The sequence below is a fragment of the Streptomyces sp. NPDC048560 genome (genome assembly GCF_040650955.1).
GTDB lineage: Bacteria > Actinomycetota > Actinomycetes > Streptomycetales > Streptomycetaceae > Streptomyces.
This window is the reverse complement of record NZ_JBEZIJ010000005.1, coordinates 356,091-413,761: the sequence shown is the minus strand read 5'-3', so window position 1 is coordinate 413,761 and position 57,671 is coordinate 356,091. Positions and strand designations below refer to the sequence as shown.

At 70.3% G+C, this 57,671-nt stretch carries 43 protein-coding genes and 2 tRNA genes (2 of these 45 cut by a window edge); 39 read left to right on the top strand and 6 right to left on the bottom strand.

Annotation, left to right across the window (positions count from 1 at the left end):
* From mreD to AB0C82_RS16790, 13 genes are all read left to right on the top strand, one after another.
* Positions 1–550, top strand: the 3' portion of a protein-coding gene (gene mreD / locus AB0C82_RS16850; RefSeq protein ID WP_362841890.1) for a rod shape-determining protein MreD. Its footprint begins 119 nt before the window's first position; the window shows 550 of its 669 coding nt (coding positions 120–669); its start codon lies off the left edge, out of view; the stop codon is at positions 548–550.
* Between the two features lie 102 nt (positions 551–652).
* Positions 653–2,818, top strand: a complete 2,166-nt coding sequence (gene mrdA, locus AB0C82_RS16845) for a penicillin-binding protein 2 (RefSeq protein WP_362841887.1) — start codon at positions 653–655, stop codon at positions 2,816–2,818.
* Positions 2,818–4,008 carry a rod shape-determining protein RodA gene (gene rodA / locus AB0C82_RS16840; protein WP_362841884.1) on the top strand — a complete coding sequence of 397 codons (1,191 nt, stop codon included), beginning with the start codon at positions 2,818–2,820 and terminating at the stop codon, positions 4,006–4,008. Before mrdA ends, rodA begins: the two co-directional genes overlap by 1 nt.
* Before the next feature lie 61 nt (positions 4,009–4,069).
* The gene (locus AB0C82_RS16835) at positions 4,070–5,662 is read left to right on the top strand and encodes a CYTH and CHAD domain-containing protein (RefSeq protein WP_362841881.1); all 1,593 of its coding nucleotides are present in this window, start codon (positions 4,070–4,072) and stop codon (positions 5,660–5,662) included.
* 51 nt (positions 5,663–5,713) lie between these two features.
* A complete protein-coding gene (locus AB0C82_RS16830) occupies positions 5,714–7,639 on the top strand; it encodes a TIGR03960 family B12-binding radical SAM protein (RefSeq protein WP_362841878.1) in 1,926 nt (641 codons plus the stop codon).
* A gap of 83 nt (positions 7,640–7,722) precedes the next feature.
* Positions 7,723–8,877: a hypothetical protein gene (locus AB0C82_RS16825; RefSeq protein WP_362841875.1), complete on the top strand. Its 1,155-nt coding sequence runs from the start codon at positions 7,723–7,725 to the stop codon at positions 8,875–8,877.
* A 122-nt stretch (positions 8,878–8,999) separates the two neighbouring features.
* The gene (locus tag AB0C82_RS16820; RefSeq protein ID WP_362841872.1) at positions 9,000–9,782 is read left to right on the top strand and encodes a TIGR03936 family radical SAM-associated protein; all 783 of its coding nucleotides are present in this window, start codon (positions 9,000–9,002) and stop codon (positions 9,780–9,782) included.
* 231 nt (positions 9,783–10,013) lie between these two features.
* Entirely contained in the window at positions 10,014–14,174 is a 4,161-nt protein-coding gene (locus AB0C82_RS16815; RefSeq protein ID WP_362841869.1) for an Rne/Rng family ribonuclease, read from the top strand.
* Between the two features lie 344 nt (positions 14,175–14,518).
* Positions 14,519–15,637 carry a DegT/DnrJ/EryC1/StrS family aminotransferase gene (locus tag AB0C82_RS16810; protein ID WP_362841866.1) on the top strand — a complete coding sequence of 373 codons (1,119 nt, stop codon included), beginning with the start codon at positions 14,519–14,521 and terminating at the stop codon, positions 15,635–15,637.
* Complete coding sequence (locus tag AB0C82_RS16805; RefSeq protein WP_362841863.1) at positions 15,634–16,653, top strand: Gfo/Idh/MocA family oxidoreductase; 1,020 nt, start codon at positions 15,634–15,636, stop codon at positions 16,651–16,653. Before AB0C82_RS16810 ends, AB0C82_RS16805 begins: the two co-directional genes overlap by 4 nt.
* A 100-nt stretch (positions 16,654–16,753) precedes the next feature.
* The gene (locus AB0C82_RS16800) at positions 16,754–18,220 is read left to right on the top strand and encodes a glycosyltransferase family 4 protein (protein ID WP_362841860.1); all 1,467 of its coding nucleotides are present in this window, start codon (positions 16,754–16,756) and stop codon (positions 18,218–18,220) included.
* Positions 18,217–19,839 (top strand): glycosyltransferase family 2 protein, encoded by a 1,623-nt coding sequence (locus AB0C82_RS16795; RefSeq protein ID WP_362841857.1) that lies wholly within the window; start codon positions 18,217–18,219, stop codon positions 19,837–19,839. The genes AB0C82_RS16800 and AB0C82_RS16795 overlap by 4 nt, the downstream gene beginning before the upstream one ends.
* A gap of 5 nt (positions 19,840–19,844) precedes the next feature.
* A complete protein-coding gene (locus AB0C82_RS16790; RefSeq protein WP_362841854.1) occupies positions 19,845–21,128 on the top strand; it encodes a nucleotide sugar dehydrogenase in 1,284 nt (427 codons plus the stop codon).
* Positions 21,129–21,265: 137 nt separating this feature from the next.
* Here the strand turns inward: AB0C82_RS16790 and AB0C82_RS16785 are convergent, their stop codons facing one another.
* From AB0C82_RS16785 to AB0C82_RS16775, 3 genes are all read right to left on the bottom strand, one after another.
* A complete protein-coding gene (locus tag AB0C82_RS16785) occupies positions 21,266–22,810 on the bottom strand; it encodes a N,N-dimethylformamidase beta subunit family domain-containing protein (protein WP_362841851.1) in 1,545 nt (514 codons plus the stop codon).
* Positions 22,811–22,978: 168 nt separating this feature from the next.
* On the bottom strand, positions 22,979–24,088 hold the full coding sequence (locus AB0C82_RS16780; protein ID WP_362841848.1) for an acyltransferase: 1,110 nt from the start codon (positions 24,086–24,088) through the stop codon (positions 22,979–22,981).
* Positions 24,089–24,436: 348 nt separating this feature from the next.
* Positions 24,437–25,036 carry an acyltransferase gene (locus AB0C82_RS16775; RefSeq protein WP_362841845.1) on the bottom strand — a complete coding sequence of 200 codons (600 nt, stop codon included), beginning with the start codon at positions 25,034–25,036 and terminating at the stop codon, positions 24,437–24,439.
* A 584-nt stretch (positions 25,037–25,620) separates the two neighbouring features.
* Between AB0C82_RS16775 and rplU the strand changes: the two genes are divergently transcribed.
* The 12 genes from rplU to AB0C82_RS16715 all read left to right on the top strand — a co-directional run bounded on the left by rplU (position 25,621) and on the right by AB0C82_RS16715 (position 41,649).
* Positions 25,621–25,941, top strand: a complete 321-nt coding sequence (gene rplU, locus AB0C82_RS16770) for a 50S ribosomal protein L21 (RefSeq protein WP_056558958.1) — start codon at positions 25,621–25,623, stop codon at positions 25,939–25,941.
* A 14-nt stretch (positions 25,942–25,955) separates the two neighbouring features.
* The gene (gene rpmA / locus AB0C82_RS16765) at positions 25,956–26,213 is read left to right on the top strand and encodes a 50S ribosomal protein L27 (RefSeq protein ID WP_015608479.1); all 258 of its coding nucleotides are present in this window, start codon (positions 25,956–25,958) and stop codon (positions 26,211–26,213) included.
* Between the two features lie 134 nt (positions 26,214–26,347).
* A complete protein-coding gene (gene obgE, locus AB0C82_RS16760; protein WP_362841840.1) occupies positions 26,348–27,784 on the top strand; it encodes a GTPase ObgE in 1,437 nt (478 codons plus the stop codon).
* 388 nt (positions 27,785–28,172) lie between these two features.
* Positions 28,173–29,672 carry a bifunctional cytidylyltransferase/SDR family oxidoreductase gene (locus tag AB0C82_RS16755; RefSeq protein ID WP_362841837.1) on the top strand — a complete coding sequence of 500 codons (1,500 nt, stop codon included), beginning with the start codon at positions 28,173–28,175 and terminating at the stop codon, positions 29,670–29,672.
* A 137-nt stretch (positions 29,673–29,809) separates the two neighbouring features.
* A complete protein-coding gene (locus AB0C82_RS16750) occupies positions 29,810–31,975 on the top strand; it encodes a hypothetical protein (RefSeq protein ID WP_362841834.1) in 2,166 nt (721 codons plus the stop codon).
* 178 nt (positions 31,976–32,153) lie between these two features.
* A complete protein-coding gene (locus tag AB0C82_RS16745; protein ID WP_362842101.1) occupies positions 32,154–33,446 on the top strand; it encodes a glycosyltransferase family 2 protein in 1,293 nt (430 codons plus the stop codon).
* Positions 33,447–33,643: 197 nt separating this feature from the next.
* Positions 33,644–36,364 carry a CDP-glycerol glycerophosphotransferase family protein gene (locus AB0C82_RS16740; RefSeq protein ID WP_362841832.1) on the top strand — a complete coding sequence of 907 codons (2,721 nt, stop codon included), beginning with the start codon at positions 33,644–33,646 and terminating at the stop codon, positions 36,362–36,364.
* Positions 36,365–36,596: 232 nt separating this feature from the next.
* Positions 36,597–37,724 carry a glutamate 5-kinase gene (proB, locus tag AB0C82_RS16735; RefSeq protein WP_362842099.1) on the top strand — a complete coding sequence of 376 codons (1,128 nt, stop codon included), beginning with the start codon at positions 36,597–36,599 and terminating at the stop codon, positions 37,722–37,724.
* 121 nt (positions 37,725–37,845) lie between these two features.
* Complete coding sequence (locus AB0C82_RS16730; protein WP_362841829.1) at positions 37,846–38,343, top strand: hypothetical protein; 498 nt, start codon at positions 37,846–37,848, stop codon at positions 38,341–38,343.
* 83 nt (positions 38,344–38,426) lie between these two features.
* Positions 38,427–39,710 (top strand): glutamate-5-semialdehyde dehydrogenase, encoded by a 1,284-nt coding sequence (locus AB0C82_RS16725; protein WP_362841826.1) that lies wholly within the window; start codon positions 38,427–38,429, stop codon positions 39,708–39,710.
* Positions 39,711–39,774: 64 nt separating this feature from the next.
* The gene (locus tag AB0C82_RS16720; RefSeq protein ID WP_362841823.1) at positions 39,775–40,368 is read left to right on the top strand and encodes a hypothetical protein; all 594 of its coding nucleotides are present in this window, start codon (positions 39,775–39,777) and stop codon (positions 40,366–40,368) included.
* Positions 40,369–40,524: 156 nt separating this feature from the next.
* Positions 40,525–41,649 carry a hypothetical protein gene (locus AB0C82_RS16715; protein WP_362841820.1) on the top strand — a complete coding sequence of 375 codons (1,125 nt, stop codon included), beginning with the start codon at positions 40,525–40,527 and terminating at the stop codon, positions 41,647–41,649.
* Here the strand turns inward: AB0C82_RS16715 and AB0C82_RS16710 are convergent.
* Positions 41,579–42,682 (bottom strand): M48 family metallopeptidase, encoded by a 1,104-nt coding sequence (locus AB0C82_RS16710; RefSeq protein ID WP_362841817.1) that lies wholly within the window; start codon positions 42,680–42,682, stop codon positions 41,579–41,581. The two genes, AB0C82_RS16715 and AB0C82_RS16710, sit on opposite strands and share 71 nt — an antisense overlap.
* A gap of 110 nt (positions 42,683–42,792) precedes the next feature.
* Here AB0C82_RS16710 and AB0C82_RS16705 point away from each other — a divergent pair, with 110 nt between their 5' ends.
* The 9 genes from AB0C82_RS16705 (at position 42,793) to AB0C82_RS16665 (ending at position 47,837) form a co-directional block, all read left to right on the top strand.
* A complete protein-coding gene (locus AB0C82_RS16705; protein ID WP_362841814.1) occupies positions 42,793–42,945 on the top strand; it encodes a hypothetical protein in 153 nt (50 codons plus the stop codon).
* A gap of 84 nt (positions 42,946–43,029) precedes the next feature.
* A complete protein-coding gene (locus AB0C82_RS16700) occupies positions 43,030–43,194 on the top strand; it encodes a hypothetical protein (protein WP_362841811.1) in 165 nt (54 codons plus the stop codon).
* A gap of 38 nt (positions 43,195–43,232) precedes the next feature.
* The gene (nadD, locus tag AB0C82_RS16695) at positions 43,233–43,850 is read left to right on the top strand and encodes a nicotinate-nucleotide adenylyltransferase (protein ID WP_362841809.1); all 618 of its coding nucleotides are present in this window, start codon (positions 43,233–43,235) and stop codon (positions 43,848–43,850) included.
* Positions 43,851–43,869: 19 nt separating this feature from the next.
* A complete protein-coding gene (locus AB0C82_RS16690) occupies positions 43,870–45,648 on the top strand; it encodes an LCP family protein (protein WP_362841806.1) in 1,779 nt (592 codons plus the stop codon).
* Between the two features lie 101 nt (positions 45,649–45,749).
* Positions 45,750–46,181, top strand: coding sequence for a ribosome silencing factor (gene rsfS / locus AB0C82_RS16685; protein ID WP_362841804.1), 432 nt, complete (start codon positions 45,750–45,752; stop codon positions 46,179–46,181).
* Positions 46,178–46,831, top strand: coding sequence for a histidine phosphatase family protein (locus AB0C82_RS16680; protein WP_362842096.1), 654 nt, complete (start codon positions 46,178–46,180; stop codon positions 46,829–46,831). The genes rsfS and AB0C82_RS16680 overlap by 4 nt, the downstream gene beginning before the upstream one ends.
* A 115-nt stretch (positions 46,832–46,946) precedes the next feature.
* Positions 46,947–47,019, top strand: a tRNA-Ala gene (locus AB0C82_RS16675).
* 404 nt (positions 47,020–47,423) lie between these two features.
* Positions 47,424–47,657, top strand: coding sequence for a hypothetical protein (locus AB0C82_RS16670; RefSeq protein ID WP_362841802.1), 234 nt, complete (start codon positions 47,424–47,426; stop codon positions 47,655–47,657).
* A 107-nt stretch (positions 47,658–47,764) separates the two neighbouring features.
* Positions 47,765–47,837, top strand: a tRNA-Ala gene (locus AB0C82_RS16665).
* A 54-nt stretch (positions 47,838–47,891) separates the two neighbouring features.
* On the opposite strand, the gene AB0C82_RS16660 is transcribed toward AB0C82_RS16665, so the two are convergent.
* Both AB0C82_RS16660 and AB0C82_RS16655 read right to left on the bottom strand, forming a co-directional pair.
* Positions 47,892–49,466, bottom strand: a complete 1,575-nt coding sequence (locus tag AB0C82_RS16660) for an NADH-ubiquinone oxidoreductase-F iron-sulfur binding region domain-containing protein (protein WP_362841799.1) — start codon at positions 49,464–49,466, stop codon at positions 47,892–47,894.
* Entirely contained in the window at positions 49,463–50,854 is a 1,392-nt protein-coding gene (locus AB0C82_RS16655; RefSeq protein ID WP_362841797.1) for a hypothetical protein, read from the bottom strand. The genes AB0C82_RS16660 and AB0C82_RS16655 overlap by 4 nt, the downstream gene beginning before the upstream one ends.
* 428 nt (positions 50,855–51,282) lie before the next feature.
* Here AB0C82_RS16655 and leuS point away from each other — a divergent pair, with 428 nt between their 5' ends.
* The 5 genes from leuS to AB0C82_RS16630 form a co-directional block, all read left to right on the top strand.
* Entirely contained in the window at positions 51,283–54,147 is a 2,865-nt protein-coding gene (gene leuS / locus AB0C82_RS16650; RefSeq protein ID WP_362841795.1) for a leucine--tRNA ligase, read from the top strand.
* A 124-nt stretch (positions 54,148–54,271) separates the two neighbouring features.
* On the top strand, positions 54,272–55,006 hold the full coding sequence (locus AB0C82_RS16645) for a hypothetical protein (protein ID WP_362841793.1): 735 nt from the start codon (positions 54,272–54,274) through the stop codon (positions 55,004–55,006).
* Between the two features lie 114 nt (positions 55,007–55,120).
* Positions 55,121–55,966 carry a DegV family protein gene (locus tag AB0C82_RS16640; RefSeq protein ID WP_362841791.1) on the top strand — a complete coding sequence of 282 codons (846 nt, stop codon included), beginning with the start codon at positions 55,121–55,123 and terminating at the stop codon, positions 55,964–55,966.
* Positions 55,967–56,173: 207 nt separating this feature from the next.
* A complete protein-coding gene (locus AB0C82_RS16635) occupies positions 56,174–57,262 on the top strand; it encodes a ComEA family DNA-binding protein (RefSeq protein ID WP_362841788.1) in 1,089 nt (362 codons plus the stop codon).
* Positions 57,259–57,671, top strand: the start of a protein-coding gene (locus AB0C82_RS16630; RefSeq protein ID WP_362841786.1) for a ComEC/Rec2 family competence protein. The gene runs 2,245 nt beyond the window's last position; only the first 413 of its 2,658 coding nucleotides appear in the window; it begins with the start codon at positions 57,259–57,261; its stop codon lies beyond the right edge, outside the window. Before AB0C82_RS16635 ends, AB0C82_RS16630 begins: the two co-directional genes overlap by 4 nt.

Here is a 57,671-nt window from a genome sequence, read left to right as displayed (position 1 = left end):
CGTCGTCGCACTGGCCCTCGTCTACGGGCACGTCAGCGGCGCCCTCATCGGCTTCGGCGCGGGCCTCCTCGCCGACCTGGCACCCCCCGCCGACCACGCGGCGGGGCGCTACGCCCTGGTGCTCTGCCTCATCGGCTACCTCGTGGGCCTGGCCAAGCCGGAGAACGGGCAGCAGCTCAAGTCGGCGTTCGTCCCCATGGCCGTCGTCGTCGCCGCGGCCATCGGATCGACCCTGCTGTACGCGGGCGTCGGCGCCCTCGTCGGAGACACGGCCGCCCGCCATGTGGGCCTGGGCAGTCTGCTGTTCACCGCCGCGGTCTACGACCTGCTCCTCGCGCCGTTCACGGTGCCGCTCATCATGGCGATCGCCAGACGCGCCGACAACGACCCGCTCGCCGAGAGTTCGGGCGGCGGCGGCGACGTCGCCGCGGGCTGGCTCTCCTCGGGCACAGGACTTCGTATCGGCAGCCAGCGCGGCGGACTGCGCGTCAAGGCCGCCCGCAACCGCGCCGCACGCGCCGGCAGGATCAAGGGGGTCAAACGACTGTGAGGCCGGACCAGTACCTGACCACCACCGGGGGCGCCGCATGAGTCCACGCTTCCCGGGGGGCAACCCCCGAACCCCCGGCCGGACCACCACCGGGGGCGCCGCGTGAGCAACATTCCCGAGACCGGACGGACCCAGCGGGTCCAGATCCGCCTCATCGTCATCCAGGTCCTCGTCTTCTCCCTGCTGCTGACACTCGGCGGCCGTCTCTGGTACCTCCAGATCCGCAACGGCCAGGAGTACACCGACGAGGCGAAGAACAACCACGTACAGCAGGTCGTCCAGCCCGCCGTCCGCGGCGCCATCCTCGACGCGCGCGGCGTGCCCCTCGCCGACAACGAGACCCGGCTCGTCGTCTCCGCCAGCCGCACCGAACTGATGAAGATGAAGGACGACGGCGAAGGCGTCCTCACCCGGCTGGCCGAAGTCCTGGACATGAAGCCCAAGGACGTCCTCGACAAGGTCCGCCTCTGCGACTCCAAGACGCCGCAGCCCTGCTGGAACGGCTCGCCCTACCAGCCCATCCCGGTGACGGACGAGGCCACCACGCAGCAGGCCCTCCAGATCCGTGAGCGCGCCGAGGACTTCCCCGGCATCACCGCCGAACCCACCGCCGTACGCCGCTACGCCGCACCCGGCAAGGCCAACACCGCCCAGGTCCTCGGCTACCTCTCGCCGGTCACCGACGAAGAGCTCACCAAGGCCCAGGACAGCGACTCCCCGTACCTCCGCTCCGACCAGGTCGGCCGCTCCGGCCTGGAGCGCACGTACGACAAGGAACTGCGAGGCAAGGCCGGCGTCACCCGCTACGAGGTCGACAACCTCGGCCGGGTCATCGGGCAGGCCGAGAACGACAAGGCCGAGCCCGGTGCGAGCGTCGTCACCTCCATCGACGCGCGGGTCCAGGCCGTCGCCGAGTACGAGCTGAACAAGGCGATGGAAACGGCCCGCAAGGAGATGGACCGCAACACCAACGAGCTCTACAAGGCCGACTCGGGTGCCGTCGTCGTGATGGAGTCCAAGACCGGCCGCATCGTCTCGATGGCCTCCCTGCCCACCTACGACCCCAACGCCTGGGTCGGCGGCATCTCCGGCAAGGACTACGCGAAGCTCACCGGCAAGAAGTCCAACTTCCCGCTGCTGAACCGGGCCATCCAGGGGCAGGCCGCCCCCGGATCCATCTTCAAGGTCGTCTCCTCGACCGCCGCGGTCAACGCCGGCTACCCCTTCGACGGCAACTACCCCTGCCCCAGCTCGTACTCCATCGGCGGACAGGTCTTCAAGAACTTCGAGTCCCAGGGCTACGGCAGCATCAGCCTCGGCCGCGCACTGGAGGTCTCCTGCGACACCGTCTACTACGGACTCGCGCACAAGGAGTGGCAGCGGGACGGCGGCACCCAGCCGAAGAAGAAGGCCAACGACTGGTTCTACAGGACGGCCCATCAGTTCGGTCTGGGCAAGGAGACCGGCATCGACCTCCCCAACGAGGTCACCGGCCGCGTCCCCGACCGCCAGTGGAAGGAGAACTTCTTCCGGCTGAACAAGGAAGGCTGGTGCAAGCAGGGCAAGAAGAACGGCACGTACGTCGAGATGATCGCGTACGAGAACTGCCTCGAAGGCGACAAGATGCGCGCCGGTGACTCCGTCAACTACTCGATCGGGCAGGGCGACACCCTCGTCACCCCGATCCAGATGGCGACCATCTACGCGGCCATCTCCAACGGCGGCACGCTCTACAACCCGACCGTCGGCAAGGCCATCGTCAGCGGTGACGGCAGGACCGTCCGCGAGATCGCACCGAAGTCGCACGGCAGGCTCCCCTTCACGGGAGAGACGCGCGACAAAATAGACGAAGCCCTCGCGGGTGTCGCGACCCGGGGCAGCGCCGCCTGGCGGTTCGGCGGCTGGCCCCAGGACAAGATCCCGATGCACGCCAAGACGGGCACGGCCGAGGTCTACGGCAAGCAGACGACCTCCTGGTTCGCCACGTACACCGAGGACTACTCGATCGTCATGACGATCTCCCAGGGCGGTACGGGTTCCGGCGCGTCCGGGCCCGCCGTGCGCAACATCTACAACGCGCTCTACGGACTCGACGCCGCGGGCAAGCAGGACCCGAAGAAGGCCCTCCTGCTCAAGCCGCAGAAGAACCTGCCCAAGATCCAGCCCGACGGATCGATCGACGCACCGAAGATCAAGCCCTACGTCCCGCTGAAGCCCGTCGAAGAGGGGCAGCAGGCACTCGCCGGAGCACCGGGAAGGCGCGACTGATGGCCGGCTTCTCCGTCTCCCGGTACGCCCCCGAGCAGTCCTCCTGGGCCAGGCTCACCGCCCGCGACTCCCTCGTACGACGGCTCGACTGGCCGCTGCTCGGCTCGGCCGTCGCGCTCTCCCTCATGGGAGCGCTGCTGGTCTGGTCGGCGACCCGCAACCGCGACTCGCTCACCAAGGGCGATCCGTACTACTTCCTCTTCCGGCACGCCCTCAACACCGGCATCGGCATCGCCCTGATGATCGGCACGATCTGGCTCGGCCACCGCACCCTGCGCGGCGCGGTACCGGTCCTGTACGGCCTCTCGGTGGTCCTGGTCCTGGCGGTACTCACCCCGCTCGGCGCCACCGTCAACGGCGCCCACGCCTGGATCATCATCGGCGGCGGCTTCTCCCTCCAGCCCTCCGAGTTCACCAAGATCACGATCATCCTCGGCATGGCGATGCTGCTCGCCGCCCGCGTCGACGCGGGCGACCAGCTGTATCCCGACCACCGGACCGTCGCCAAGTCCCTCGGCCTGGCGGTCATCCCGATAGCGGTCGTCATGCTGATGCCCGACCTCGGCTCCGTCATGGTCATGGCCGTCATCGTCCTCGGCGTGCTCCTCGCCTCCGGCGCGTCCAACCGCTGGGTCTTCGGACTGCTGGGCGCGGGCACCGCGGGAGCCGTCTCGATCTGGCAGCTCGGGCTCCTGGACGACTACCAGATCGCCCGGTTCGCGGCCTTCGCCAATCCGGCGCTCGACCCGGCCGGCGTCGGCTACAACACCAACCAGGCCCGCATCGCGATCGGTTCCGGCGGCCTCTCCGGCACCGGGCTCTTCAAGGGCTCCCAGACCACCGGCCAGTTCGTCCCCGAGCAGCAGACGGACTTCGTCTTCACCGTCGCGGGTGAGGAACTGGGCTTCCTCGGTGCCGGGCTCATCATCGTCCTGCTCGGCGTCGTCCTGTGGCGCGCCTGCCGGATCGCCCGCGAGACGACCGAGCTGTACGGCACGATCGTCGCCGCCGGGATCATCGCCTGGTTCGCCTTCCAGTCCTTCGAGAACATCGGCATGACGCTCGGCATCATGCCGGTCGCCGGACTCCCGCTGCCGTTCGTCTCCTACGGAGGGTCGTCGATGTTCGCCGTCTGGGTGGCGGTCGGACTGCTCCAGTCGATCCGGGTCCAGCGGCCGATAACCGCCTGATCCACGGACGGGCCGCCGCCGCCCCCTGCCAGTCCGGGCGCAAGACGTCTAGATTCGGTATATGGCGGACACGAAGCGCGAGATCGAGCGGAAGTACGAAGCCACTGCCGAAACCCGGCTGCCCGACCTCACCGGGGTGGCCGGGGTCTCGGCCGTCACCCACCACGGCGTCACCGAACTCGACGCCGTCTACTACGACACCGCGGACCTCCGGCTCGCGGCGGACTCCCTCACCCTGCGGCGCAGGACCGGCGGAGCCGACGAGGGGTGGCACCTCAAACTCCCGGTCGCCCCAGGCGTCCGCGACGAGATCCGGGCCCCGCTCGCCGACGCCCTGCCGCACAGCCTCGCCGGACTGCTCCGTTCCAGGGTCCGGGGCGCCGACGTGCTCCCCGTGGTGCGCCTGCTTTCCGCCCGGGACGTCCACCACCTCCTCGACGAGGACGGCGCCTTCCTGGCCGAGCTGAGCGTCGACGAGGTCCTCGCCGAACGGCTCACCGAGCACGGCCGCGGGACCACCGCCGCGTGGACGGAGATCGAGGTGGAGCTCGCGGACGACGGCGACCCCGCCTTCCTCGACGCCGTCGAGAAGCGGCTGCGCAAGGCCGGCGTGCGGCCCTCCGCGTCCGCCTCCAAGCTGGCCAGGGCCCTCACGGACACGGACCCCGCGCAGAGGCGCCGCACACCGGAGAAGAAGCGGGCGAAGCCGGAAGGTGAGCGGGCGAAGCCGGAGAAGAAGCGGACGAAGCGGGAGAGGACACAACCGTCCCCGACCGCGGGCGACCACGTCCTCGCCTACGTCCGCGCCCAGGCCGAGGCCGTGATCGCCTACGACCCCGCAGTGCGCCGCGACCTGCCCGACTCCGTGCACCAGATGCGCGTGGCCACGCGCCGGCTGCGCAGCGCCTTCAAGACGTACCGCAAGATCCTCGACCGCACCGTCACCGACCCCGTCGGCGACGAGCTGAAGTGGCTGGCCTCCGAACTCGGGGTCGACCGCGACCACGAAGTCCTGGCCGAACGCCTCCACGCCCGCGTCGCGGACCTTCCCCGCACCCTGCTCCTGGGCCCCGTGCGCAGCCGCCTGCGCCTCTGGTCGGTGGCACGGCGCACCAGCTCCAGGCACCGCATCGTGGCCGTACTCGACGGGGAGCGGTACCTGGCCCTCCTGAACTCCCTCGACGCACTGCTCGCCGATCCGCCCCTGCTCCCCGCCGCCGCCCGTGAGCCCGGGGACGCGCTGCCCCGTGCCGTGCTCAAGGAATACGAACGCCTCGCCACCCGCGTCGGCCACGCGCTGGCACAGCTGCCCGGCGAGAACCGGGACGTGGCCATGCACGAGGCGCGCAAGGCGGCGAAGCGCGCGCGGTACGCGGGTGAGGCGGCGCGGCCCGCGCTCGGCAAACCCGCCAAGAGGTTCACCAAACGGATGAAGGCCGTGCAGAAGGTCCTCGGTGACCACCAGGACAGCGTGCTCGCCCGTGACGCCCTGCGGGACCTGGCGATCCAGTCCCACGCCGCGGGGGAGACCGCCTTCACCTGGGGACTGCTGTACGGACAGGAGCAGGCGGCCGCGACGGACAGGGAGCGGGAACTGCCGGACATCTGGGCCCGGGCCGCCGAGCCAGGAGTGCGCTCGGCGTTGAAGAGCTGAGCACCGGGGTACGCTGGATGGTCACCCCTGCCAGCTCACGAAGGTCCCCAGATGTCTGCCGAGTCGGTCTTCCCACAGCTCGAAGCTCTGCTCCCGCATGTGCAGAAGCCCATCCAGTACGTCGGCGGTGAGCTCAACTCCACCGTCAAGCCGTGGGACGAATGCGACGTCCGCTGGGCCCTGATGTACCCGGACGCGTACGAGGTCGGGCTGCCCAACCAGGGCGTCATGATCCTGTACGAGGTACTGAACGAGCGCCAGGGCGTCCTCGCCGAGCGCACGTACAGCGTCTGGCCGGACCTCGAAGCGCTCATGCGTGAGCACAAGGTGCCGCAGTTCACCGTGGACAGCCACCGGCCCGTCGGCGCGTTCGACGTCTTCGGGCTGAGCTTCTCCACCGAGCTCGGCTACACCAACATGCTCACCGCCCTGGACCTCGCGGGCATCCCGCTGGAGTCCAAGGACCGCACCGTCGACGACCCGATCGTGCTCGCGGGCGGCCACGCCGCCTTCAACCCCGAGCCGATCGCGGAGTTCATCGACTGCGCGGTCATCGGCGACGGCGAGCAGGCGGTCCTGGAGATCACCGAGATCGTCCGCGCCTGGAAGGCCGAGGGACGCCCCGGCGGACGCGAGGAGGTGCTGTTCCGCCTCGCGAAGACCGGTGGCGTCTACGTCCCGCGCTTCTACGACGTCGAATACCTCCCCGACGGCCGCATCGGCCGTGTCGTACCCAACAAGTCGGGCGTGCCGTGGCGGGTGTCCAAGCACACCGTCATGGACCTCGACGAATGGCCGTACCCGAAGCAGCCCCTCGTCCCCCTCGCCGAGACCGTCCACGAGCGGATGTCCGTCGAGATCTTCCGCGGCTGCACCCGCGGCTGCCGTTTCTGCCAGGCCGGCATGATCACGCGCCCCGTGCGGGAGCGAAGCATCACCGGCATCGGCGAAATGGTCGAGAAGGGCCTCAAGGCGACCGGCTTCGAGGAGGTCGGCCTGCTCTCGCTGTCCTCCGCCGACCACTCCGAGATCGGCGAGATCGCCAAGGGCCTCGCCGACCGGTACACCGAGGACAAGATCGGTCTCTCGCTGCCCTCGACCCGCGTGGACGCCTTCAACGTGGACCTGGCCAACGAGCTGACCCGCAACGGGCGCCGCTCCGGCCTCACGTTCGCCCCCGAGGGCGGCTCCGAGCGGCTGCGCAAGGTCATCAACAAGATGGTCTCGGAGGAGGACCTGATCCGTACGGTCTCCACCGCGTACGGCAACGGCTGGCGCCAGGTGAAGCTGTACTTCATGTGCGGCCTGCCCACCGAGACCGACGAGGACGTCCTCCAGATCGCCGACATGGCGGTCAAGGTGATCGCCAAGGGCCGCGAGGTGTCCGGGCAGAACGACATCCGCTGCACCGTCTCCATCGGCGGCTTCGTCCCCAAGCCGCACACCCCGTTCCAGTGGGCCCCGCAGCTCAGCGCCGAGGAGACCGACGCCCGGCTGAAGAAGCTCCGGGACAGGATCCGCGACGACAAGAAGTACGGCCGCTCGATCGGCTTCCGCTACCACGACGGCAAGCCGGGCATCGTCGAGGGCCTGCTCTCCCGCGGCGACCGCCGCATCGGCTCCGTGATCCGCGCGGTCTACGAGGCCGGCGGCCGGTTCGACGGCTGGCGCGAGCACTTCAGCTACGACCTGTGGATGAGGAGCGCCGAGAAGACGCTGCCCGCCTTCGGCGTGGACGTCGACTGGTACACCACCCGTGAGCGGACGTACGAGGAGGTCCTGCCCTGGGACCACCTGGACTCCGGTCTCGACAAGGACTGGCTCTGGGAGGACTGGCAGGACTCGCTCGACGAGACCGAGGTCGAGGACTGCCGCTGGACGCCGTGCTTCGACTGCGGCGTGTGCCCCCAGATGGACACGAGCATCCAGATCGGCCCGACCGGCAAGAAGCTGCTGCCGCTCACGGTCGTGAAGTAGTCGCACACCGCGTCCGAGTGACAACTCGGTGACGAAGGCCCGGTTCCGTAAACCACGGACCGGGCCTTCGCGTCATCCCCGGCATGGACCAGGAAGCGCAGCCCACCCCGTACGGAAAGCACCAGGCGCCCGCGCGGTACGAACCCGGCGACGGCTGCCTGACCACCCTGATCAGGATCCCGGTACGGATCGTGGTGCTGGTGCTCGTCCTGCCCGTACGCATGGTGTGGGACGTCCTCGTCGCAGGCGGCCGGGGAGTGGACCGTGTGCTGCTGCGCCCGCTCGGCAGGGGACTGGGCCGGCTCTTTCACGTACTCGTCGCCGTTCCGGCCGGGTGGCTGTACCGCGCCGTCCTCACCCCGCTGGGCCACACCCTGCTGTGGCTCGCGACCGCCGTCCTCGTATGGCCGTGGATCGGACTGTGGCGTTACGTCGTCGTCCCCGTGGTCCGGTACGGCATCCTCGTCCCGCTCGGCTGGTTCTACGCGGCGATCCTCACTCCGGTGGGCCACGGCCTCGGATGGATCGGCCGCACGCTGCTCGCGCCCGGGGGACGGGCGGTCGTCCTCGCGCTGAAGTGGGTGCTGACGGCGCTGTTCGTGTGGCCGGTGGTGGGCGTGTGGACGTACGTCCTCACCCCGCTCGGCCACGCGCTCGCGTGGACGGCGCGGAACCTGGTCGCCCTGCCACTTGTCCGGGCCTACCGGCAGCTGCTCACACCGCTCGGCCACGGCATCGTGTGGCTGCTCACCGTCCTGCTCGTCGTCCCCGTCGTCTGGGTGTACCGGCGAATCCTCGCCCCGGTCGGCCGCGAACTCCTCGCCGCGCTCGCCATGGCCTGGCGGATCGCCGGGTTCATCTCGCGCGCCATCGGCCGTGCGCTGGCCTGGCTGGCCTGGAATCTCGTCGGCGCGCCGGTGACCTGGGCCTATCGCACGGTGTGTACTCCGGTCGGTCATTTCGTACGGGACCGGTTCCTGGCACCCGCCCGGCGGATGGCCCTGGAGGCCGGACGCGCGGCGCGGGGGACGCTGGCCGCGGCACGCGAAACCGTGCGACAGGCCCGCCGTGACGCGTGGAGAGCGCTGGTGGGAGAGCGACGGGCCGCCGAGCCCCGGGAACTCGATGGGTCCGCTGCGCGTAGGCTGGGTAGTGAGCACCATGCAACGACTGACCCCAGCGCGGCGCCCGCACCCGAGATCTCCCCGCTGACGGCTGAAGCCGTCAAGCGGGGGTGAGCCGGAGCGGACACCCCGGGGCCCCCATACTTCGTGGGCGGTACGCCACCGCGTCCGCCCCGCACCGAGGAGAAGAACCACTGGGCAAGCGACAGCCCGAAGGCCCGCCGCCCGCACCGGCGGTGCAGCGCATCCGACTGCGCTACACCAAGCGGGGCCGCCTCCGGTTCACCAGCCACCGAGACTTCCAGCGTGCCTTCGAGCGGGCGCTGCGCCGCTCCGAGGTGCCCATGGCCTACTCGGCGGGCTTCACCCCCCACCCGAAGGTCTCGTACGCCAATGCCGCACCCACCGGCACGGGCAGCGAGGCCGAGTTCCTGGAGATCGCGCTCACCGAGGCGCGTGACCCGGACACCCTGCGGGAACTGCTCAACGAGTCGCTTCCCGACGGCCTGGACGTCACCGACGCGGTGGAGGCCCGTACCTCCGGTCTCGCCGACCGGCTGACCGCCTCCGTATGGGAGATGCGCCTCGACGGCGTGAGTGTCGAGGACACGGCGAAGGCCGTTTCCGCCTTCATGGCGGCCGAGGCCGTAGAGGTCCAGCGCCGTGCGAAGAACGGGATGCGTACCTTCGACGCCCGCGCGGCCGTCGCCGACCTGCAGGCTCTTGATCCACCGGCTGATAGGCCCGGGGACAAGCCCTGTGCGATACTGCGGCTGGTTGTTCGGCACGTGACACCTGCCGTGCGACCCGACGACGTCCTGTCCGGTCTCCGCGTTGTGGCCGACCTCGCGCCGCCGGTCCCCGCAGCGGTGACCAGGCTGGCGCAGGGGCTCTTCGACGAGGAGTCCGGCACGGTGACCGACCCGCTCGCGCCCGACCGCGAGGCAGCCCCGACCGCTACGTCAGCGGTCGCCCCGGCCGCCGTCGCGACGGCGCCGGAAGGTGCAGGTTCCGCGTAAGGCGGTCGTTGTAGCGCGGCCCTGCGACCCGGGAACCACCTGGGTCGGGCCGCGAACTGACCAGAAGACTTTCGCCAGGCCGTCCGCATACCGCGTACGGAACCGGCGAGCCAGACATCAGCTCCCGTGCGGCGCCCGCGCCCCGGACGGCGGTATCGCGCACAACACGCGAACCGTGCCGGACCGGAATCAGGCGCGGCGCCCGGGAGCGTGACGGGAGAACCGCCCGCAATGCTTGAGCCGACCGAACCCGGAACCAACGGGAACACCGAAGACAGCAACAGCCCCGGGGACAAGCTGCCGCCGCGCCGCAGGCGCCGCGCCGCCTCACGTCCCGCGGGCCCGCCGACTGGCGCGCCGGGAGCGGCCGCCGATGACGTCGCGCCGGCCATACCGGCCGATGACGCCGCGCAGCCCGAGACCACCGGCACGGCCGACGCCGCACCCCCGCGTGCCCGTCGCCGTGCGGTCCGCAAGGCGACCGCTCCGGCGGGTGCGCCTGACGCGACCCCCCAGCCTGCAGAGACTCCTGCGGCTACCGCGGCCGTAGAGGCCGAGGCCCCTGTGACGGCCGAGGCAGCCGAGCCCGCCGAGGCCGAGGCGTCCGCCGCCCCGCCGCGTGCGCGCCGCCGTGCGGTCCGTAAGGCCACGGCCCCGGCCGGTGCGCCTCAGACCGCCGCCGAATCCGTGACCGAGCCCGTGGCCGAGCCGGCCGCCGAGCCCGCAGGGGACGTCACCGAAGCAACAGAGGCAACCGAGGCCCCCGCGGCCCCGCGCGGCCGTCGTCGTGCCGTGCGCAAGGCGACCGCTCCGGCGGGCGCCCCGCAGTCCGCCGAGACCGCCGCCGTCGTGGAGGAGCCCGTAGTCGCCGCCGCTCCCGCCGAGGAGCCGGCGGCCGCACCGGTCGTCGAGGCCCCGCGTGGCCGCACCCGGCGCCGTGCGTCGGCCCCGGCCGGCGCACCGCAGGCCGAGGCGCCCGCCGAGCCCGAGGTGGTCGTGGAGCCGGCCGCGGAGGCCACCGGTACGGCCGAGGCCGCCGAGGCGGCTCCGGCCGAGGCCGCGCCCCCGGCGCGTACCCGCCGCCGTGCCGTCCGCAAGGCGACCGCTCCGGCGGCCGCCCCCCAGCCCGCCGGGACCCCCGCGGTCGAGGAGGACGTCGTCGAGACCGGCGAGACGCCTCCCGAGGCCGTGGCCGAGGAGCTCGCCGCCGAGCCCGAGCAGATCGAGGAGGCCGCCCCGCGCGGCCGCCAGCGCCGCCGGGCCACCGCTGCGGCCGGCCGGCCGGAGTTCACCGGCAAGGTCGAGGAGCCCGCTCGCAAGAGCCGGCGCGCGACGCGCCCGGCCGTGGCCGTCTTCCAGGCCCCCGTCTTCGCCGAGCCGATGTTCCAGACCCCGGAGACCGCCGCAGCCGCCGCTGCCGCAGCCGTTCCCGCTTCGGAGCAGGACGAGGTCGAGGAGGCCGAGCAGGCCCCCGCGGCCGAGCCCGCAGCCGAGGCGGTGGAGCCGCAGCCGGAGCCCGAGGCCGCGCCGCAGGGCGGTTCGCGCCGCCGTCGCCGCCGCCGTGGGGAGGCCGCCGAGGCCGAGCCGGCCGCCACCACCGGTCCCATCGGCCTTCCGGTCGAGGAGACCGTGGAGGACGAGCAGGAGCCCGAGGCCGAGACGGACGCCGAGCACGAGGGCGAGGAGACGGACGAGTACGGGGACCGTCCTTCGCGCCGTCGCCGTCGTGGTGGCCGTCGCCGCCGTCGCGGTGAGAGCAACGACCTGGACGACGCCGAGCACGGCGACGAGGCCCCCGCGGACCGTACCGAGGACGAGGCCGAGCGCACCCAGGCGCACGACGACCACGAGGATGACGACGAGGACAACGACTCGGCGTCCGGCTCCAGCAGCAGCCGTCGTCGCCGTCGCCGTCGCCGTCGCAGCGGTGAGTCCGCCGCCGAGGCCGACAACGGCACGGACGACCCGGAGCGTACGGTCGTCAAGGTTCGCGAGCCGCGTGAACGGCGTGCGAAGGAAGCAGCCGAGCGCGAGCCCGGCACCGGCTTCGACGAGGTCCAGTCCATCAAGGGCTCGACCCGTATGGAGGCCAAGAAGCAGCGCCGCCGCGAAGGCCGCGAGCAGGGCCGCCGCCGGGTGCCGATCATCACCGAGGCGGAGTTCCTGGCGCGCCGCGAGGCCGTCGAGCGGGTGATGGTCGTCCGTCAGAGCGGCGAGCGCACCCAGATCGGCGTTCTCGAGGACAACGTGCTCGTCGAGCACTACGTCAACAAGGAGCAGGCCACCAGCTATGTCGGCAACGTCTACCTGGGCAAGGTGCAGAACGTACTGCCGTCCATGGAGGCCGCGTTCGTCGACATCGGCAAGGGACGCAACGCCGTCCTGTACGCCGGTGAGGTGAACTTCGAGGCGCTCGGCATGGCCCACGGGCCGCGCCGCATCGAGACCGCTCTGAAGTCCGGCCAGTCGGTCCTCGTCCAGGTGACGAAGGACCCGATCGGCCACAAGGGCGCCCGCCTGACCAGCCAGGTCTCGCTGCCCGGCCGCTACCTGGTCTACGTGCCCGAGGGCTCGATGACCGGAATCAGCCGCAAGCTGCCCGACACCGAGCGCTCCCGGCTGAAGACCATCCTCAAGAAGATCGTTCCCGAGGACGCGGGCGTCATCGTGCGCACCGCGGCCGAGGGCGCGAGCGAGGACGAGCTGCGCCGTGACGTCGAGCGGCTGCAGGAGCAGTGGGAGGACATCCAGCGGAAGTCGAAGAACAGCGGCAGCTCCAACGCGCCGACGCTGCTCTACGGCGAGCCGGACATGACGGTCCGCGTGGTCCGCGACATCTTCAACGAGGACTTCTCGAAGGTCATCGTCAGCGGTGACGAGGCGTGGGACACGATCCACGGCTATGTCTCGCAGGTGGCACCGGACCTGACGGACCGGCTGTCGCGCTGGACCTCCGAGGTGGACGTCTTCGCGACGTACCGGATCGACGAGCAGCTGATGAAGGCGCTGGACCGCAAGGTCTACCTGCCGAGCGGCGGTTCGCTGGTGATCGACAAGACCGAGGCGATGGTCGTCGTCGACGTCAACACCGGGAAGTTCACCGGGCAGGGCGGAAACCTCGAGGAGACCGTCACCAAGAACAACCTGGAGGCGGCCGAGGAGATCGTGCGTCAGCTGCGGCTGCGCGACCTCGGTGGCATCGTCGTCGTCGACTTCATCGACATGGTGCTGGAGTCCAACCGGGACCTCGTGCTGCGGCGTCTGCTGGAGTGCCTGGGCCGCGACCGTACGAAGCACCAGGTCGCCGAGGTCACGTCGCTGGGCCTTGTCCAGATGACCCGCAAGCGGGTCGGCCAGGGTCTGCTGGAGTCCTTCTCCGAGACCTGTGTCCACTGCAACGGGCGCGGGGTCATCGTCCACATGGAGCAGCCGACCTCGGTCGGCGGCGGTGGCGGCAAGCGCGCCAAGAAGCGCCGTGGCGGCGTGGACCAGGTGCACGAGCACGACCACGAGCAGGCCGACGAGCACGAGACCGAGAGCGAGGCCGAGGTGGCGGCGGAGGTCGCCGCCCCGGTGGCGCTGCCCGAGCCGGAGTTCGTCCCCGACGAGGAGCTCTACAGCAGCCCGGCCGAGGCCGAGGCGGCTGCCGGGCGGCGTGGCCGCCGTCGTGCGACCCGCAAGGTGTCGGCTCCGGCCGGTGCCCCGAGGGGTACGGCCGAGCGGGTGACGGCACCCGAGCCGGTGGCGGAGCCCGCTCCGGCCGTCGAGCCCGAGCCCGTCGTGGAGCCCGAGCCCGTCGTCGAGACCCCGGTCGCCGCTCCGGCCGCCGAGGCCGAGGCGCCGGTCCAGGGCCGTACGCGTCGCCGTGCGACCCGCAAGGCGACCGCGCCCGCGGGTTCGCCGAAGCCGGCCGAGACGGTGGAGCCGGTCGCCGAGGAGGACCCCGTCGTCGGGTCGCCCGTCGTCTCGGTCCCGGTCGCCGAGGCACCGGTCGTCGAGGCGCCGGAGGCAGAGGCTCCCGCTCCGGTCGCGGCGCCGCGTGCGCGGCGTCGTGCCACCCGTAAGGCGACCGCCCCCGCGGGCTCGCCCGCGGGCGCCGAGCAGGCGGAGGTCGTCGTGGTGACGGCCGAGCCCGCATCCGCTGCCGAAGCCGTGTCCGACGCCCCGGAGACGGAGACGGAAGCGGAGGCGCCGGCCAAGAAGACGGCCCGCAAGGCCGCCGCCAAGAAGGCTCCGGCCAAGAAGGCGGCAGCCAAGAAGACGGTCGCCAAGAAGACCGCCGCGAAGAAGACGACGACGAAGAAGGCCGCCTCGAAGAAGACGGTGGCCGCCGAGCAGTCGTCGCCCTCCGTGACGGCTTCGGCCCCGGTCTCCTCGGTCGACTCCGAGTAGGTCAACTGCGCACGCCTCACCGGTCGTGCGACAACACGTGCCCCGCCACAGGACTCCTGGGGCGGGGCACGTGCTTTGTTTCCGAACCGATGCGCCGGCCGGTTAACGGGCCAGAAATGGCACCAGAAATCCCTGATAATGTGACGGCGGTTGCTGTGCTGTGAGAATCCTCTTCATGGAAACTACACACGGTGACCGGGTGCCCGGCGAAGGACAGGCCGGCCCCGGATTCCTCGGCAGGGCGTCGGCATTCCGCCGGTGGGGTTAAGCGCGGCCTCGTAAGACGTCCCGCACCCCAGATCTCTGCCAGTAAAGAGCTCTTGCGGTGTTCAAGGAGGACGTCCATGACGAGCATCAACGAGCAGCCGATTCCTGCTGCCCGCCCGGTCATCGGTGAAGAAGAGATCGAGGCCGCCGTACGCGTGCTGCGCAGCGGACGCGTCGTACAGGGGCCGGAGGTGGCGGCGTTCGAGGAGGGCTTCTCGGAGGTGGTCGACGGCCGTCACTGCGTCGCCGTCAACTCCGGCACCTCCGCGCTGCACCTTCTGCTCCTCGCCCTGGGCATCGGCCCGGGCGACGAGGTGATCGTCCCCTCGTTCTCCTTCGCCGCGTCCGCCAACGCCGTCCGCCTCGTCGGCGCCGACGTCGTCTTCGCCGACATCGAGCCCGGCAGCTTCGGCCTGGACCCGGCAGCCGTCGAGGCCGCGATCAAGCCGCGTACCGCCGCGATCATGCCGGTGCACCTCTACGGTCACCCGGCGGCGATGGACAAGCTCATGCCCATTGCGGAGAAGCACAAGCTGGCCGTCGTCGAGGACGCCTGCCAGGCGCACGCCGCCGCTCTCGACGGGACGCCCGTGGGTGCCTTCGGAGCCGGCGGAACGTTCAGCTTCTACCCGACGAAGAACATGCACTCCCTCGAGGGCGGCATGGTCACGACGGCCGACGCCGAGCTCGCCCGCACGCTGCGCCTCCTGCGCAACCAGGGCATGGAGCAGCGGTACGCCAACGAGATCGTCGGCGCCAACATGCGTATGACGGACGTGTCCGCGGCCGTCGGCCGCGTACAGCTGGCGAAGCTCCACGGCTGGACCGAGCAGCGCCGCGCCAACGCCGCCTACCTCGACGCGCACATCACCACCCCGGCCGTGACCACCCCGCCGGTCGCCGAGGGCGCGCGCCACATCTACCACCAGTACACGATCCGGATCCAGGGCGACCGCGACGCCGCGATGGCCGCGCTCACCGAGGCGGGCGTCGGCAACGCCGTCTACTACCCGACGCCGATCCACCGGCTGCGGCCCTACTGGGAGCCGGACCAGAAGGCGGGCCGCACCTGGGACCTGCCGGAGACCGAGCGCGCCGCGGCGGAGGTCGTCTCGCTGCCCGTCCACCCCTCGCTCTCCGAGCGTGACCTGGAGCGCATCGCCGACGCCGTGAACACCCTGGGAGCGAAGCTGTGACCGCCGCACTCAAGGCCGGCCTGATCGGTCTCGGCTCCATGGGGCGCCACCACGCCCGTGTGCTCGCCGGGCTCGACGGCGTGACCCTGGTCGGCGTCGTCGACCCGATGGGGGACAAGAACGGCTGGGCTCAGGGTGCTCCCGTCCTGTCCACCGTCGAGGAGCTCATCGCCCTCGGAATCGACTACGCCGTCGTGGCGTGTCCCACCGGACTGCACGAGGAAGTCGGGCTGCAGCTGGCCGACGCCGGTGTCTGCGCCCTGATCGAGAAGCCGCTCGCGGACACCGTCGAGGGCGCCCGCCGCCTCGTGGACGCGTTCGAGTCGCGCGGCCTGGTGGCCGGTGTCGGCCACATCGAGCGCTGCAACCCGGCCCTGCTCTCCCTGCGCGCCCGCCTGGAGGCCGGTGAGCTCGGCGACGTCTACCAGGTCGTCACCCGCCGCCAGGGCCCCTTCCCGCACCGCATCGCCGACGTCGGCGTGGTGAAGGACCTGGCCACGCACGACATCGACCTCACGGGCTGGGTGACCGGCCAGACGTACACCTCGATCGCCGCGCACACCGTGTCGAAGTCGGGCCGCCCGCACGAGGACATGGTCTCCGCCGTGGGCAAGCTCTCCGGGGGCACGATGGTGAACCACCTGGTCAACTGGCTGAGCCCGCTCAAGGAGCGCTTCACCTCGGTCACCGGCGAGCGCGGCTGCTACATCGCCGACACCCTCACGGCCGACCTGACGTTCCACTCCAACGCCGCGGTGACCACCGAGTGGGAGGCGCTCCGCGCGTTCCGCGGTGTCTCCGAGGGCGACATGATTCGTTACGCGATCCCGAAGCGCGAGCCGCTGCTCGTCGAGCACGAGCTCTTCCGGGACGCTGTGCTGGGAGAGCCGGCCGACATCTGCACCCTGCGGCAGGGGCTCCGTACGGTCGAGGTGGCAGCTTTGGTGCTGGAGTCGGCCAGGAGCGGCCGGACGCTGGTCATTGAGACAGGAGAGCCCGCTAACCATGGCGGTTGAGAGTTTGGTGGAGCTGCAGAGCGGCTCCCGAGGCAAGATTGTCATGCTCGTCGACAATGGCGTGAATGGCGATTCCCGCGTGCAGAAGGAAGCACGTTCCATGGCCGCGGCCGGCTGGGACGTGGTCCTGCTGGGGAAGTCGCCGACGAAGAAGGAACAGAGCTGGCAGCTCGGTGACGCCGAAGTGCGGCTTCTGCACGTGCCGACTCCTCTGCACCGCAGGCGGCACGAGTACCGGCGGGCCGTGCTGCGCTCACCGCTCGCGTACCGGCCGGGACCGCTCGCCGCCTACCGCAAGCAGCGGATGAAGGCGTGGCGGGCCGAGCTGAACATCCAGCTCATCCAGGCAGGCCGCGAGGGCTCGGCGCTCCGCAAGCTGAAGCTGCTGCCTCCGCGGGTCCTCGCCAAGTCGATGAACAAGTGGGTGAAGCTGCGTGTGAAGCGGACGGAGGCCCTGGAGCAGCGCCGCAAGGACATGAAGTCCCCGCTGGACCGCTTCACCACGGCCTTCTGGCTGCGCACGATGGGCGACAGGTCCTGGCGTCGGCTCGACCCGGCGCTGTGGGACATGGAGCTGGCCTACGGCAAGGTCATCGACTCCCTCAAGCCCGACCTGATCCACGCCAACGACTTCCGCATGCTCGGCGTGGGCGCCCGCGCCAAACTGCGGTCGGAGGCCAAGGGCCGTCCCGTCAAGCTGGTCTGGGACGCCCATGAGTTCCTGCCGGGCATCAAGCCGTGGAACTCCCATCCCCGATGGCACATCGCGCAGTGTGGCTATGAGCGGGAGTTCTCCCGGTACCCCGATGCCGTCACGACGGTCTCCGAGACGCTCGCTGACATGCTGGCCGAGCGGCACGGTCTCAAGACCAGGCCCGAAGTGGTGCTGAACGCGCCCGACGCGGAGATCTCGCCCGAGCAGGCGTCCGAGCCCGTACCGGACCTGCGTGAACTGTGCGGCATCGGCCCCGACGTACCGCTCGCCGTGTACAGCGGTGCCGCGGCCCCGCAGCGTGGCCTCGACGTCATGGTCGAGTCGCTGCCCCAGCTGCCTGACCTGCACGTCGCGTTCGTGGTGCTGCGTACCACGTCCGAGTACATGAACAGGCTGATGACGCGTGCGGCGGACCTGGGCGTCGCTGACCGGTTGCACATCCTGCCGTACGTCCCGCATTACCAGGTCGTCCCGTTCCTGGCCTCGGCGGACGTGGGAGTCATCCCGATCCACCACTGGCCGAACCACGAGATCGCCCTGATCACGAAGTTCTTCGAGTACTCGCACGCCCGGCTGCCGCTCGTCGTCAGTGACGTCAAGACGATGGGCGAAATGACCGCCCGCACGGGGCAGGGCGAGGTGTTCACGGCCGAGGACGTCTCGGACTACGTCAGAGCCGTCAAGTCGGTGCTGGCAGACCCCGCGAAGTACCGCGACGTCTACGACTCCGCGGGCCTGCTCGACGTGTGGACCTGGGAGGCTCAGGCCGAGGTGCTCGACGGGGTGTACACCCGCCTGCTCGGTGGCTCGCGCAGCAAGACCACCACGTCGGTTCCGCAGGTGGTGGCATGACCGTCAGACCTGACGTCACCGTTGTCGTCGCCGTCTACAACACGATGCCTTACCTGACGGAGTGCCTGAACTCCTTGGTCGGGCAGAGCATCGGCCTGGATCGTCTTGAGGTCGTCGCGGTCGACGACGGTTCGACGGACGAGAGCAGCGCCGAACTGGACCGGTTCGCCGCGAAATACCCGGGCACGGTCAAGGTCATTCACCAGGCCAACTCGGGAGGGCCCGCGGCCCCCAGCAACCGGGCTCTTGACGTGGCCACGGGCCGCTTCGTGTACTTCATAGGCTCTGACGACTACCTGGGCGCAGAGGCCCTGGAGCGGATGGTGTCCTACGCGGACGAGCACGGCTCGGACGTGGTGATCGGCAAAATGGTCGGTACCAACGGCCGTTACGTCCATCAGAAGCTGTACGCGAAGAACGATCCCGACATCAGCCTGTACGACTCGAATCTGCCCTTCACGCTGGCGAACACCAAGCTTTTCCGCCGCGAGCTGGTCGAGAAGCACCACCTGCGCTTCCCGGAGGACCTGCCGGTCGGCAGCGACCAGCCCTTCACCATCGAGGCGTGTGTCAGAGCGAGGAAGATCTCCGTCCTCTCCGACTACACCTTCTACTACGCGGTGAAGCGCGGCGACGCCAGCAACATCACCTACCGGGCGAATCACCTCGCCCGACTCCGCTGCACCACCTCGATCATGAAGCACGTCGCGTCCCTCATCGAGGCCGGTCCGCAGCGGGACGCCCTGTTCAAGCGGCACTTCACCTGGGAGATCGCCAAGCTCGTCCAGGGCGACTTCCCGGCCCTGGAGCCGGCTGTCCGCCGCGAAGTCTGTGCCGGTATCGCGGCGCTCGCCGACGAATACCTCGGTGACGCCCTGCGGGACGCCCTGGACGTCAAGCGACGGGTAAGGATCTGCCTGGCGCAGGCGGGTGCTGTCGACGAACTGATCCAGGCGATCACGGAGGAGGCGGAGCACGGTGCGCCGCCGTTCCACCTGGAGGACGGCCGGGCCTTTGCGCGCTACCCGGGCTTCCGTGATGAGGCGCTGGGTCTCTCCGACCGCTGCTACGAGCTGGTCGGCGAGGCCGTGCCCGGACGGCTGGCGAAGGGCACGCAGCTGGTCAGCGCGGAGTGGGACCAAACCGGCGACGACCTGGGACTGGACCTGACGGTGCGGATCGGTGTCACAGGTGACACCGACTCCCTCGCCGTGCGCCTCGCGACGGGTGCGATGCCCAAGAGTGCGGACAAGCCAGGGGCACGCCGAATGCCGCGGGCGCACGTACTCCCCGCGGTCGAGGGCGAGTTCACCCGCCAGGTCACCGCGGACGGGCAGGCGACCCTGCTGCGTGGCCGGATCCCGGTCCAGGCCGCCAAGTCGAAGCGAGGTGTCCGCGTCTACGCCGACGTGGCAGGCTCGACGTACGAGATTCCCGTGCGGACGGACGGGCTGCCCATGCCGCTGGCACGCCGGTGGGGGCAGACGAACCCGCACCGTGTCTCGGCAAGCCCGAACAACAAGGGCCGGCTCGTGATCACCACGGCTCCCCTCTGGGAGAACAAGTCCGGCGAGGGCCCGCGGCTGCGCCGCGTGCTGTCCAGGCTGAAGAGGAAGTAACCCCGATGAACATCTGTGTAGTCGCGCTCGGCAAGATCGGTCTTCCGCTCGCCGTGCAGTTCGCCGCCAAGGGCCACAAGGTCATCGGCGCGGACGTCAACGAGAAGGTCGTCGAGCTGGTCAACGCGGCCACCGAGCCGTTCCCCGGTGAGTACGACCTGGACGTCAAGCTCAAGGAGACGGTGGGCGCGGGCCTGCTGTCCGCGACCACGGACACGACGGCCGCGGTCGCCGCGTCCGACGCCGTCGTGGTCGTCGTACCGCTCTTCGTGGACGCCGAGGGCACCCCGGACTTCGGCTGGATGGACTCGGCGACGAAGGCCATCGCCGCGGGCCTGAAGCCCGGCACCCTCGTCTCGTACGAGACCACGCTGCCGGTCGGTACCACCCGCACCCGCTGGGCGCCGATGCTCGCCGAGGGCTCCGGCCTCACCCCGGGCGAGGACTTCCACCTGGTCTTCTCCCCGGAGCGCGTGCTCACGGGCCGCGTCTTCGCCGACCTGCGCCGCTACCCGAAGCTCGTCGGCGGTATCGACGAGTCGTCGGCGCAGCGGGGTGTCGAGTTCTACGAGGCCGTCCTCGACTTCGACGACCGCGAGGACCTGCCCCGCCCGAACGGCGTCTGGGACCTGGGTACGGCCGAGGCGTCCGAGCTCGCGAAGCTCGCCGAGACCACCTACCGCGACGTCAACATCGGTCTGGCCAACCAGTTCGCCCGGTTCGCCGACAAGTCCGGCATCGACGTCAAGAAGGTCATCGAGGCCTGCAACAGCCAGCCGTACAGCCACATCCACCAGCCCGGCATCGCCGTCGGCGGCCACTGCATCCCGATCTACCCGCGGATGTACCTGTGGAACGACCCGGAGGCGACCGTCGTGCGCTCGGCCCGCGAGGCCAACGCCGCGATGCCCGAGTACGCCGTGGACCTGCTGGCCGCCGCCTACGGCGACCTGGACGGCGCCGGCGTGCTGGTGCTCGGTGCCGCCTACCGCGGCGGTGTCAAGGAGACGGCCTTCTCCGGCGTCTTCGGTGTCGTCGAGGCACTGAAGGCGCGCGGCGCCATGCCGTTCGTCTCGGACCCGATGTACACCCCCGAGGAACTGACCGCACACGGTCTCGTCCCGCACGAGGGCCAGGCCGTCACCGCGGCCATTCTCCAGGCGGATCACGCCGAGTACCGTGACCTTTCCGCAGCCGATCTTCCGGACGTCCGTGTGCTGGTCGACGGACGTCGTACGACGGACCCGGCCAACTGGGCGGGTGTCCGCCGCGTTGTCATCGGCGGCTGACCGGGCGCGGGGCCGGGCCGGCTTCGGCGTCCTCCCGATCCCCCACGAGCACCCGACAGGTTCTTGATCGTACGGAAGTGCGAACTCTGCGCCCCGGCAGTCCAACTGGCTGCCGGGGCATCGGCGGCTGACGGGCGTCAGCGGACCATGCGGTCCAGCAGGTTCTTCGTCGCTGTCCGGATCCGCTCGTCGACCTTGCCCTTGTCATGGAGGGCAAGCGGCCACTGGAAGGTGCCGGCGACGAAGACCATCGTGCCGCGGCCGTCCACGCACACGCTCGTGTTCTGCATCCGCTGTCCGCGGCCCAATCGGTCCTGGTAAGGCGAGGCCGACAGGAGCGTCTGCTCGACACCCGCGGGGAGGGGATAGTCGGCCTGGTAGCCGTCGGCCTCGATGGACACCATGCCCGGGATCGCATCTCCGTCGCGCAGATCTGTCCCCTCCCACAGCCAGTGGTCGGCGTTCTCGACCACGAGGGGGACGGGCGGCGCGAGGATGCCGCTGAACTGCACGCCGAGCAGGCCCTGCTCGGCGCGGCTGCCGTCGGCCGTCAGCATCCGCCACTTGTCGGTCCGCTCCTCCCTCTCCGCATCCCGCTCCTCCCGCTCCGCCCTCTCCACATACGCTTCGGAGTCCTGCTTGTAGCAGGCGACGACGCGATGGGCCCGCCCGTCGGCGGAGTCCTCCAGACGGATGCGGAAGTAGACGTTGTTCGCGGCGAGGAAGGCGAGATGGGTGCCGTGCGCGACGGCCTTCGAGGCCGTGTCGCGCATGGCCTGCGACCAGTACTCGTCGTGGCCCGGAAAGACGATGGCGCGGTGCCGGGCGGGATCGATCTGCCCGTCGTGCAGGTCCGTGCTTGCGGCGTAGGTCACGTCGTATCCCTCCGCCTCCGCCCAGTGGATGAAGGCGGTGTCGAGTGCGAACCAGCGGGGGAGGCCGAACTGGGCGTAGGGGCGGTCGAACGACACGTTCACGGCGCGCTCGGTGAATCCGCCGACCTCGCCGTTCGGCAGAAAGCCGCGGTAGAGGTTCTTGCCGGTCCGCCCGTCCTCCGGCCACAAGTTGTAGGCCTGGTAGGTCGTGAAGGGCAGCACGACCAGGATGTCCGACCGGCGCTTGGGCTCGCGGACCACGAACGGTGTATAGCTGCGGTATCCGTCGACGGTGGTGAAGACGGCGAGATACGCACCGGATATCCAGCTCCCGGGTATCTCAAGCGTCCACGAGACGGGCCAGCCGCAACTGATCATCCCGGTGCGGGAGTCCGACGCGGGGACAGGCTGCGGGGTGCCGCTCAGCCGGGGGCTCGTCGCAAGACGCCTGGCGCCCTTGCCCCCATAGTGGCCGAGCCGGTAGACGGCGACGGTGAAGTCCTGTGCCGGCCGTACCGACACATGGAAGTCCACCGACTCGCCCGGACTCACCGAGCTGAGCGAGGCATAGCCCTGGACCCGCGGGTCGAGATCCGTCGCCTTGCGCGTGTGCTGACGACCCAGCTCCCAGCTGCGCGAACCGGCAAGGCCGTTCTCGCGGACGACGGGGTTGTCTCCTGAGATGGCGTCGCGCGGGACGGCGGACGCCTGGGCCGGGATCAGCTTGTCACGCAGGCCGTAGCCTGCGGCGGCTGCGGTCCCCAGGCCGAGGGCGCCTATCGCGGTACGGCGGGACACACGAGACATGGACTGTTCCTCCGGCTGTTCCTCAGGGCGCCGCCTCGATCATCGGGAGATCGAGTGGCAGGGCGGGGGCACCGGACCACTGGCCCGGTGCGTCATACGAATAGGTCCGGTTTGCCAAGTACAGGCCGCTGGCATGCCCGTCCTGAGGGAGCCGGCTGACCGGTCGGCTCAGCTGCCGATCAGGGACGAGTCGCCCGGCTTGCTCTGCTGGCGCTGCCGCAGTCCGCGCGTACCGCTCCCGTCTGGACCCAGTCGACGGATTGCACGTTCCGCCGGGTGCTCGACATACACGTAGAGGACGCAGGCGAGCACCTGGCTGGTGACGAGGATGACCAGCCACGTACCGGCGATCGCGGGAAGGGATTCCGGATCCGGGCGTCCCGCCGCGCCCAGCACGATCCGGATCACGATCTCGTGCACCAGGTACCAGGCGAACGACCAGTGCCCCAACCGGACCATCCAGGGGCCGCTCAGTGTTGTGCGCAGGTTGTGCACGTCGGCGTGGGCCGCCGCGGCCACGAGGAGGGCGAAGACGGGCCCGGCCAGCAGCTGGGACGCGCTGTAGGCGCCGTACCACTCGCGGTCGGGCACCGAGTGGGACCAAGGGATCAGCGCAAGGTGCCAGCCGAGCACCAGTAGTGCGGCGACCGGCAGCGACAGGGGCGGACGCCACCCCCTCTTGACCGCGAGACCGGCGACGATACCGAGGACGAACTGCAGGATCCGGGTTGCCGGAAGGTAGTCCAGGGCCAGGCTGCGCGTCGTGGGATCGGCGATCTGCGACGCGAGGACCCACACCGCCAGCGTCGCCGCGAACACACCGCACGCGACAGCGAGCCAGGTGCGCTGCGTGCGGCCTGCGAGCATGGCGAGCAGGAGCGGGAAGCACACGTAGAAGAACGCCTCGTCGCTCAGCGACCAGCCCGCGGGGTTGCCGCCCTTGGCGATGACCGGGTCGAGCACCCAGGCATGCAGGAGTGTGAACGACACGGCGACGGCCTTCTTCGACACCGGATTGTCGAACACGATCCAGACAGCGACGGACAGCGCGGTCGTCAGCGCGAACAGCGGCCAGATACGGGCGAATCGGCGCCAGAGGAAGACCCGGACGGGTACGCGGTTCCCGTCGTAGGTCCACGCGAGGACGAATCCGGAGAGCACGAAGAAGAAGGTCACGCCGGAGCGCCCGTACCACACGGTCTGACTGATCCCGGGTATCTCGCCGACCCCGCGGGAGAGGTGGTAGAGCACCACGACAAGGGCGGCCCAAAAGCGCAACCCGGTCAGGGAAGGAAGCCGGTCGCGGCTCGGGGAAGGAAGTCGGTCGCGGCTCGGAGAAGCCGAGGGAACCGTCGAACTCCCCAATATCCGGTTGTTCACCATGCCGCCTTCCGGGCTCAGGGTCGCAGATGAGGATACGGCCAACGCTCCTGAGGACGAAAGCGTGCTGATACCGGCGCGGGTGGAGTCTGCGAGGCGAGGCACGGCGGTCAGCGCGCCGGAGGCTCCGATGGCCGGGCGGTGAGCGGGAACGGCAGGCCGTTCCCGCTGCGGCCTGCATGTACCGGTAGGTCCGGGGAGCATCGTCCACCGCGATCCGGTCCCGGGCCGCAGCAGCGTGCCCCGTCAGTCGCGCTTCGTGAGTACGCAGTCCTTCTCGTCGTACACCTCGCCTGTCCGTGGGCACTCCCACGCACCCTCCTCGCCCACGCGCTCTGTCAGACGGACGCCCGAGCGGCCCACCCAGCCCGCCTGGCGCGCTGGTACGCCCATGACCAGGGCGAAGTCCGGGACGTTCTTGGTGACCACCGAGCCGGCCGCGACCATCGCCCAGCGGCCGATCGTGAGCGGGGCCACGCATACCGCGCGGGCTCCGATGGATGCTCCCTCGGCGATCCTGACGCCGACGGCCTCCCAGTCGCCGCCGCGCTTCTGGTGTCCTTCGGGATCCACCGAGCGCGGGTTGTGGTCATTGGTGAGCACCACGGCCGGGCCGACGAAGACACCGTCGGCGAGCTCGGCCGGCTCGTACACCAGGGCGTAGTTCTGGATCTTGACGTTGTTGCCGATCCGCACGCCGGTGCCGACGTAGGCGCCGCGGCCGACCACGCAGCCCTCGCCGAGCCGTGCACCTTCCCGGATCTGCGCGAGCTCCCAGACACTGCTGCCGTCGCCGATCTCGGCGCTCTCGTCGACCTGGGCGGTGGGCTGGACTCTGTAATTCACGTGGTGCGCCTTCCGAAGAGCGGACTTGCCCGGAGAGCTTACGATCCGGGGCCGCCGGCGGGGCCGCCGGGCATCTGCATGTGCGCCCGCGCCGAAATCTCCAAATGGCAAAGCGAGGTGCACGCATGGGAATGGAATCCGTGCGGACCCGCGGCAGCCGGCGAAGCACGGACTGATCGAAGAGGACTACAAGGACTACGAGAAGGACGACGAGGACGACAGCGGACTTCGTGGAACGGGTCCAGGAAGACGTCTGACGGAATTCGGAGCCGCGCGCCTCGAATGGCCGTCCTCCGGCTGCCGTCCACCGGATCACCGGAGTTGTGCCGGCCGCAGCCCGGACGCAAGGCGTCCCGGGTCCCCCTACCCGCCCCGCCCCACCCGGTTTGACCCCCCGCATCCCGCCCCGTAGCCTTGACCCTCGGCGTGTTTACGTGCGCCTACCCCTGAGCACATCCCTCCCGGCCACGGCGTTCGCGCCGTACGTCACGGAGAGGCCGCTCATCCTTCCGGATCGTCGCGGGCTTCGGCCTGTGCGAGCGGCTGGCATCAGGGGATCCGTTCCGAGCGAAAGAGAGATCCGCGTGTACGCCATCGTGCGCAGCGGTGGTCGCCAGCACAAGGTAGCTGTCGGCGACATCGTTGAGGTTGACAAGATTCCCACCGCCAAGGTCGGCGACACCGTAGAGCTCTCTACGCTGCTCGTGGTCGACGGCGACGCCGTCACCAGCGACCCGTGGGTGCTGGCCGGGATCAAGGTTCAGGCCGAGATCGTGGACCACCACAAGGGCGCGAAGATCGACATCCTTCGCTACAAGAACAAGACCGGCTACCGCCGTCGCCAGGGTCACCGCCAGCAGTACACGGCGATCAAGGTCACCGGTATCCCCGCGGCTGCGAAGTAAGGGACTGAGGAGACATGGCACATAAGAAGGGCGCATCGTCCACTCGGAACGGGCGCGATTCCAATGCTCAGCGGCTCGGCGTGAAGCGCTTCGGCGGTCAGGCCGTCAACGCCGGTGAGATCCTGGTCCGCCAGCGCGGTACCCACTTCCACCCGGGCACGGGCGTCGGCCGTGGCGGCGACGACACGCTGTTCGCGCTGACCGCCGGTGCGGTGGAGTTCGGTACGCACCGTGGCCGCAAGGTCGTGAACATCGTTCCGCTCGCCGTCTGATTTCAGGCACGCGCAGAACGACACACAGCACCTTCCGAGGGCGGATCTCAGCTTTCCCGGTAATCGGGGAAGCGGGTCCGCCCTCGGCGTGTTACGTACAGAGACATTCCCGTATTTACCTGGAGGCACCAACCATGACCACCTTCGTGGACCGCGTCGAGCTGCATGCCGCCGCGGGTAACGGGGGCCACGGCTGCGCCTCCGTCCACCGTGAGAAGTTCAAGCCGCTGGGAGGCCCCGACGGGGGCAACGGCGGCCGTGGCGGCGACGTGATCCTGGTCGTCGAGCAGGCCGTCACCACGCTGCTGGACTATCACCACAGCCCTCACCGCAAGGCCACCAACGGCCAGCCCGGTGCGGGTGACAACCGTTCCGGCAAGGACGGTCAGGACCTCGTGCTGCCGGTGCCCGACGGCACTGTCGTCCTCGACACGGAGGGCAACGTGCTGGCCGACCTGATCGGCCAGGGGACCACCTTCGTCGCCGGCCAGGGCGGGCGTGGCGGCCTCGGCAACGCGGCGCTGGCCTCCGCCCGCCGCAAGGCCCCCGGCTTCGCGCTGCTGGGCGAGGCGGGCGTGAGCCGGGACATCGTCCTGGAGCTCAAGACCGTCGCGGACGTCGCGCTCGTGGGTTACCCGAGTGCCGGCAAGTCCTCGCTGATCTCGGTGCTCTCGGCGGCCAAGCCGAAGATCGCGGACTACCCGTTCACGACCCTCGTGCCGAACCTGGGTGTCGTCACCGCCGGATCCACCGTCTACACGATCGCCGACGTGCCTGGGCTCATTCCCGGCGCCAGCCAGGGCAAGGGGCTCGGGCTCGAGTTCCTGCGCCACGTCGAGCGCTGCTCGGTGCTCGTGCACGTCCTGGACACGGCGACGCTCGAATCCGACCGCGACCCGCTCTCCGACCTCGACATGATCGAGGAGGAGCTCCGGCTGTACGGCGGTCTGGAGGACCGTCCGCGCATCGTCGCCCTCAACAAGGTCGACATCCCGGACGGCCAGGACCTCGCCGACATCATCCGCCCGGACCTGGAAGCCCGCGGATACCGCGTCTTCGAGGTCTCGGCCATCGCGCACAAGGGCCTGAACGAGCTCTCGTACGCCCTCGCCGGGATCATCGCCGAGGCGCGCGCCACCAAGCCGGCCGAGGAGTCGACCCGGGTGGTCATCCGTCCGAAGGCCGTCGACGATGCCGGCTTCACCGTCAAGCTCGACGACGAGGGCATCTACCGCGTGCGCGGCGAGAAGCCCGAGCGCTGGATCCAGCAGACCGACTTCAACAACGACGAGGCCGTCGGCTACCTCGCCGACCGGCTCAACCGCCTCGGTGTCGAGGACGCGCTGCGGAAGGCGGGTGCCAACGCCGGCGACGCGGTGGCCATCGGCTCCGCGGAGAACGCGGTCGTCTTCGACTGGGAGCCGACCATGAGCGCCGGCGCCGAGATGCTGGGCCGTCGTGGCGAGGACCACCGGCTGGAGGCGCCGCGGCCCGCCGCGCAGCGTCGCCGGGACCGTGAGGGCGAGCGCGACGACCCGCAGCGCGAGTACGACGAGTTCGACCCCTTCTAAAGAGGCCCTCCAAGGGCTCCAGGAGTCCTCCGAGCAGAAGGACCTCTGCGTGCGTGAGGCCCGTCGCGGCGCCGTTCGAAACGGTGCGCGGCGGGCCTCACGCGCGCCGGGCGATGCCCAATTCGCCGTGTCGGTACGGACACTCAGCGTCACGCTCGCCACAATTGCCTGATGGCGGGCCCTGTTGGGCGCTCCGGGCGTGCGGATTGGGTAACACGTCTGTGGAGTCGGTCACGGCCCGTGCACCCCTGCGGAGGTCAACCTCCCTGGCCAGGCGGTGAACCAGGGGTTTCCCAGAGGTATGCGCCGTTCGACGTCCGCCTTGCGAGACGGTCACGGAGAGTGCGACCATCACACTGTTCCCTCGTCATCGCAAGGTAGGTCGTCTGTGTCTGTGCCGCACCACGCCAAGCCCCGGACCACTGCTGTCGTACTCGCCGGTGGTACCGGTCAGCGCGTCGGACTGTCGATCCCCAAGCAGCTGCTGAAGATCGCCGGCAAGGCAGTCATCGAGCACACGCTGACCATCTTCCAGAACGCCGAGGGCATCGACGATGTGATCGTGCTGATGGCGCCGGGATTCGTGCCCGACGTCGAGAAGATCGTCGCCAAGGCCGGACTGACCAAGGTCATCAAGGTCATCGAGGGTGGCAGCACCCGTAACGAGACCACCGAGCGCGCCATCGCGGCCCTCGGTGAGGGCCTCGCCGAGGGTGAGGACCGCAACGTCCTCTTCCATGACGCGGTCCGTCCCCTGCTGTCACAGCGTGTCATCAAGGACTGTGTCGACGCCCTCGACCGCTACCAGGCCGTCGACGTCGCCATCCCGTCGGCGGACACGATCATCGTGACCCGTACGCACGGTGAGGACGGCGAGTTCATCACCGACGTCCCGGACCGGTCCCGGCTGCGCCGCGGCCAGACCCCGCAGGCGTTCAAGCTGTCGACGATCCGCAAGGCGTACAGGATTGCCGCGGGTGACCCCAACTTCCAGGCCACGGACGACTGTTCCGTGGTCCTGAAGTACCTCCCCGACGTGCCGATCTACGTGGTCGCGGGCGACGAGTACAACATGAAGGTGACGCAGCCGGTCGACGTCTTCATCACCGACAAGCTCTTCCAGCTGGCCTCCACCGCGGCCCCCCGCCAGGCCGACGAGGCCGCCTACCGGGAGCTGCTCTCGGGCAAGACGCTGGTGGTCTTCGGCGGTTCGTACGGCATCGGCGCCGACATCGCGACGCTGGCCGAGCAGTACGGCGCGAGCGTCTACGCGCTGGGCCGCTCCACCACCGGTACGCACGTCGAGAACCCTGAGCACGTCGACGACGCGCTGTCCAAGGCGTACGCGGAGACCGGGCGCATCGACTACGTCATCAACACCGCGGGCGTGCTGCGCATCGGCAAGCTGGCGGAGACGGACACCGCGACCATCCAGGAAGCGCTGAACGTCAACTACCTGGCGCCGGTCCAGATCGCCCGCGCCTCGTACAAGTACCTGGCGGAGACCAAGGGCCAGCTGCTGCTCTACACCTCCAGCAGCTACACGCGCGGCCGCGCCGAGTACAGCCTCTACTCCTCCACCAAGGCCGCGATGGTGAACCTCACCCAGGCGCTCGCCGACGAGTGGGCGGGCGAAGGCATCCGGGTCAACTGCGTCAACCCGGAGCGCACGGCCACCCCGATGCGTACCAAGGCGTTCGGCCAGGAGCCCGAGGGCTCGCTGCTCTCCTCGGAGGCCGTGGCCCGTACGTCGCTGGACGTGCTGCTCTCCGCGATGACCGGTCACGTCATCGACGTCCGGCAGCAGGACCCGACCAGTGACGTCTCCGAATCCTCCGGCTTCGAGCAGGCTCTCGCCTCGGTGCTCGACCGTCAGGAAGATGTGTAATAATTCTCGACAAATGATCTCTTTCGGGCCTCTGTGATCGCATTCCGCGAACACAGAGGCCCGAATGCGTGAAGCCCTGCCTTCACATTTCCATCAATACGTGAATCAAACCGGCACCCCCCTGGAGCAGGTTCTTCGTGATTTCGACAGCCATTCGCCTGGCCCGTGTCGGCAGCCGGTCAGAACTGGCCGCGGCCGTCCTGATGATGCTGGGATATCCCCTCATCATGTGCGCCGCACTGCTGCCCAATATCTGGTTCTTCGCGGCGGCCACGGCTGTCACGTATATCGCGGACTGGTATCTCCACCATCGCGGCAGCTATCTCATCAACCGGCTCGGCAAGGTGCGGGCTGGCCTCTCCATCCGCTTCCTGCTCCGCCAGCTGATGGTCATCCTCCTGCTGGCCCGGCTGGGCCTCGCCGCGGAGCCGGTCTTTTACACGACCATCGCCTGCTTCCTGCTCTTCTACGGGCTCCAGGCCCCGCACGGAGCGATGACGACGCTGCTCCGGATGCGCCGCACCATGCCGGTCGTCACGCGCAACGTGGATCTGCATGCCGTGCGCATCCCCGACGCGCCGCCGCGCGCCCTGCTGCACCGCTCGGCCGAGAAGATGCTCCACCTCGACATCCCCGCGATGGCCGGCATCCTGATCGCCGCCGGAACCGGCGTGAACGCCATCGGTTACGCGGGCGCCGCGCTCACCCTGGTGCTGGCGCTCGCCTTCAACGCGACGCTCGTCCGGTACCTGCGCCGCGGCCGGCTTGTGCCCCAGGCGAACGCAGTGCTCAAGGCCGTTGACTCCTGGCTGCGCGAGTACCAGCCGACCGTCATCCTCTACTTCTCCGGCTCCAACGAGTCGGCGTACCAGGGCAACATGTGGCTCGACACGATGGCGAAGGTGGACGGCCGGCCGCTGATCGTCATGCGTGAGCGCGGTCTCGTGCCCCAGCTCGCCGAGACCTCGGTGCCCGTGCTCTGCGTCCCGGCCGGTACGCACCTCATGAACCTGGACTTCTCCAGCGTCCGGGTCTGCCTCTACCCGGCCAACGTCGGCAAGAACATCCACATGCTGCGCGTCCCCACCATGAAGCACGTGTTCATCGGGCACGGCGACAGCGACAAGCTCGCCAGCGTCAACCCGTACTCCAAGGTGTACGACGAGGTGTGGACGGCCGGCCGTGCGGGCCGCGACCGCTACGCCCTGGCCGACGTGGGCATCCGTGACGAGGACATCGTCGAGGTCGGACGGCCGCAGCTCGCACCGATCACGACCTGGACCGGCACCGCGAAGAACCCCGTCCCGACCGTGCTGTACGCCCCCACCTGGGAGGGCTGGGACGACAACCCGGGCAACACCTCGCTGCTGCTGGCGGGCGAGAACATCGTGCGCCGTCTGGTGAACGCCGAGAAGCCGGTGCGGGTCATCTACAAGCCCCACCCCTTCACCGGAATCCGCAGCCCCAAGGCCAAGGCCGTCGACGCGCGGATCCGGAACCTGCTGACCAAGGCCAACGCGAAGCGCGCCGCCGAGTCCCGCTGGGCCGAGGCGGCCGCAGCCGGCGCCACCGGCCGCAACGCCGCGAAGGCCGAGCTGGCGAGGATCGAGGCGGCGCTCGCCGCTCTGGTCAAGCCCGGCAGGTCCGGTGGGGACGACGCCGAGGAGTCGCGGGTCTCGCTCGCCGACCCGTCGCGCCAGGAGCGCGTCGAGGCCCTGCGCGCCGAGTGGAACGACGCCTACTGGCGTTCCTTCGGCTGGTGGGAGCACAAGACGGTGACCGGCTCGCAGCCCAAGCTGTACGACTGCTTCAACGAGTCCGACGCCATGGTCTCGGACATCTCCAGTGTCGTGTCCGACTTCATCGCGAGCGGCAAGCCGTACGCGGTCACCGACTCGGCGGAGCTGGGTGCCGAGGAGTTCAAGCGGCAGAACACCGCTGTGCGCGCCGCGGTCATCCTGTCCAACAGCGCCGAGGAGATCGGCGAGCTGCTGGACGCGGTCGCCGACAGTGCGGCGGACCCGCTGGCCCACGCCAGGGCCGAGCTGAAGAGCTATCTGCTAGGCCCCGACGAGCCGACCTCCCTGGAGCAGTTCAACGCCGCGGTGCGCGCGCTCGCCGCCAAGGCCGAGGCACGCAACGCCGGGGTCAGGCAGCGCATCGGGGAGCAGAGCGTGGCGGCGCCGGACCGCGAGGACGAGTCCAGCGGCGCCGGTGACGGCGAGGAGCAGATCCTCGCGGACGCCGTGGCGGCGGCCGACGCGGACGCGGAGGTCGGCACCGGACCCTCGGCGGTCCACTGATCGTCACCGGGTGACCAGGCCGTCGCGACGGCCGGGCAACCCATCGATCGGCCCGTACATCTCTCCAGGAGAGGGATGTACGGGCCGATCCGCGTGTTGGTGCGCGCACGATGGATCGGATCGGCATTCTGTCTCATTTGTGATGAGAATCAACGAGATGGGTACTGCCGAGGTGGCCATGGATACCAGCGAGTCCGAAGCCCGCGGCCCCGGAGCCGTGGAACCCGGAGCCGTCGAACCCGACGTCAGCATCGTCATCGGGGCCTATGAGGCGATGCCCTACCTGATCCGCTGCCTGGAGTCCGTCGAGGAGCAGACGCTGCCTGCCGGACGCATGGAGATCGTCGCGGTCGACGACGGTTCCACCGACGGCACGGGGGAGTACCTGGACGCCTTCGCGGCCTGTACCGCCATTCCCACGCGGGTCGTCCACCAGGCCAACTCCGGCGGACCCAGCGGGCCGCGCAACGTCGGTCTCGGCCTGGCCCGCGGGCGGTACGTCTTCTTCCTCGACGCCGACGACTACTTCGGCCCCGAGGCCCTGGAGCGGATGGTCGCGATGGGCGACCGGGCCGGTACCGATGTGGTCCTCGGCAAGGTGGTCGGCGTCAACCGTGGCGCGGCCAAGTCGATGTGGAAGGAGACGGTCGAGCGCGCCGACCTGTACCACTCGAACGTCAAGTTCACCCTGAGCGCCCAGAAGCTCTTCCGGCGCGAGCTCCTCCACCGGCTCGGGATGAACTTCGACGAGCGGCTCAGGACCGGCGAGGACGCGCTCTTCACGATGGAGGCGTACCTGCGCGGGCGCGGCGTCTCCGTCGTGGCCGACTACACCTGCTACTACCTCGTGGGCCGGGACGACGGCAAGCATGTGACCAAGAGTGGCGACTACGTACTGAGGTTCGATTCGGCGCGGGCGCTGATGGGACTCATCGCCACCCACGTACCGCCGGGACCCCGCCGGGACTCCCTGATGGTCCGTCCTTTCGTCATTACATTGCTGCCACAATTCGGACCCAATCTGCTGAAGCAGTCGAAGGCTGTCCGGGCGAGGAAGATGGCGCTGGCGGCGCCCCTCCTCTCGGCGTACTGGACCCCCGGACTGGCGCGCGGACTGAAGGCGAACGAACGGCTCAGGCTCACCTGCATCGCGAGGGGCAGGCTCGATCTGCTCCTCGACGTCCTGCGGTTCATGAAGGCCAAGAGCGAGCCCGCACTGGTCCGCGAAGACCGCCCGGCCCGGCTGTACCTTGCGTATCCGCACTTCAGGGACGGTTCCGGTCTGCCCGACTCGGCGTACGAGGTGAACGTCACGGAGTGGATCGGCGGGCGTCGGATCGAGGCGCCGGAGCCGAGGCCCTACGTCTCCCTCGCCCGCCGCGCGGTGCGCAAGATCCGCAGGACGGCGCTGCGGGCACTGCGCGCGTCCCGCCCGCGCCGGATGCGGAGAGGTACGCGCACCAGGGCCTGAGTGTGGCGAAAGTCCTCCCGCGCAAAGGGAATTGTGACGGGCGTCACTCCGCCCCATTGGGCAACCATGAGACCTTGGTGAGAGTCTCATTCACGCCCCGTCTTCCTGGGGTTCACGTCTGTAAGTCCCCCCGGAAAGGCCCTCTCGCCGTGGCGTCCCGACCTGTCGAAACCATTCCCGAAGAGCTCAGCCGTCTCATGAAGTACTTTCCCGAGACACCGGTCGAGGAGCGCACCGCCTTCCACGCAGCCGCGAAGGACTTCCTGGCCCAGGCGGCGCCCAAGCTGGTCAGGCAGTTCTCCCCGATGGCCCGCGTCAAGTGGCACCTCGCGGCCAGCGGACGCGGGGACGAGCTCGTCGACGTCCTGCACTACGAGCGTGAGAACCCCGGCGTCTTCGCCGTCAAGGGCCTGCGGCGTGCCCGCATCGAGCTGCCCGGAGTCGAGAGCTCCTCGCTGCCCCCCACGGTGCGCAACTTCACCCGCAGCGAGCTCCCCGTACGCGGCAAGCTGACCGACCTCGCCTGGCAGGACGGGCGCCTGGTCGTCCGCGGCTACGCGTACATCCCCAACGTCCCCTCGGCGACCGGCAAGCGCTCTCTGCGCGTCGCCGTGCTGCGCCGCCAGGGCAGCAGGAGCACCATCCCGCTGCGGCTGCGCACCGTCCTGGAGCCCAGGGCGACGGCGGAGGCCAAGGGCGCCCTGCACTGCTACGACTGGTCGGGCTTCGAGCTCGCCATCGACCCGTCGCGTCTGCGGACCCGCGGCCAGTGGCAGTCCGGCACCTGGCGCCTGGGCATCGGCATCCCGCGCCCCGGCGGCATGTCCGTCGGCAGCATCCTCAAGAGCAACAGCGGAGCAGCGGGACACAGCCAGGTGCACGTGCTGGACGACGGCGTACGCCTCGTCGCCGGGTACGACCGCAACCGCCTCAAGCTCTCCGTGGACGTCGTGCCCGCCGAGGTCGAGTCCCAGGAGATGGACGACAACGGCCTCACGGTGACGATCCGCGCGCGCGGCACGGCCGCCGCCGCGGGGAAGACCCCGACCGCCCTGCGCATCGACCACGAGGGCACCGAGTTCTCGGCCGACCTCCCCCTGGAGGCCGGCGCCGTCGGCACCGACGGCTGGCACCGGTACACCGCGCGCCTGCCCTTCGGCGACCTGCCCGTCGCGGGCGTCGTTCCCGGCAAGTCCCGCAAGTACCGCGCACGGATCGTCTTCGCGGACGGCACGCTGCGCCGCGCCACCATCGGACAGTCCCTGCGCACCGGCGTGCGGCAGCTGCCCCGCACCCTCGAGTTCGCCGTGCTCACGGACGGCGCCGGCAACTTCACCCCGCAGCTCCGCTCCGCCCAGCCCGTCGTCGACAAGGCCGAATGGTCCGCGAACGGCGAGCTGACGCTGTCCGGTACGTACACGGGCCCGGCCGAGAAGATGAAGTTCGTCCTGCGCCACAGCGGCCGCAACGAGGACAAGCCGCTGCCCGCCGAGTTCGAGAACGGGCGCTTCACCGCCCGCCTCACACCCGACGCCATGCCCGCGTACGACGGGACGCTCCCGCTCCGGGCGGGCCGCTGGCTCCCGTTCCTGCGCGCCCGTGACGAGTGGAACCACCGGCACGACATCCCCGTGACGATCCGCCCCGACCTGGTCTCCCTCCTGCCGTCGCCCCACGCCGGCGCCCGCCGGACGTACACCCTGGAGCGGCTCGACTACGACCGGATCTTCCTGGAGTCGGGTCCCGTCCTGGAGCCCGAGCTCCGCGGCGCTTACCGCCAGCGGCTCATGCGCGACGTGTACACCCCCGAACAGCGCAAGCTGCCGCTGCGCGAGGCCGTGCTCTACAACAGCTTCGGCGGCAAGCAGTTCTCCGACTCGCCGCGCGCGGTCTACGAGGAGCTCGTACGCCGCGGCACGCAGGTCGAGCACATCGCGATGGTCCACGACGAGCAGGTCGTACTGCCGCCGGGTGTCCGCGGAGTGCTGTGGGGCAGCAAGGAGTGGTACGAGGCACTGGCCCGCAGCCGCTACATCGTCACCAACGGCGGCATCCGCGAGTGGTTCGTCCGCCGTGAGGGCCAGGTCGTCGTGCAGACCTGGCACGGCACGCCCCTCAAGCGCATCGGCGCCGACCTGCTCGGCACCCCGCAGGCCAACCTCGCCTACATCTCCAGCCTGCCGCAGCGTTCGCGCCAGTACAGCCTCTTCATCACGCCGAACGCCTTCACGACGCCGATCATGACCAACTCCTTCCGCCTCCAGTGCGAGGTCCTGGAGGCGGGTTACCCGCGCAACGACGTCTTCCACGCCCCGGACCGGGTCAAGCGCGCGGCGGCCGTACGGGAGAAGCTCGGCATCCCCGCGGGCAAGAAGGTCGTCCTGTACGCGCCGACCTGGCGCGACGACCAGCGCTACGGCGGCCGGCGCTTCAAGCTCGACAACCAGATCGACGTCACCGCCGCCCAGGAACAGCTCGGCGACGACCACGTGCTGCTCTACCGCAAGCACCACAAGGTCCTCGACAGCATCCCCGGCGCGGGCCAGGGCTTCGTCTGGGACGTCACGTACTACCCGGACATCGCGGACCTCTACCTGATCGCGGACGTGCTGATCACGGACTACTCCTCCGTGCTCTTCGACTTCGCGCACTCCGGCCGGCCGATGCTGTTCTTCACGTACGACCTGGAGCACTACCGGGACACCCTGCGCGGCTTCTACTTCGACTTCACGTCGCGCGCCCCGGGACCGCTGATCAAGACGTCCGCCGAGCTCGTCGACGCGATCCGCAACATCGAGGCGGTCACCGAGGAGTACAAGGAGAAGTACGCCCAGTTCAGGGTGGACTTCTGCGAGCCCTCCGACGGTCTCGCCGCGGCGCGGGTCGTCGACCGGATGCTGACGGTCAACGACGACTGAAGCCGTACCGGCAACGACTGAAGCCGTTCGGGCCGGCCGCGCCCGGCGCCTCCCACCACTGTCCGTCGCGTGTCCATCGGACGGAACGGGAAGGCGCCGGGCGCGGCCGCTCGCGTACTGTGCTGCTCGGGGACGGCCCCCGGAAGCCCGGGCCACGGGGGCCTCGACGGCCCCTCAGCCGAGCGCCGGGCCAGCCAGAGTGAGGAAGTACGTGTCAGCTGCCAGGCCGGGCGTGACCGGTGCCCGCAGGATCGTGGTCAAGGTCGGATCCTCCTCTCTCACCACGGCCGCAGGCGGCCTCGACGCCGACCGTGTCGACGCCCTCGTCGACGTGCTGGCCAACGTCAGGAGCGGCGGGGAGAAGGAGATCGTCCTCGTCTCCAGCGGCGCGATCGCCGCCGGACTCGCCCCGCTCGGACTGGTCCGCAGACCCAAGGACCTGGCCCGTCAGCAGGCCGCCGCCAGCGTCGGCCAGGGTCTCCTGGTCGCCCGCTACACCGCCTCGTTCGCGCGCTACGGCGTACGCGTCGGGCAGGTGCTCCTCACCGCCGACGACACCAGCAGGCGCGCCCACTACCGCAACGCGTACCGCACCCTCGACCAGCTCCTGGACATGGGCGCGCTGCCCGTCGTCAACGAGAACGACACGGTGGCCACGGACGAGATCCGGTTCGGTGACAACGACCGGCTCGCCGCCCTCGTCGCCCACCTCGTCCACGCCGACCTCCTGGTCCTCCTCTCCGACGTGGACGGTCTGTACGACGGCGACCCCCGGACCCCGGGCGCCACACGGGTCGCGGAGATCCACGGGCCGGACGACCTGGAGGGTGTCACGATCGGCAGCGCCGGGAAGGCGGGCGTCGGCACCGGCGGGATGGTGACCAAGGTCGAGGCCGCCCGTATCGCCAGCGCCGCCGGAATCCCCGTCGTCCTGACATCCGCCATTCACGCCGCCGACGCCCTCGCCGGCCGTGACACCGGCACGTACTTCCACCCGACCGGCCGCCGCTCCGCCGACCGGCTGCTCTGGCTCGCCCACGCGTCGACCCCGCAGGGCGCCCTGACCCTCGACGACGGCGCCGTACGGGCCGTGGTGGACCGCCGCACCTCGCTGCTGCCGGCCGGAATCTCCGCTGTCGAGGGCGAGTTCACCGCGGGCGACCCGGTGGAACTGCGCGACCTCTCCGGCCGGGCCGTCGCCCGCGGCCTCGTCAACTTCGACGCCAAGGAGATCCCCCAGTTGCTCGGCCGGTCCACCCGGGAGCTGGCACGGGAACTGGGCCCCGCCTACGAACGCGAGGTCGTACACAGGGACGATCTGGTCATCCTCGCGCCCGGCCTCACCCCCCGAATCGGCTGAAAGTCCGGACATTCGGCAGAGACCTTCACCAAAAGCGCCCCACGCCCGGCCTCGGACTGGTCAACTTTGTAGCGGGCACACAAGGCGTACGGCACAGCAACGCATTCACAGGAGGCCGCCGGTGAGACGAGCGCGCCCGGGGGCGCCGCCCCGAGGGACGGGAAGCCGCGCCCTGACCAGCGTCGGGGCGGGCTCCGACTTCGGTGCCGGGCTGCCCGCGGACAGCATCAGGGACCGCGCCGAGCAGGAACCGGTGGCGGCGCGGGAGGAACGGACCCAGTCGAAGCTCTGGCACATCACCCTCAGCGTCTCGGGTTCGGAGATCCCGCTGAAGGAGGTCAGGCGCGGCCTCGAACAGCTCGCCCACGACCACCCGTTCCTGCTGACCAGCCGGTACGCCAACGACCACGCGGAGATCCGCTACTGGGAAGAGGCCCGCGACCTCCACGACGCGGCGGCCGTCGCCCTGCGCCTGTGGGGCGAGCACCGCTCCAGCGCCAAGCTCCCGCCCTGGGAGATCGTCGGCCTGGAGGTCATCGACCGGGAGACGTACCACCTGCGCATCGCCGAGGGGTACGGGCCACCGCCCGCGGCTCCGGTCGGGGTGCACCCGTACTGACCGGACCGCCGATCTTCGAAACGGCCGTCTCGCATCACGGGATACGTGACAGATGCCCGCAGCGTGCGCATTACCCTGCGGGCATGACCACGCTTTCGCCGTACGACAACATGTCCCCGGTCGCCCAGGCCGCCTACCGGGCACGCGCCGCCGCCGCGGACATCGCGCCGCTCCCGCGCTCGGCGAAGGACGACGCGCTGCTGGCCATCGCGGACGCGCTCGAAGTACGCACCGGCGAGATCGTCGCGGCGAACGCCGAGGACGTCGCCCGTGCCCGCGAGGCCGGGACCAGCGAGTCGATCGTCGACCGGCTCACGCTCACCCCCGAGCGCATCCGCGCCATCGCCGCCGACGTCCGCGACGTGGCCGCCCTGCCCGATCCCGTCGGCGAGGTGGTGCGCGGCTCGACCCTCCCCAACGGCATCGACCTCCGTCAGATCCGCGTGCCGCTCGGCGTGGTCGGGATCATCTACGAGGCCCGTCCCAACGTGACGGTGGACGCCGCGGCCCTCTGCCTCAAGTCGGGCAACGCCGTACTCCTGCGGGGCTCCTCCTCCGCCTACGCCTCCAACGTCGCCCTGGTCCGGGTGGTACGCGACGCGGTCGGAGGCTCCGGTCTCCCCGCCGACGCGGTCCAGCTCGTGCCGGGGGAGAACCGCGACTCGGTACGCGAGCTGATGCGCGCCCGCGGCCTCGTCGACGTGCTGATCCCGCGCGGTGGCGCCTCCCTGATCCGCACGGTCGTGGAGGAGTCCACGGTGCCCGTGATCGAGACCGGCACCGGCAACTGCCACGTCTACGTGGACGCGCAGACCGACCTCTCCATGGCCGTCGACATCCTGATCAACTCCAAGGCGCAGCGCCCGAGCGTGTGCAACGCCGCCGAGACCCTGCTCGTCCACAAGGACGTCGCCGCCGAGTTCCTCCCCCTGGCCCTGGACGCCCTGGCGGAGGCCGGGGTGACGGTCCACGGCGACGAGCGCGTCATGGAGTACGCCGCGAGCTCGAAGGCCACCCTGGTGGAGGCGACACCGGAGGACTGGGAGACCGAGTACCTCTCGTACGACATCGCGGCGGCCGTCGTGGAGTCGCTGGACGCCGCGGTCGCGCACATCCGGCTCTGGTCCTCCGGCCACACCGAGGCGATCGTGACCACGTCGCAGGCGGCGGCCCGCCGCTTCACCCAGCTGGTCGATTCCACGACCGTCACCGTGAACGCCTCCACGCGCTTCACCGACGGCGGCCAGTTCGGGTTCGGCGCCGAGATCGGCATCTCCACGCAGAAGCTGCACGCCAGGGGGCCCATGGGGCTTCCGGAGCTGACGTCCACGAAGTACATCGTCACCGGCGACGGCCACATCCGGTAGCCGCGAACGGGCCGAGTTTGTGTGCTCTCTGCCCAAATCGCCCCGGCGCGGCTACGCTGAAGCCGTGCCGGACGACGTGGGAGGCAGGCCGTTCCAGGACGGCTGGGAGCCCGACGACGACCGCGGGGGCGCGGACGAGGACTTCGCCTCCGTGGTGTTCGACGAGGCCTTCGTACGGGCCGCGCAGGTCCATGAACCCACCGCGGTGGAGCGGCTGCTCTCCGCGGCGCAGGCGCGGGCCGAGGCCGAGGCGGCCCGGGCGCGCGCCGGCGGCGGCCCCATGGACGACGACCTCTACGACGAGGACTACGGCCCGGACGGCGTGTACGGCCGCAGGCGGCCCTTCGGGGCCTCCGCGGACCCCGACGGGGACGAGGACGACTACAGCGGCCCGTACGGGCGCCACGGCGGCGCGCTGCGCCCCTACCGCGGCTCCGCGCGCTGGCACCGGCCGGTGGCCTGGCTGCTCGCCCTGCTGATGGGGATCGGCATGGTCGCACTGGCCTTCTCCGCCGTGTACCGGGGAGCCGCCGCCAACCGCCAGGACCAGATCCCGCAGCCGGTGACGAGCGGTGTCGACAAGCCGGGCGGCAGCGACCGCCCGGTCCCCGCCGGCCACTCCCGCCCGACCGTCTCCGCGGTGCCCCGCACCCCCTGACGGCCGACCGCCCGCGGCCCCTTTCCCACTGATGGCGGCTCCCGCGTTTACCTTCCGCCGGATCGACCTACTCTGAAGATGCGACCCCTCTTCCGGAGGGGGCTTCTCACTTGTCCGGTTGTGCGCCCGCGTACGTGTCGGCGATCGGGAGAAGTCATGACTGGCCGCGGAGAACCGCCGGAAAACCCGCCTGACGAGCCCGCGGGCGGCGAGGACGAGTACCGCTCGCTCGTCTTCGACGAATCGTTCATCCGCGCTGCCCGGCTCCAGGAGTTCTCCGCACAGGAACGCATGGGCGACCACGCCCTCGCCGTCCGCTCACTGCCCGGCCGCGCCGCCCGCCACGGCTCCAAGGCCGCCATCGCCCTGGTCCTGCTCATCGCCCTCGCCTTCACGACGGCCGTGTACATCGGCTTCCGCAGCAACCCCTACCCACCGCCCACCGTCAGGCGTGCGGAGCCGCTGAAGGCGACCGTGGTGCCCCTGGCCCCCCGGGGCGCCGTGCCGGGCGGCACCCCCGCCGCCCTCTACGAGGCGAGCCCGGCGGCGGCGTTCCGGTCCGGCGGGGAAGGGATCACCTTCCCCGGGATCCGGCGCACGCACAGCTTCTCCGTCAGTCAGATCACCGCCGCCCTGACGACGGCCAAGGATTACCTGGTGGGATCCTCGCTGGACCCCGACGTGCTGAGCGGGGCGTCCACGCGGCCCGTCGAGCGTCTGCTGGACCCCGGCCAGACGGCCCAGTTCGACCGGAGCGTGAACTCACCCGCCGACGACGGCCGGCACTCCGCCACCGGCTGGCTCGTGCGCTTCGATCCCGCAACCGTCGAGCTCGCCGACCCGAACGTGAGGGTCAAGGGCACGCTGGCATACGCGGAGGTGGGAGCGGACACCCTGGAGGTCGTCTCGGACCACACGTTCACGTACGCGCTGCGCCCGGTCGGTTCCGGCCCGCGGAGCGAGGGCGACGCCTCGCTGTTCACCGTGCGGCGGGAGCTGCGTTTCCAGCTCGACCGTGAGGACCTGCGGCTGCACCGCCTGGAGGTCAGGACGGCCCAGGTACAGGCCGGACCCCAGTCCTGCTCGGCGGACACGGCCGACTCGCTGGTACCGCTGCTGGCGGGGCAGCGGGCGGACGACCGGGGACCGGCGGGCACGGACCCGTACGCCACGGGTCCGCGCCCGACGGCGCTGTGCGGAACGCTGGTGGTCAGCTCCGCTCCGGCCCGGAACTCTGCTCAGGGTCCTGCGGCGGACGCTTCCCCGTCTGCCCGCCCGTAGCCCCGCCGCCGCCCGCGCCCGTGAACTTGTCCCGGAGCTTGCCGCCCAGGTCCCCCGCACCGCCCGCGATGTCACCGACCAGCTTCATCAGCGGGTCCTTGCTGGTGCGCACCGTGTCCGCGTAGTGCGAGGCGGACTCCCGGAAGGAGTCCGTGACCGAGGTGTCCTTGTCCTCGTCGCGCCGGGGGTAGTGGCCGTCCATGATCCGCTGGTGGTCGCGGGTCTCCGACCACTTCTTCAGCTCCGCTGCCCGCACCGTGGTGAACGGGTGCGAGCGGGGCAGCACGTTGAGGATCTTGAGCACGGAGTCGCGCAGGTCGCCGCCCTTCTCGTACTCGTCGGCCTGGGCGAGGAACGCGTCCACGTTCATCTCGTGCAGATGGTTGCCACCGGCGATCTTCATCAGGCCCCGCATGGAAGCCTGCAGATCCTGGCCGACCAGCAGCCCCGCCCGGTCCGCCGACAGCTCGGACTTGCGGAACCACTCGCGCAGCGCCGTCACGATCGTCATGATCGCGACGTTGCCGAGGGGGATCCAGGCGATCTTGAGGGCCAGGCTGGTGAGGAAGAGCAGTATCGTCCGGTACACCGAATGGCCGGACAGCGCGTGGCCCACCTCGTGGCCCACGACGGCCCGCATCTCCTCCTCGTCCAGCAGCTCGACCAGGCCCGTCGTCACGACGATGATCGGCTCGTCAAGCCCGATGCACATCGCGTTCGGCCGGGGGTCCTGAGTGACGTACATCGGAGGGACCTTCTCCAGGTCCAGGATGTAACAGGCGTCCCGCAGCATCGCGTTGAGGTGGGAGAACTGGGCGTCGCTCACCCGGACGGAGTCGGAGAGGAAGAGCAACCGCAGACTGCGCTCGGGGAGCAGCCCGCTGAGTGCCTTGAAGACGGTGTCGAACCCCGTCAGCCTGCGCAGGGCCACCAGCGCCGAACGGTCCGCCGGATGTTCGTACGCCCGGGAGGAGATTCCCGGGAATCGCCTGCGCTGCCTGCTCGGCACGTTCTCCTGGCTGCTTTCGGTCATGGAAGGCCCCCTGTTCGTACGAGTTGTGGCTCGTCCCCCTGGCAAATCCCAGCGTATGTGCTGGCGCAACGGTGTGCGGGAGGCTGTGGACAACTGTCAGGACGCCCGAAATGCCGTACACCGTCGCACTGCTCGCCGCCGCCTCCGGGCAACAGGGACCGGCCGGCACGCTTCGGATCGGGCTGCTCGTACCGATCGTCGGCGCCGTACCGCCGGCCTGGTTCCTGCCGCGGGGTCACGGCAACGAGGACAACAACGTCTGAGTCGGCGTGAGCGTGCCCGAGGCTCCCGCATACGATGTCGACGACGTCTTCCTTACGACTCCCGACGAAAAGGTCCCGCCGAAGATGAGCCTCACGAGCACCGCGCACCAGCTGGTCACTCTCGCCTCCGAAGGCGGCGAGTCCGGTGGTAACCACGAAAGCCTCAACCCGTACCTCACCGGCGGCGGTGCGTTCCTCGCGCTCCTGCTGCTGCTGTGGATCACCACCTCCTTCAACCGCGACCGCTGAGGCAGAGGCGAACGGCCGTACCAGTAGGGTCTGCACGCATGGGAGAGCAGGAAGTGCCTACCGGCCGCGCCAAGCGCCGACTCGGCGTGATGGGCGGGACGTTTGACCCGATCCATCATGGACACCTGGTGGCGGCCAGCGAAGTGGCCGCCCAGTTCCACCTCGACGAGGTCATCTTCGTCCCGACCGGGCAGCCCTGGCAGAAGAGCCACAAGCAGGTCTCGCCGGCCGAGGACCGCTATCTGATGACGGTCATCGCCACGGCGTCGAACCCGCAGTTCTCCGTGAGCCGCCTGGAGATCGACCGCGGCGGTCCGACGTACACCATCGACACGCTGCGGGACCTGCGCGCGCTCCACGGTGACGCGGACCTCTTCTTCATCACCGGCGCCGACGCGCTCTCCCAGATCCTCACCTGGCGGGACGCGGAGGAGCTGTTCTCGCTCTCCCATTTCATCGGCGTGACCCGCCCGGGGCATGTGCTCACGGACGACGGGCTGCCCGAGGGCGGGGTCTCCCTCGTGGAGGTTCCGGCCCTGGCCATCTCGTCCACGGACTGCCGCGAGAGAGTCGGGCAGGGGGATCCGGTCTGGTATCTGGTGCCGGACGGAGTGGTCCGGTACATCGACAAACGCCAGCTGTACCGCGGCGAATGAGCCACGGAGAGGGGCACCGGTGAACGACCGACAGAATCCGTACGACCCGTACTACCAGCAGCCGCAGATCGTCGGCTACGACGAGTACGGGCAGCCGGTGTACCAGCAGCCGGGACAGCACGGGCAGCAGCAGGGCGGGCAGACGTACGACCCGTACGCGGAGCAGACCCACCAGCCCCAGCACGGCCAGGGCGGTCAGGCGGGGCAGGGCGGCGATCAGGGCTACGGGTACGACCCGTACGCCCAGCTGCCGCAGCAGCCCCAGCAGTACGACCCCTACGCCGCCCAGCAGCCGCAGGCCGCGCCGCAGCACCACCAGCCGCAGCCGGGGCAGCCCGCGCAGTCCCAGGGGCAGGGCTACGACAGCGGGTACGGAGACTACGGCTACGACACCGGCCGGCAGCAGCCCGTCGCGGCCGACAGCACCCAGCAGTGGAACATGCCGCAGCAGGCCGCCGCTCCCGCGACGGCCCCGCCGGAGCCCGAGCGGCCGTTCGAATCCGAAGCGGAACCGGTCGTCCCCGGACAGCGCGGAGCCGCCCCGGACTACCGCACCGAACAGTTCTCGTTCATCGAGGAGCCCGACGAGGACTCCGAAGACGTGATCGACTGGCTGAAGTTCACCGAGAGCCGCAGCGAACGGCGCGAGGAGGCACGGCGCCGCGGCCGCAACCGGATCGTGGCCCTGATCGTCGTCGCGGTGCTCGTGGTGATCGGCGGTACGGGATACCTCTGGGCGACCGACCGCATCCCCGGACTCTCCGGAACGGACGAGCCGAAGGCCACCGAGGCGGGTGCGCAGCAGCGGGACGTCATCGTGGTGCACCTCCACAACACGAAGAAGGGCGGCACCTCCACGGCGCTGCTCGTCGACAACGTCACCACGAAGCAGGGCACCACCGTCCTGCTGCCCAACTCGCTCGCCGTCGCCACCGACGACGGTTCGACGACCACGCTCGGAAGGTCCGTCGACGAGGACGGATCCACCGCGACGAGCGAGTCGATCGACGCCCTGCTGGGCACCAGCATCAGCGGCACGTGGCGGCTGGACACTCCGTACCTGGAGAATCTCGTCGAGCTGGTCGGCAACATCGAGATCGACACCGACACCGACGTCCCCGACACGCAGAAGGGTGCTTCGCCCCTGGTGAACAAGGGCGAGGCGCAGACGCTGAGCGGCCAGATGGCCGTCGCGTACGCCACCTACCGCGGTCCGGACGAGGCCGAGGCGAAGCAGCTTCTGCGGTTCGGCCAGGTCATGCGGAGCGTTCTGCGGAAGCTGTCGGAGGACCCCAAGGCCGCGACGGTCACGGTGCAGACCCTGGGCCAGATCCTCGACCCGTCGCTGCCCGAGGGTGACCTGGGAGCCTCCCTGGCGAAGCTCGCGGGACACGCCAAGGTCGGCGACTACAAGACCGCGCTGCTGCCGGTACAGCCCGACGGGACGCTCACCGAGAAGGCCACGAACAGCGTGGTCAAGGACGTGCTCGGCGGAGCGGTCAAGGCGCCGGACAAGGACGCGGCCGTCCGGGTGGGCATCAAGAACGCCACCGGGAACACGGACGCCGCCGGGGCGGCCAGAGTGCAGCTGATCAACGGTGGCTACGCCGTCGTCGACGGAGGGAAGAGCGATCCGGCGGCCTCGTCGGCGGTCCTCTACCGGACGGCCGAGGACAAGGCGAAGGCGACCGAGGTGGCCAAGACACTGGGGCTGCCGACGAGCTCGGTGCGCAAGGGCGAGCCCGCGGCGAACGCCGACGTGTCCGTCGTACTGGGCCAGAACTACACGGTCAAATAGCGAACGAACAGCGAAACGACGCGATGGAACGATCGTCGTAGGGGCCGTCGGCGGTCCGTGAGACCCTAGAGGTTGATCTGACCGCCGACGAAAGCCTGCATGTGACCGCCACGGACCGCTCCATCGAGCTCATCAACGCCGCCGCTCAGGCGGCCGCCGACCGGCTCGCGCACGACATCATCGCCTACGACGTCAGCGACGTGCTGTCGATCACTGACGCCTTCCTGCTGGCCTCGGCCCCCAATGACCGCCAGGTCAAGTCGATCGTCGACGAGATCGAGGAGCGGCTGCAGAAGGAACTGGGCGTCAAGCCGGTGCGCCGCGAGGGAGACCGCGACGCCCGCTGGATCCTCCTCGACTACGTCGACATCGTCATCCACGTCCAGCACAGCGAGGAGCGTGTGTTCTACGCGCTCGAGCGCCTGTGGAAGGACTGCCCCGAGATCGGTCTCCCCGAGGACGCGCTCAAGACCCGCGGCAAGGCCGCCGAGCACGCCCAGCTCAACGGTGTCCCGGAAGGTGAGCAGCACTGAACGGCAGCAGCAGCGGCAGGGGCCGCAGGATCGTCCTCTGGCGTCACGGTCAGACGGCGTGGAATCTGGAGCGCCGTTTCCAGGGCTCCACGGACATCGACCTCACCGAAGCCGGCGTCGGGCAGGCCCGTCGGGCCGCCCGGCTGCTCGCTTCGCTGAAGCCGGACGCCATCGTCGCCTCGGACCTGCGGAGAGCGTCGGCCACAGCGGCTGAGCTCGCCGCGGTCACCGGTCTCGCCGTCGCTCACGACGCGGCACTGCGCGAGACGTACGCGGGCGCCTGGCAGGGGCTCACGCACGAGGAGATCATCGAGCGTTACGGCGACCAGTACGCCGCCTGGAAGCGCGGCGAACCCGTGCGCCGGGGTGGCGGTGAGCTGGAGACCGAGGTCGCGGACCGGGCCGCCCCCGTGGTGCTCGGACACGCCGACAAGCTGCCCGACGGCGGCACGCTCGTCGTGGCCAGCCACGGAGGCACGATCCGGACGACCATCGGTCGTCTGCTCGGTCTCGAGGCGCACCACTGGGAAGGACTCGGCGGACTCTCGAACTGCTGCTGGTCCGTGCTCGGCGAGGGCGCGCGCGGCTGGCGCCTGCTGGAACACAACGCCGGCACCCTCCCGGAACCGGTGCTGGGCGACGACGTGTGACGGCTGCCCGGAGGCCACCTCCGGGCCATGTCGGCCGGATTTCACTTTCTGGCTGGTCGCAGGCTAAAGTTCTTCTTGTTCGCAGCGCGGAAACGCGGGAAACAAAGCGGACAGCGGGGCTATAGCTCAGTTGGTAGAGCGCCTGCATGGCATGCAGGAGGTCAGGAGTTCAATTCTCCTTAGCTCCACAATCAAGATCCCGTCCCCGGTTGGGGGCGGGATCTTTTCGTTGCTCACAAGCCGGCCTCCTCGGCGGGCTGACCCTCTTGCGGTGCCATGGCAGAATCGGAGCGCCGGAGGGGGCGAGGACCGATCGGGAGGGAGCGCGATGCCTGCGAGTCGCGAACAGGTCCCGGACCTGCCCGTCCCACCCGCCACCGGCTCCCGGTTCACCTCCACGGCTCCTCCCGCCCCGCCGCTCACCACCTCTGCGGCCGTCGCACCCCGACTCCCTCGTACCTCCCGAACCTCCCGAGACCGAGATCTCCTTGGCTGTCCGTCCTGCGGTTCGTCCCATGTGGCCCAGGTCCTGGGTGACGGCGGCGGGGTTTCCTACGTGTGCACGGCCTGCGGCCACAGTTGGAGCTGACTGATGGGTGCACACAGGCGTAAGTGCGACTGGTGCGGCAGTGGTACGCCCATCGTCCGGGACATGGATCCGGTCAATGCGGACTACCAGTACTGGTGCGAGGAGTGCGCCCAGGCGCTGATCATAAAAGGCGACCCCATCGAGACGTACCGGGAGCTGGAGGGGGAGCCGATCTACGGGCGGCTCCTGGAGGAGCACTGCACCCTCAAGCGGTTCTACTCCTTCGCCACCGCGTGACCCGGAATCGGGCAAATCACCCCAGACGGGAAACGATTTGGTGGAGGACCGGGGGGACCGTGTAATGTTCTCGATGTCGCCAAGGGAAACCGGGCGGCAAGCAGCGAGGGGCTATAGCTCAGTTGGTAGAGCGCCTGCATGGCATGCAGGAGGTCAGGAGTTCAATTCTCCTTAGCTCCACAGTGGAAGAACGGGTCATCCGGATCGGATGACCCGCTCTTCTGTCATTTCCGGTCAGCCGCGTCCGCTGCCGAGGGCCTTGCGGTCGGCGCTGGGCAGTGCCGGGCGCTCCGCCGGTGCCTGCTCGATACGGAGTGCCAGGGCCGGGCAGCGCCGTACGGCCCGCTGGGCGCGTCCGCGCAGGTGCATCGGAACGGAGGCGTCCGCCAGCGCGGGGAACCCGTCGGGGCCCAGCCGGATCAGCTCGGGGACGATGTCGGCGCACAGGCCGTGGCCCTGACAGAGCGTCCAGTCGACCGCCAGCTTCCCGCCGCTCGGAATGGACTCCTCCTGGTCCTGGTAGCCCGGCGCGGGCAGGGGCAGCACCCCGAGGGTCTCCCGGCCGCAGCCACCGTCCAGGACGTGCGCGGCGAGGTCGTCGGTGAACGCGGACAGCGTCGAGGAGAGGAAGCGGGCCGAGCCGTCCGGGTGCTTGCACGCGCCCCGGCCCTTCACCGCCTGGGTCACCTCGCGCAAGGCGGCGAGCGCAGCGGGGCCGCCTCCGTTCAGTACGTCGGAGAGGCCGCCGGCGGCGGCGGGCAGCCCGAGCTTGCACGGCCCGCACTGGCCCGCGGTCTCGGCGGCCAGCCAGTTGGCGATCCGGAGCGACTCGCCGAGCGGACAGGTCCCCTGGGCGATCGGCAGGATGGCGCCGGCCCCGAGCGCGCCGCCCACCGCGGCGAGGGACCTGACGGACACGACGGCGTCGTGCACGGCCTCCGCGTCGATCCAGTTGCCGTGATAGCCGCCGGTCAGCACGCCCTGGGGCATGGGAGGCGCACCGGCGAGCTGGAGGACGTACCGCAGCGGCACGCCGGTCGGCACCTCGATGACCATGGGACGTGAGACGGAGCCGGAGACCGTGAGCAGGACCGTGCCGGGCTCGTCGGGCAGCCCGGTGTGCCCGTAGCGGCGGGGGCCTATCCGGGCGGCGACGGCCAGCTGTGCGTATGTCTCCGCGTTCGACAGCAGCGTCGGGGCGCCGCCGACGCCCGACTCCGCGGCGCGCTCCCGGCGGCCCGGAGGCAGAGCGGGGCCACCGCTCGCCGCCCGGATGACCGACGAGGCCTCACCGGACACCATCCGCTCCGGGGTGCGCACCACCCGGGCCCGCAGTTGCTGTCCGCGCCTGTCGGACAGACCTCGCTCGGCCAGGGCCGCCCGGACGGATATCTCCGTGGAGTTACGGGTGACCGCGACGATCAGGGTGCGTGCGCCGAGGGCCTCGGCGGCCAGCAGCGCGCCGTCCAGGATGAGGTGCGGCGCGCGGTTGAGCAGCACGGTGTCCTTGCGGCAGGCGGGTTCGCCCTCGCTGCCGTTGATGACGACGACCGGCCGGACCCCGCGCCGGATGGAGGCCTTCGCGACCGCGCGGAGCTTCCTCCCGAACGGGAAGCCGGCGCCGCCGCGACCGCACAGGGAGATGGCCTCGGCCAGCTCCGCGAGGCGCTCGCCTGTCATCGGTTCGAGCGGTCCGTGCACCTTCAGATGCATGGCCAGGTCGAGCCGCTCCACCAGGTCGAAACCGCTGGTGAGCTGGGGCAGCCCGACGACACGTACCTCGGGTACGTCGGGGAGGGGGACGTTCACGGTCGTTCTCCTGCGGGTGCGTGCCAGGGTTCACCGGCTGGTGGCGGGTAGAGCGGGCCGGGCAACGGCTCGCCGAGGCGGGCCGTGTCGGCGGTGGAGCTGTACGGGGACGGGGTGTACGGGGACGTGCTGTACGGGGCGGAGCCGGGCGTGGCGGGGCCGTACGGGGACGCGCTGTCAGGGGAGTTGTACGGGGTGGAGCCGTACATGGACGCGCTGTCAGGCGCGTCGTACGGGGTGGGGCTCGGCGGGGACGCGCCGTACGGCGGTGCGGTGTGCTGCAAGGCGTCGTACGGGCCTTCCTGCGCGGGGGCGTAGGCGTGGCCCGGGTCCTGCGCCGGCCGGGCCGCTTGTGCGGGTGGTGCGGGGGAGGGCGTCGGCCAGCGGCTGTCCGGTGCTTCCGGTGGCGGGTCGGCGGAGAGGGAGACGGCCCGGTAGGCGGCCGCTATTCCGCGTCCCTGCGGCGGTGTCTCCGCGATGGCGGGGTTCCCGCCGAGCCGTTCGGAGCTGCGCGGCGGGGCCTCGTACAGGGGCGGTGACGGGGCAGGGAACGTCCGGGGGCGGACCGGCGTGCCCCATACCTCGCGCTCGCTCCCGAACCGATCGGGAGCGTCGGGGGGCGGAACGTTGCCGGTGCCCGGCAACGCGGCCGTGCGCAGTTCCCCGTCCGCCTCGGACGGGAGTGTGCCAGGGCTGAGCAACGCGGTGATCCGTACCGCGATCCGGCGCTTCGCCGGGGGCGGCAGCAGCCGGAGGCACAGCGCCGCCGCCACCGCGACCAGGCACAGGCTGTACATCACGACGACCCAGGTCGCGGCCGACCGGCCGGCGTACAGGCCATGGATCAGCGCCGCGCACCAGGCCGGGTACGCCAGCCCGTGCAGGGCGCGCCAGCGTCCCGCGAACCGGCCGCCGCTGAGGGGGGAGCGCAGCGAGCTGCCCAGCGCGGTGGTGGAGGGGGAAGGGTGCGCGAAGGCGCTGCGCAGAGCGCCGGTCGCCGCGGCGACGATCATCAGGAGGCCGGCGAGCGAGCCGAAGCCGATGAGGCCGGCTGTGCCCCGTACGCCCATGCCGAAGGGTATGAGGGCGCCGATGAGCGTCACATGGCCGAGCGCGACCTTCACGGTGGCATGCAGCAGGAGGAAGCCGAGTGAGGACACGGCCGTGGCGCGGTGGATGCCCTGTGCGAGCAGCCGATGACGAGTGGAGAGGAACAAGCGGTCGGTGGCGAGCAGGCCCCAGGCGACGGTCGCGGTGAGCGACACCAGGGTGAGAACGCCGGTGGTGAAGTCGAGCGCGGCGCGCAAGTCGTCGCTCCCTGCGACGGCGAGCAGCGGAATGAGCACCAGCAGGGCGACGGTCAGCCCGCCCTGCAGGGGGCGGCTCATCCCCGGGGTCGGGGTGGAGGATGAGCGGATCTTGCGATGAGGGTTCATTGGGGCGACTCCGAATGGTTCGGCAATGCGGTCCCGTTGCCGAATGTTAAGACGAGCCATACCGGCCGGTACTAGGATTGGGCGGTTGCCCCGATAGAGGCAGGTACGCGGAGTAACCCCTGCTTCCCGGACCTTCCGTCCATCCCCCGTCCGAGGGCCGGAAGCGCCCGGCCGGGGCCGGGGCGCGTGCGGTACCCTGACGCCATGCGTGCCGTACGCCTTCTGCTTAGCGAGCCGCGCTGATCACTACCGACCGGTGAGAATGCCTGGTCGGACTCGGCGCGGCGTCCCCTCCTGTGCGAGGGGATTTTTCGTTTCCGTAGACGTGTGTCCGTAGACGTGGGCGCCGGCAGATGACGATCGATGGAGCTTTGAGGATCATGAGCGAGACGAACACCGCAGCCGAGACGGCTGCGCCGCACCGCTACACGGCGGCGCTGGCCGCCGACATCGAGGCACGCTGGCAGGACTTCTGGGACGCCGAGGGGACGTACGAGGCGCCGAACCCGACCGGGGACCTGGCGGGCGATCCGGAACTGGTCGCCAAGCCGAAGAAGTTCATCATGGACATGTTCCCGTACCCCTCGGGTTCGGGTCTGCACGTCGGCCACCCGCTGGGCTACATCGCCACCGACGTCTACGCCCGCCACCAGCGCATGACCGGTCACAACGTCCTGCACACCCTGGGCTTCGACGCCTTCGGCCTGCCTGCCGAGCAGTTCGCCGTGCAGACCGGTACACACCCTCGGATCTCCACCGAGGCCAACATGGAGAACATGAAGACCCAGCTGCGCAAGCTGGGGCTGGGCCACGACAGGCGCCGGTCGTTCGCGACGATCGACCCCGAGTACTACAAGTGGACCCAGTGGATCTTCGTCCAGATCTTCAACTCCTGGTACGACACCGAGGCGAAGCGGGCGCGGCCCGTCGCCGAGCTGGTGGCACAGTTCGAGAGCGGGGAGCGGGCGATCGCTGACGGGCGCTCCTGGAGCGCCCTGAGCGCCGCCGAGCGTGCGGAGCTGCTGAGCGAGTACCGCCTGGCGTACGCGTCGGACGCACCCGTCAACTGGTGCCCGGGACTGGGTACCGTCCTGGCCAACGAAGAGGTCACATCGGACGGCCGGTCCGAGCGCGGCAACTTCCCGGTCTTCAAGGCGAAGCTGCGCCAGTGGAACATGCGCATCACCGCCTACGCGGACCGGCTGCTGGACGACCTGGACGCGCTGGACTGGCCGGACGCCATCAAGCTGCAGCAGCGGAACTGGATCGGACGCAGCGAGGGCGCGCGCATCGCCTTCCCCGTGGGCGACGAGCAGATCACCGTCTTCACCACGCGGCAGGACACCCTGTTCGGCGCGACGTACATGGTGCTGGCGCCGGAGCACGACCTGGTCGAGAAGATCGTCCCGGCCGCGTGGCCCGAAGGCACGCACGCCGTGTGGACCGGCGGCCACGCCACGCCGGGTGACGCCGTAGCGGCGTACCGCAAGCAGGCCGCGTCCAAGTCGGACGTGGAGCGCCAGGCCGAGGCCAAGGACAAGACCGGCGTCTTCACGGGCGCGTACGCCATCAACCCCGTCAGTGGCGACAAGGTTCCCGTCTTCATCGCCGACTACGTGCTGATGGGCTACGGCACCGGCGCGATCATGGCCGTTCCGGCGCACGACGTCCGCGACTTCGCCTTCGCGCGTGCCTTCGAGCTGCCGATGCGCTGCGTCGTCGAGCCCTCGGACGACCGTGGCACCGACGCCGCGACGTGGGACGACGCCTTCGCCTCGTACGACGCGAAGATCGTGAACTCCTCGGGCGACGAGATCTCGCTGGACGGCCTGGGCGTGGTCGAGGCCAAGGCCAAGATCACCGAATGGCTGGCCGGGCGGGGCATCGGCGAGGGCACGGTCAACTTCCGGCTGCGTGACTGGCTGTTCAGCCGGCAGCGGTACTGGGGCGAGCCCTTCCCGATCGTCTACGACGAGGACGGGGTCGCACACTCGCTGCCCGCGTCGATGCTGCCGCTGGAGCTGCCGGAGGTCGACGACTACTCGCCGCGCACCTTCGACGCGAACGACGCGAACACCTCGCCCGAGACGCCCCTGTCCCGCAACCAGGACTGGGTCAATGTCGAGCTGGACCTGGGCGACGGCGTCAAGAAGTACCGGCGCGAGACCAACACCATGCCCAACTGGGCCGGTTCCTGCTGGTACGAGCTGCGCTACCTGGACCCGCACAACAGCGAGAAGCTGGTCGACCCGGCCATCGAGCAGTACTGGATGGGCCCCCGCGAGGGGCAGCCGCACGGTGGTGTCGACCTGTACGTCGGTGGTGCCGAGCACGCCGTGCTGCACCTGCTGTACGCGCGCTTCTGGTCCAAGGTGCTGTTCGACCTGGGCCACGTCTCCTCGGCCGAGCCGTTCCACAAGCTGTACAACCAGGGCATGATCCAGGCCTTCGCGTACACGGACTCGCGTGGCGTGTACGTGCCCGCGGCCGAGGTCGAGGAGCGCGACGGCTCGTTCTTCCACAACGGGGAGGCGGTCAGGCGCGAGTACGGCAAGATGGGCAAGTCCCTGAAGAACGCCGTCACGCCGGACCAGATGTCCGCCGAGTACGGAGCCGACACGCTGCGGCTGTACGAGATGGCGATGGGCCCCCTGGACGTCTCGCGGCCGTGGGACACGCGCGCTGTCGTCGGTCAGTACCGGCTGCTGCAGCGGCTGTGGCGCAACATCGTCGACGAGACGACCGGAGAGGCCACCGTCGTCGACACCGAGCCCGACGAGGACACCCTGCGTGCCCTGCACAAGGCGATCGACGGCGTCGGCCAGGACATGGCCGGGATGCGCTTCAACACGGCGATCGCCAAGGTCACCGAGCTGAACAACCACCTGACCAAGGCGGGTGGCCCGCTGTCCCGCCCGGTCGCCGAGCGGCTGGTGCTGCTGGTCGCGCCGCTGGCGCCGCACATCGCCGAGGAGCTGTGGCGCAAGCTGGGCCACACCGACTCGGTCGTCCACCAGGACTTCCCGGTCGCCGACCCGGCGTACGTCGTGGACGAGACCGTGACCTGCGTCGTGCAGATCAAGGGCAAGGTCAAGGCGCGCCTGGAGATCTCGCCGTCGATCACGGACGAGGAGCTGGAAGCGCTGGCGCTGGCCGACGAAGGCGTCGTCGCGGCGCTGGGCGGGGCCGGTATCCGCAAGGTGATCGTGCGCGCACCGAAGCTGGTCAACATCGTCCCTGCCTGACGGTCAGGGCTTTCCCTTACGGGCAGGTTGGGGGTCCCATTGGAACCCCTGGCCTGCCTGTTCCGTTTACGGTAGAAGCGGAGACCGGCACACCGGTATCCGAATCGGACATCGAGGGGCGCTCATGGAAGTCGTGATCACGATTCTGGCGCTGCTCTTCGTCGCGTTCGTGGCGTTGGGCGTGTACGCGGGCGTCAAGGCGGTCGGCGCCGCGCGACGGGGTGTGGACCGCACGATCACGCAGGCGCGCCGCACCGTGGAGGAGACGACGCTGCGGGCGAAGAGCTTCGGTCAGACGGGCGTACCGGGGGAGCTGGCGCAACTGCGGCTCGCCCTGCGTACGTCGATGCGGGCCACGCAGGACGCGCTGCACGCCGGGGTCGCGGAGGACGCGTCCCTCTCGGAGTCGCTGGGGCTGTTCGAGCGGCTGAGTGTGCACGGCCGTGAGCTCGACGACGAGATGAAGCGGCTGGAGCGCGAACCGGACCGGGCGACGGTGGCTTCGCTGTTGCCGGGCCTGAAGGAACGCACCGAGCGGATCACACACTCGGCGGAGTCGCTGCGGTGGGCGGCTCGCGACCGGGCACGGCAGTTCGCGGACGACGACCTGGACGCGCTGAACGCGCAGATCGATGTCGAGGCGGGCGCGCTGCGGCACTGGACGGTGGAGGAGCCCGCGTCGTCGACGGGTGAGCGGAGCGCCAAGGGGACTCATCCCGGGGCGGCGGGAACCGCCGGAGCGCCTGGAGCGACCGGCACGGACGGGGCCGGCGCACCGCAGGCGATCACGGCCGCCGACCCGAGGCTCACCACCGGCTACCCGTGGCAGAAGTCGGCACGGCCGGAAACGACCAACTGATCGACTCATCGCGCAGGCCGGGCACGCCCGGCCGCGCCGTGGGCGGCTTCCGGACGGTGCCAAGACGTGGGGCCGGTCTGCTGCACCCCCGCTTCGAGAGGTAATCTCCGGCTCATGTCCCGCCATGTCGCGATCGTCACCGATTCAACGGCCTACCTGCCGCCCGAAACGATGGAACGGCACGGCATCACCGCGGTGCCGCTGACCGTCGTCCTCGGTGATCAGGCTCTGGAGGAGGGCACGGAGATCTCGGCCCGCTCACTGGCCGCCGCGCTGCAGAAGCGCCGCTCCGTGACGACGTCCCGGCCCAGTCCCGAAGTGTTCGCCGCCGCTTACCGTGCGGCGGCCGATGCCGGGGCGACGGCCATCGTGTCCCTGCACCTGTCGGCCGAGATCTCGGGGACGTACGACTCCGCCCTGCTCGCGTCCAAGGACGCGCCCGTGCCCGTACGCGTGGTGGACACCGGCATGGTCGCCATGGCCCTGGGGTTCTGTGCGTTGTCGGCGGCGGAGACCGCCGAGGCGGGCGGGAGCCTCGACGAGGCGGTCGTGGCGGCGGAGAAGCGGGCGGCGGCCACATCCGCCTATTTCTATGTCGACACGCTGGACTATCTGCGCCGGGGCGGCCGCATCGGAGCCGCGCAGGCGCTGCTGGGATCCGCGCTCGCCGTGAAGCCGCTGCTTCAGCTGGATGGCGGCCGGATCGAGCTGCTGGAGAAGGTACGGACGGCCTCGAAGGCGATCGCCCGGCTGGAGGACCTCGTCGTGGAGCGCGCCGGCGCCGGAGCCGTGGACATCGCCGTGCACCATCTGACGGCCCCGGACCGGGCGGAACGACTGGCCGAGCGGCTGCGTGAGCGGGTGCCGGGCCTGGTGGACCTGCATGTCAGCGAGGTGGGTGCGGTGATCGGGGCGCACACCGGGCCGGGTCTGCTCGGAGCGGTGATCTCACCGCGTTGACGGTTCGATCTCGCGGCTGCGAACTTGGGGCTTCGCTCCAGGGGCGCTGAGTTCGCGGGGGTGATCTCTTGATGCCGGTCAGTGGTGCCGGTCCCGCGGTGCCGCACTCACTCCGGCGGGTGAGGAAGTTATCCACAACTGTATTGTTTTCCACCGGAATTGAGGGTGCTCAGCAGGTTCGGGCAGATATGCCTAACGTCATGAGGCATGGCCCTCCGATCACTCCGCGCAGCCCGATCCGTCTCCCCCTCCCCCTCCCCGTCTCCGCCACCATCACCGGACTCGTCTCCGGACATCTCCCGGTCCGCTGCCGCGCCTTCGGACGTGCGCCCCGGTTCGCGTGCGGGGCGCCGGCCGGCGGGTGGAGCGGGTCGCGGGCCCGGACGCGGTGCCGCCGGGGCGGGCGTGGGGCCCGGTGCGCGCCACGGTGCTCGCCTTGGGCGGCGGCGCTCGGCGCGGGCGCGAGCGGCGGCTGTCGCGGCAGCCTCCCGCCGCAGGGCGGACGACCTGATGTCGGCGGTGGACGATGCTGATCCGGCCCGCTCGGACCCGACGGCGGGCGAGGTGGAGACCGATGCTGTCCGGCCGCAGGGGTGGCGGGACCGGGCAGTTCCCGCCATCCGTGAGCGGCTGCCGCTGTGGCTGCAGTTACGTTGCGGCCTGGAGCCGAGGACGCTGGCGGCGCTCGGCGCGGTGATGGTCGCGGCGGCGATCCTTGCGGGGATGCACTTCTGGTCGGGCCGGCCACAGAGCGTCAGCGCTCCCGAACCGGTGAAGGACCGTGCCACCGCCGCCGTGCCCGTGGTGCGGCCGTCGGTGGAGCCCTCGCCCACCGCCGGGGTGAGCGGACAGATCGTCGTGGATGTGAGCGGCAAGGTGCGCCGGCCGGGTATCCAGAACCTGCCGCCCGGGTCGAGGGTGGCGGACGCGCTGAGGGCCGCGGGAGGGGTACGGGACGGTACGGACGTCACCGGCCTGAACAGGGCGAGGGTCCTGACGGACGGAGAACAGGTGGTGGTGGGTGCCCCCGCCGGTTCCTGGTCCACCGGGGGCGCGGTAGGCGGCGGAGCGGGCGTGGGGGCCGTGGGGGCAACAGGGCCCGCTGCACCCGTCAGCCTCAGCACGGCGACCGTCGAACAGCTCGAAACCCTGCCCGGTGTGGGGCCGGTACTCGCCCAGCACATCGTCGACTACCGCACCGAGCACGGTGGATACCGGTCCGTCGACGAGCTCCGCGAAGTCGACGGGATCGGCGACCGCCGGTTCGAGGACCTCCAGCCGCTGGTCCGGCCATGAGCACCCCCGACGTCCACACGGCATCGGGCGGGAGGCTCGGCGCGTCCGACCCACGACAGGAGGGGCCTGCGGATCTGCGTTTGGTACCGCCCGCACTGGCCGTCTGGGCCGCCGCGGCTGTCGCGCTCGGGGCACCGGGGCTGTGGGTGGCCGCAGGGGTGGTGGCGTGTGTCTGCGCGGCTGCGGGCTTCCTGATCCGGGCGACGCGCGTGCGGGCGGCGCAGGCGGGGTCGGCGGCGCAGGCAGGGTCGGCGGCGCAGGCAGGGTCGGCGGCGCAGGCGGGGTCGGCGGTGCAGGCGGGGTCGGCAGTGCGGGCGGTTCAGGCGGTGCAAGCGGGGTCGGCGGTGCAGGCGCAGGATGTGCAGGCCGGGTCGGCGGAGGCGTCCGTCCCCCGAGGCCGCCGGGCGCG

Excerpts from the sequence above, each read along its gene's own strand:
- AB0C82_RS16815 (WP_362841869.1), top strand. The coding sequence starts at position 10,014 with ATGCTTGAGCCGACCGAACCCGGAACCAACGGGAACACCGAAGACAGC.
- rodA (WP_362841884.1), top strand. The coding sequence starts at position 2,818 with ATGGCCGGCTTCTCCGTCTCCCGGTACGCCCCCGAGCAGTCCTCCTGG.
- AB0C82_RS16640 (WP_362841791.1), top strand. The coding sequence starts at position 55,121 with ATGTCCCGCCATGTCGCGATCGTCACCGATTCAACGGCCTACCTGCCG.
- AB0C82_RS16645 (WP_362841793.1), top strand. The coding sequence starts at position 54,272 with ATGGAAGTCGTGATCACGATTCTGGCGCTGCTCTTCGTCGCGTTCGTG.
- AB0C82_RS16745 (WP_362842101.1), top strand. The coding sequence starts at position 32,154 with ATGGATACCAGCGAGTCCGAAGCCCGCGGCCCCGGAGCCGTGGAACCC.
- AB0C82_RS16710 (WP_362841817.1), bottom strand. The coding sequence starts at position 42,682 with ATGACCGAAAGCAGCCAGGAGAACGTGCCGAGCAGGCAGCGCAGGCGA.
- AB0C82_RS16795 (WP_362841857.1), top strand. The coding sequence starts at position 18,217 with ATGACCGTCAGACCTGACGTCACCGTTGTCGTCGCCGTCTACAACACG.
- AB0C82_RS16705 (WP_362841814.1), top strand. The coding sequence starts at position 42,793 with ATGCCGTACACCGTCGCACTGCTCGCCGCCGCCTCCGGGCAACAGGGA.
- AB0C82_RS16785 (WP_362841851.1), bottom strand. The coding sequence starts at position 22,810 with ATGTCTCGTGTGTCCCGCCGTACCGCGATAGGCGCCCTCGGCCTGGGG.
- AB0C82_RS16700 (WP_362841811.1), top strand. The coding sequence starts at position 43,030 with ATGAGCCTCACGAGCACCGCGCACCAGCTGGTCACTCTCGCCTCCGAA.
- AB0C82_RS16635 (WP_362841788.1), top strand. The coding sequence starts at position 56,174 with ATGGCCCTCCGATCACTCCGCGCAGCCCGATCCGTCTCCCCCTCCCCC.
- AB0C82_RS16790 (WP_362841854.1), top strand. The coding sequence starts at position 19,845 with ATGAACATCTGTGTAGTCGCGCTCGGCAAGATCGGTCTTCCGCTCGCC.
- AB0C82_RS16800 (WP_362841860.1), top strand. The coding sequence starts at position 16,754 with ATGGCCGCGGCCGGCTGGGACGTGGTCCTGCTGGGGAAGTCGCCGACG.
- obgE (WP_362841840.1), top strand. The coding sequence starts at position 26,348 with ATGACCACCTTCGTGGACCGCGTCGAGCTGCATGCCGCCGCGGGTAAC.
- rpmA (WP_015608479.1), top strand. The coding sequence starts at position 25,956 with ATGGCACATAAGAAGGGCGCATCGTCCACTCGGAACGGGCGCGATTCC.
- AB0C82_RS16740 (WP_362841832.1), top strand. The coding sequence starts at position 33,644 with ATGAAGTACTTTCCCGAGACACCGGTCGAGGAGCGCACCGCCTTCCAC.
- AB0C82_RS16810 (WP_362841866.1), top strand. The coding sequence starts at position 14,519 with ATGACGAGCATCAACGAGCAGCCGATTCCTGCTGCCCGCCCGGTCATC.
- AB0C82_RS16725 (WP_362841826.1), top strand. The coding sequence starts at position 38,427 with ATGACCACGCTTTCGCCGTACGACAACATGTCCCCGGTCGCCCAGGCC.
- AB0C82_RS16835 (WP_362841881.1), top strand. The coding sequence starts at position 4,070 with ATGGCGGACACGAAGCGCGAGATCGAGCGGAAGTACGAAGCCACTGCC.
- AB0C82_RS16655 (WP_362841797.1), bottom strand. The coding sequence starts at position 50,854 with ATGAGCCGCCCCCTGCAGGGCGGGCTGACCGTCGCCCTGCTGGTGCTC.
- AB0C82_RS16830 (WP_362841878.1), top strand. The coding sequence starts at position 5,714 with ATGTCTGCCGAGTCGGTCTTCCCACAGCTCGAAGCTCTGCTCCCGCAT.
- nadD (WP_362841809.1), top strand. The coding sequence starts at position 43,233 with ATGGGAGAGCAGGAAGTGCCTACCGGCCGCGCCAAGCGCCGACTCGGC.
- AB0C82_RS16670 (WP_362841802.1), top strand. The coding sequence starts at position 47,424 with ATGGGTGCACACAGGCGTAAGTGCGACTGGTGCGGCAGTGGTACGCCC.
- AB0C82_RS16715 (WP_362841820.1), top strand. The coding sequence starts at position 40,525 with ATGACTGGCCGCGGAGAACCGCCGGAAAACCCGCCTGACGAGCCCGCG.
- leuS (WP_362841795.1), top strand. The coding sequence starts at position 51,283 with ATGAGCGAGACGAACACCGCAGCCGAGACGGCTGCGCCGCACCGCTAC.
- AB0C82_RS16825 (WP_362841875.1), top strand. The coding sequence starts at position 7,723 with ATGGACCAGGAAGCGCAGCCCACCCCGTACGGAAAGCACCAGGCGCCC.